This window comes from Enterobacter sp. Tr-810 (genome assembly GCF_011752765.1).
GTDB lineage: Bacteria > Pseudomonadota > Gammaproteobacteria > Enterobacterales > Enterobacteriaceae > Enterobacter > Enterobacter soli.
Map to the genome: position 1 here is coordinate 510,506 of NZ_VWWW01000002.1, position 57,671 is coordinate 568,176.

The 57,671-nt window shown below is 51.9% G+C and carries 52 protein-coding genes and 2 tRNA genes (2 of these 54 running past the window's edge); 26 read left to right on the forward strand and 28 right to left on the reverse strand.

The genetic code is table 11. The annotated features are described in order from the left end of the window. The 4 genes from F3J30_RS09065 to hpxU all read right to left on the reverse strand — a co-directional run. Window positions 1-287: the start of an amino acid ABC transporter permease gene (locus tag F3J30_RS09065; protein ID WP_166717155.1), read on the reverse strand. The gene continues 370 nt to the left of window position 1, outside the view; the window shows 287 of its 657 coding nt (coding positions 1-287); the start codon lies at window positions 285-287; its stop codon lies beyond the left edge, outside the window. Then, complete coding sequence (locus tag F3J30_RS09070; protein ID WP_166717016.1) at window positions 287-952, reverse strand: amino acid ABC transporter permease; 666 nt, start codon at window positions 950-952, stop codon at window positions 287-289. Before F3J30_RS09070 ends, F3J30_RS09065 begins: the two co-directional genes overlap by 1 nt. Window positions 953-955: 3 nt before the next feature. After that, window positions 956-1,738, reverse strand: coding sequence for a transporter substrate-binding domain-containing protein (locus tag F3J30_RS09075; RefSeq protein ID WP_166717017.1), 783 nt, complete (start codon window positions 1,736-1,738; stop codon window positions 956-958). 202 nt (window positions 1,739-1,940) lie between these two features. Then, window positions 1,941-2,780, reverse strand: coding sequence for a MurR/RpiR family transcriptional regulator HpxU (gene hpxU, locus F3J30_RS09080; protein WP_166717018.1), 840 nt, complete (start codon window positions 2,778-2,780; stop codon window positions 1,941-1,943). Window positions 2,781-2,922: 142 nt separating this feature from the next. Here hpxU and F3J30_RS09085 point away from each other — a divergent pair, with 142 nt between their 5' ends. The 4 genes from F3J30_RS09085 to hpxZ are packed head-to-tail and all read left to right on the forward strand — an operon-like array spanning window position 2,923 to window position 6,482. After that, window positions 2,923-4,506 carry a gamma-glutamyltransferase family protein gene (locus F3J30_RS09085; protein WP_166717019.1) on the forward strand — a complete coding sequence of 528 codons (1,584 nt, stop codon included), beginning with the start codon at window positions 2,923-2,925 and terminating at the stop codon, window positions 4,504-4,506. Between the two features lie 10 nt (window positions 4,507-4,516). Further along, complete coding sequence (gene hpxX, locus F3J30_RS09090; RefSeq protein WP_014069667.1) at window positions 4,517-4,705, forward strand: oxalurate catabolism protein HpxX; 189 nt, start codon at window positions 4,517-4,519, stop codon at window positions 4,703-4,705. Continuing rightward, window positions 4,702-6,099, forward strand: coding sequence for an AtzE family amidohydrolase (locus F3J30_RS09095; protein ID WP_166717020.1), 1,398 nt, complete (start codon window positions 4,702-4,704; stop codon window positions 6,097-6,099). The genes hpxX and F3J30_RS09095 overlap by 4 nt, the downstream gene beginning before the upstream one ends. Continuing rightward, entirely contained in the window at window positions 6,096-6,482 is a 387-nt protein-coding gene (gene hpxZ / locus F3J30_RS09100; protein ID WP_166717021.1) for an oxalurate catabolism protein HpxZ, read from the forward strand. The genes F3J30_RS09095 and hpxZ overlap by 4 nt, the downstream gene beginning before the upstream one ends. Before the next feature lie 57 nt (window positions 6,483-6,539). Here hpxZ and puuE read toward each other — a convergent pair whose 3' ends face one another. The 3 genes from puuE to F3J30_RS09115 are packed head-to-tail and all read right to left on the reverse strand — an operon-like array spanning window position 6,540 to window position 8,948. Beyond that, the gene (gene puuE, locus F3J30_RS09105; protein WP_166717022.1) at window positions 6,540-7,472 is read right to left on the reverse strand and encodes an allantoinase PuuE; all 933 of its coding nucleotides are present in this window, start codon (window positions 7,470-7,472) and stop codon (window positions 6,540-6,542) included. 16 nt (window positions 7,473-7,488) lie between these two features. Beyond that, entirely contained in the window at window positions 7,489-8,232 is a 744-nt protein-coding gene (gene hpxA, locus F3J30_RS09110) for an allantoin racemase (protein ID WP_166717023.1), read from the reverse strand. Then, the gene (locus tag F3J30_RS09115; protein WP_166717024.1) at window positions 8,232-8,948 is read right to left on the reverse strand and encodes a GntR family transcriptional regulator; all 717 of its coding nucleotides are present in this window, start codon (window positions 8,946-8,948) and stop codon (window positions 8,232-8,234) included. Before F3J30_RS09115 ends, hpxA begins: the two co-directional genes overlap by 1 nt. A gap of 144 nt (window positions 8,949-9,092) precedes the next feature. Between F3J30_RS09115 and F3J30_RS09120 the strand changes: the two genes are divergently transcribed. Both F3J30_RS09120 and guaD read left to right on the forward strand, forming a co-directional pair. Next, window positions 9,093-10,589, forward strand: coding sequence for an NCS1 family nucleobase:cation symporter-1 (locus F3J30_RS09120; protein WP_014069661.1), 1,497 nt, complete (start codon window positions 9,093-9,095; stop codon window positions 10,587-10,589). A 102-nt stretch (window positions 10,590-10,691) separates the two neighbouring features. Beyond that, on the forward strand, window positions 10,692-12,008 hold the full coding sequence (gene guaD, locus F3J30_RS09125; RefSeq protein ID WP_166717025.1) for a guanine deaminase: 1,317 nt from the start codon (window positions 10,692-10,694) through the stop codon (window positions 12,006-12,008). On the opposite strand, the gene uraH is transcribed toward guaD, so the two are convergent. Both uraH and uraD read right to left on the reverse strand, forming a co-directional pair. Next, window positions 11,988-12,311, reverse strand: coding sequence for a hydroxyisourate hydrolase (uraH, locus tag F3J30_RS09130; protein WP_166717026.1), 324 nt, complete (start codon window positions 12,309-12,311; stop codon window positions 11,988-11,990). The genes guaD and uraH overlap by 21 nt on opposite strands. Beyond that, window positions 12,308-12,808 carry a 2-oxo-4-hydroxy-4-carboxy-5-ureidoimidazoline decarboxylase gene (gene uraD, locus F3J30_RS09135; protein WP_166717027.1) on the reverse strand — a complete coding sequence of 167 codons (501 nt, stop codon included), beginning with the start codon at window positions 12,806-12,808 and terminating at the stop codon, window positions 12,308-12,310. Before uraD ends, uraH begins: the two co-directional genes overlap by 4 nt. A gap of 240 nt (window positions 12,809-13,048) precedes the next feature. Between uraD and hpxO the strand changes: the two genes are divergently transcribed. Genes hpxO through F3J30_RS09150 form a run of 3 tightly spaced genes read left to right on the forward strand, consistent with a single transcriptional unit; the run spans window position 13,049 to window position 16,232 of the window. After that, window positions 13,049-14,203 (forward strand): FAD-dependent urate hydroxylase HpxO, encoded by a 1,155-nt coding sequence (gene hpxO, locus F3J30_RS09140; RefSeq protein ID WP_166717028.1) that lies wholly within the window; start codon window positions 13,049-13,051, stop codon window positions 14,201-14,203. A 17-nt stretch (window positions 14,204-14,220) separates the two neighbouring features. After that, window positions 14,221-15,255: a molybdenum cofactor-independent xanthine hydroxylase subunit HpxD gene (gene hpxD, locus F3J30_RS09145; protein ID WP_166717029.1), complete on the forward strand. Its 1,035-nt coding sequence runs from the start codon at window positions 14,221-14,223 to the stop codon at window positions 15,253-15,255. Window positions 15,256-15,266: 11 nt separating this feature from the next. Then, window positions 15,267-16,232, forward strand: coding sequence for a PDR/VanB family oxidoreductase (locus F3J30_RS09150; protein ID WP_282097522.1), 966 nt, complete (start codon window positions 15,267-15,269; stop codon window positions 16,230-16,232). Window positions 16,233-16,399: 167 nt separating this feature from the next. On the opposite strand, the gene F3J30_RS09155 is transcribed toward F3J30_RS09150, so the two are convergent. Beyond that, window positions 16,400-17,053, reverse strand: coding sequence for a LysE family translocator (locus F3J30_RS09155; protein WP_166717031.1), 654 nt, complete (start codon window positions 17,051-17,053; stop codon window positions 16,400-16,402). A gap of 152 nt (window positions 17,054-17,205) precedes the next feature. Further along, window positions 17,206-18,081 (reverse strand): HNH endonuclease, encoded by an 876-nt coding sequence (locus F3J30_RS09160; protein ID WP_247650528.1) that lies wholly within the window; start codon window positions 18,079-18,081, stop codon window positions 17,206-17,208. A gap of 469 nt (window positions 18,082-18,550) precedes the next feature. Here F3J30_RS09160 and F3J30_RS22520 point away from each other — a divergent pair, with 469 nt between their 5' ends. Continuing rightward, the gene (locus F3J30_RS22520; RefSeq protein WP_211053185.1) at window positions 18,551-19,411 is read left to right on the forward strand and encodes a DUF6615 family protein; all 861 of its coding nucleotides are present in this window, start codon (window positions 18,551-18,553) and stop codon (window positions 19,409-19,411) included. Between the two features lie 298 nt (window positions 19,412-19,709). Here the strand turns inward: F3J30_RS22520 and manA are convergent, their stop codons facing one another. The 5 genes from manA to F3J30_RS09190 form a co-directional block, all read right to left on the reverse strand. Continuing rightward, on the reverse strand, window positions 19,710-20,879 hold the full coding sequence (gene manA, locus F3J30_RS09170; RefSeq protein WP_166717033.1) for a mannose-6-phosphate isomerase, class I: 1,170 nt from the start codon (window positions 20,877-20,879) through the stop codon (window positions 19,710-19,712). Further along, the gene (locus F3J30_RS09175; protein WP_166717034.1) at window positions 20,876-22,294 is read right to left on the reverse strand and encodes a glycoside hydrolase family 1 protein; all 1,419 of its coding nucleotides are present in this window, start codon (window positions 22,292-22,294) and stop codon (window positions 20,876-20,878) included. The genes manA and F3J30_RS09175 overlap by 4 nt, the downstream gene beginning before the upstream one ends. A gap of 53 nt (window positions 22,295-22,347) precedes the next feature. Beyond that, entirely contained in the window at window positions 22,348-24,543 is a 2,196-nt protein-coding gene (locus F3J30_RS09180; RefSeq protein WP_166717035.1) for a CBM35 domain-containing protein, read from the reverse strand. 11 nt (window positions 24,544-24,554) lie between these two features. Next, entirely contained in the window at window positions 24,555-25,892 is a 1,338-nt protein-coding gene (locus F3J30_RS09185) for a carbohydrate porin (RefSeq protein WP_032987788.1), read from the reverse strand. Window positions 25,893-26,100: 208 nt separating this feature from the next. After that, entirely contained in the window at window positions 26,101-27,372 is a 1,272-nt protein-coding gene (locus F3J30_RS09190; RefSeq protein WP_166717036.1) for a PTS transporter subunit EIIC, read from the reverse strand. Window positions 27,373-27,541: 169 nt separating this feature from the next. Here F3J30_RS09190 and F3J30_RS09195 point away from each other — a divergent pair, with 169 nt between their 5' ends. From F3J30_RS09195 to F3J30_RS09215, 5 genes are all read left to right on the forward strand, one after another. Continuing rightward, window positions 27,542-27,853, forward strand: a complete 312-nt coding sequence (locus F3J30_RS09195; protein ID WP_008502517.1) for a PTS sugar transporter subunit IIB — start codon at window positions 27,542-27,544, stop codon at window positions 27,851-27,853. Window positions 27,854-27,867: 14 nt separating this feature from the next. Then, window positions 27,868-29,190, forward strand: coding sequence for a PTS sugar transporter subunit IIC (locus tag F3J30_RS09200; protein ID WP_166717037.1), 1,323 nt, complete (start codon window positions 27,868-27,870; stop codon window positions 29,188-29,190). A 22-nt stretch (window positions 29,191-29,212) separates the two neighbouring features. Further along, complete coding sequence (locus F3J30_RS09205; protein WP_166717038.1) at window positions 29,213-29,527, forward strand: PTS lactose/cellobiose transporter subunit IIA; 315 nt, start codon at window positions 29,213-29,215, stop codon at window positions 29,525-29,527. Between the two features lie 47 nt (window positions 29,528-29,574). Beyond that, window positions 29,575-30,480: an ROK family protein gene (locus tag F3J30_RS09210; RefSeq protein ID WP_166717039.1), complete on the forward strand. Its 906-nt coding sequence runs from the start codon at window positions 29,575-29,577 to the stop codon at window positions 30,478-30,480. 77 nt (window positions 30,481-30,557) lie between these two features. Further along, the gene (locus F3J30_RS09215) at window positions 30,558-31,517 is read left to right on the forward strand and encodes a LacI family DNA-binding transcriptional regulator (protein ID WP_032623027.1); all 960 of its coding nucleotides are present in this window, start codon (window positions 30,558-30,560) and stop codon (window positions 31,515-31,517) included. A 559-nt stretch (window positions 31,518-32,076) separates the two neighbouring features. Here F3J30_RS09215 and F3J30_RS09220 read toward each other — a convergent pair. The 7 genes from F3J30_RS09220 to F3J30_RS09250 form a co-directional block, all read right to left on the reverse strand. Further along, window positions 32,077-32,742 carry an AbiV family abortive infection protein gene (locus tag F3J30_RS09220; protein WP_211053186.1) on the reverse strand — a complete coding sequence of 222 codons (666 nt, stop codon included), beginning with the start codon at window positions 32,740-32,742 and terminating at the stop codon, window positions 32,077-32,079. A gap of 268 nt (window positions 32,743-33,010) precedes the next feature. Continuing rightward, window positions 33,011-33,904, reverse strand: coding sequence for a restriction endonuclease (locus tag F3J30_RS09225; protein WP_166717040.1), 894 nt, complete (start codon window positions 33,902-33,904; stop codon window positions 33,011-33,013). A 326-nt stretch (window positions 33,905-34,230) separates the two neighbouring features. Beyond that, entirely contained in the window at window positions 34,231-35,529 is a 1,299-nt protein-coding gene (locus tag F3J30_RS09230; RefSeq protein WP_166717041.1) for a hypothetical protein, read from the reverse strand. Window positions 35,530-35,781: 252 nt separating this feature from the next. Next, on the reverse strand, window positions 35,782-37,989 hold the full coding sequence (locus F3J30_RS09235; RefSeq protein ID WP_166717042.1) for a peptidase domain-containing ABC transporter: 2,208 nt from the start codon (window positions 37,987-37,989) through the stop codon (window positions 35,782-35,784). Next, window positions 37,989-39,242: an HlyD family secretion protein gene (locus F3J30_RS09240; RefSeq protein WP_166717043.1), complete on the reverse strand. Its 1,254-nt coding sequence runs from the start codon at window positions 39,240-39,242 to the stop codon at window positions 37,989-37,991. Before F3J30_RS09240 ends, F3J30_RS09235 begins: the two co-directional genes overlap by 1 nt. Window positions 39,243-40,593: 1,351 nt before the next feature. After that, window positions 40,594-40,944: a hypothetical protein gene (locus tag F3J30_RS09245; protein WP_166717044.1), complete on the reverse strand. Its 351-nt coding sequence runs from the start codon at window positions 40,942-40,944 to the stop codon at window positions 40,594-40,596. Window positions 40,945-43,054: 2,110 nt separating this feature from the next. After that, window positions 43,055-43,142, reverse strand: a tRNA-Ser gene (locus F3J30_RS09250). A 177-nt stretch (window positions 43,143-43,319) separates the two neighbouring features. On the opposite strand from F3J30_RS09250, the gene F3J30_RS09255 reads away from it, so the two are divergent. Genes F3J30_RS09255 through F3J30_RS09275 form a run of 5 tightly spaced genes read left to right on the forward strand, consistent with a single transcriptional unit; the run spans window position 43,320 to window position 49,834 of the window. Then, window positions 43,320-45,143 (forward strand): iron ABC transporter permease, encoded by a 1,824-nt coding sequence (locus tag F3J30_RS09255; protein ID WP_166717045.1) that lies wholly within the window; start codon window positions 43,320-43,322, stop codon window positions 45,141-45,143. Window position 45,144: 1 nt separating this feature from the next. Further along, entirely contained in the window at window positions 45,145-46,224 is a 1,080-nt protein-coding gene (locus F3J30_RS09260) for an ABC transporter ATP-binding protein (RefSeq protein WP_166717046.1), read from the forward strand. Between the two features lie 26 nt (window positions 46,225-46,250). Continuing rightward, the gene (locus tag F3J30_RS09265; RefSeq protein WP_166717047.1) at window positions 46,251-47,354 is read left to right on the forward strand and encodes an ABC transporter substrate-binding protein; all 1,104 of its coding nucleotides are present in this window, start codon (window positions 46,251-46,253) and stop codon (window positions 47,352-47,354) included. Between the two features lie 43 nt (window positions 47,355-47,397). Then, complete coding sequence (locus F3J30_RS09270) at window positions 47,398-48,822, forward strand: inositol monophosphatase family protein (protein ID WP_166717048.1); 1,425 nt, start codon at window positions 47,398-47,400, stop codon at window positions 48,820-48,822. Next, window positions 48,812-49,834, forward strand: a complete 1,023-nt coding sequence (locus tag F3J30_RS09275; RefSeq protein ID WP_166717049.1) for a substrate-binding domain-containing protein — start codon at window positions 48,812-48,814, stop codon at window positions 49,832-49,834. The genes F3J30_RS09270 and F3J30_RS09275 overlap by 11 nt, the downstream gene beginning before the upstream one ends. Window positions 49,835-49,915: 81 nt before the next feature. Here F3J30_RS09275 and F3J30_RS09280 read toward each other — a convergent pair. Together F3J30_RS09280 and F3J30_RS09285 are read right to left on the reverse strand one after the other, a co-directional pair. Continuing rightward, a tRNA-Ser gene (locus tag F3J30_RS09280) sits at window positions 49,916-50,003 on the reverse strand. A 143-nt stretch (window positions 50,004-50,146) separates the two neighbouring features. Then, window positions 50,147-51,775 carry an ABC transporter substrate-binding protein gene (locus F3J30_RS09285; RefSeq protein WP_166717050.1) on the reverse strand — a complete coding sequence of 543 codons (1,629 nt, stop codon included), beginning with the start codon at window positions 51,773-51,775 and terminating at the stop codon, window positions 50,147-50,149. A 269-nt stretch (window positions 51,776-52,044) separates the two neighbouring features. Between F3J30_RS09285 and yccA the strand changes: the two genes are divergently transcribed. Both yccA and tusE read left to right on the forward strand, forming a co-directional pair. Beyond that, on the forward strand, window positions 52,045-52,704 hold the full coding sequence (yccA, locus tag F3J30_RS09290; protein ID WP_014069639.1) for an FtsH protease modulator YccA: 660 nt from the start codon (window positions 52,045-52,047) through the stop codon (window positions 52,702-52,704). An 88-nt stretch (window positions 52,705-52,792) separates the two neighbouring features. Beyond that, complete coding sequence (tusE, locus tag F3J30_RS09295; RefSeq protein WP_041162029.1) at window positions 52,793-53,122, forward strand: sulfurtransferase TusE; 330 nt, start codon at window positions 52,793-52,795, stop codon at window positions 53,120-53,122. Here the strand turns inward: tusE and yccX are convergent. Then, window positions 53,119-53,400: an acylphosphatase gene (gene yccX / locus F3J30_RS09300; RefSeq protein ID WP_014069637.1), complete on the reverse strand. Its 282-nt coding sequence runs from the start codon at window positions 53,398-53,400 to the stop codon at window positions 53,119-53,121. The genes tusE and yccX overlap by 4 nt on opposite strands. Window positions 53,401-53,493: 93 nt before the next feature. Between yccX and rlmI the strand changes: the two genes are divergently transcribed. Then, complete coding sequence (rlmI, locus tag F3J30_RS09305; RefSeq protein WP_014069636.1) at window positions 53,494-54,684, forward strand: 23S rRNA (cytosine(1962)-C(5))-methyltransferase RlmI; 1,191 nt, start codon at window positions 53,494-53,496, stop codon at window positions 54,682-54,684. A gap of 60 nt (window positions 54,685-54,744) precedes the next feature. After that, on the forward strand, window positions 54,745-55,062 hold the full coding sequence (gene hspQ / locus F3J30_RS09310; RefSeq protein ID WP_014069635.1) for a heat shock protein HspQ: 318 nt from the start codon (window positions 54,745-54,747) through the stop codon (window positions 55,060-55,062). A gap of 33 nt (window positions 55,063-55,095) precedes the next feature. On the opposite strand, the gene F3J30_RS09315 is transcribed toward hspQ, so the two are convergent. Further along, window positions 55,096-55,509, reverse strand: coding sequence for a CoA-binding protein (locus F3J30_RS09315; RefSeq protein ID WP_014069634.1), 414 nt, complete (start codon window positions 55,507-55,509; stop codon window positions 55,096-55,098). 172 nt (window positions 55,510-55,681) lie between these two features. Between F3J30_RS09315 and F3J30_RS09320 the strand changes: the two genes are divergently transcribed. Both F3J30_RS09320 and mgsA read left to right on the forward strand, forming a co-directional pair. Next, window positions 55,682-56,344: a DUF2057 family protein gene (locus F3J30_RS09320; protein WP_166717051.1), complete on the forward strand. Its 663-nt coding sequence runs from the start codon at window positions 55,682-55,684 to the stop codon at window positions 56,342-56,344. An 81-nt stretch (window positions 56,345-56,425) separates the two neighbouring features. Beyond that, window positions 56,426-56,884: a methylglyoxal synthase gene (mgsA, locus tag F3J30_RS09325; protein ID WP_014069632.1), complete on the forward strand. Its 459-nt coding sequence runs from the start codon at window positions 56,426-56,428 to the stop codon at window positions 56,882-56,884. Between the two features lie 54 nt (window positions 56,885-56,938). Here mgsA and helD read toward each other — a convergent pair whose 3' ends face one another. Next, window positions 56,939-57,671: the final stretch of a DNA helicase IV gene (helD, locus tag F3J30_RS09330; protein WP_166717052.1), read on the reverse strand. The gene runs 1,322 nt beyond the window's last position; only the last 733 of its 2,055 coding nucleotides appear in the window; its start codon lies beyond the right edge, outside the window; it ends in the stop codon at window positions 56,939-56,941.

Sequence of the window (57,671 nt, forward strand, 5' to 3'; positions counted from 1 at the left end):
TAAAACGTCAGCGCCAGCGAGGCCGCAGTCCAGGGTGAAACGTCGATACCAAACAACGCCACGCCAAAAAAGGCCAGGAACAGCTGCATCAGCAGCGGCGTGCCCTGGAACAGCTCAATATAGCCGCGGATCAGGTGTTTTACCGTGCGACCGCCCGTCATGCGCAGCAGCAACAGCGGCAGTGTTACCACCGCCCCGCCGACAAACGCCACCAGCGACAGCAATACCGTCCAGCGCCCGGCGAGCAGCAAATTGCGAATAATGTCCCAGTCGGTAAAGGTGGTCATCATACCTGCACCCCCAGCCATTTCCGCCCTGCCGCCATCATCAACTGGCGAAGCGTAATCGACAGCACTAAGTAAATTCCGGTTGTCACCAGATAGACCTCAAAGCTCAGAAAGGTTCTGGACTGGATCAGGTTGGCGGCAAAGGTCAGCTCCTCGTAAGAAACCTGTGACACCACCGACGAGCCCAGCATCACGATGATGCACTGGCTCACCAGCGCCGGATAAATACGTTGCAGCGAGGGCGGTAACACCACCCGGATAAAGGTCTGCAAACGCGTTAGCCCCAGCACCCGCCCGGCCTCCCACTGCCCTTTTGGCGTCACCTGAATACCTGCGCGGATGATCTCGGTGCTGTACGCCCCCAGATTCACCACCATCGCCAGCAGCGCCGCTTCCCCGGCGGTCATCTTCAGCCCCATATTGGGCAGGCCGAAAACGATAAAAAATAGCTGAACCACAAACGGCGTATTACGGATAATTTCCACGTACCCGCCCCAGATCCGGCTATACCATGTCGCCCGCCCGCTGCGAATGGCCGCCCCGAAAATACCGATTGCCAGGCCGCCGACGGTCGCCATCACGGTGAGTTGAATGGTGACCCACAGCCCTGCCAGCAGCTCCGGCCAGTGTGGCCAGAGCTCAGAAAAATGCAGTTGCTCAGACATGCCTTATACGCCAAGGCTTGCCGGCAGCGGAGCTTTCAGCCATTGCTCAGACAGCCCATTCAGCGTGCCGTCTTTGATCCCTTGCTCAATCAGGGCGTCCACTTTTGCTTTCAGGGCCGGTTCGTTTTTCTTCAGGCCGATAAAGCACGGTGAGTCTTTCAGCATAAAGCTCGGCACCGGCGCTTTATCCGCGTTCTGGCGTGAAATCGCCGCTACCACGAGGTTGCCGGTCGCCACATACTGCACCTGGCCGGAAAGGTAGGCCGACAGCGTAGTGTTGTTGTCTTCATAGCGTTTCACGTCGGCATCTTTCGGTGCCAGGCTGGTGAGCACCATGTCTTCCACCGCACCACGCGTCACGCCGATGGTTTTTCCGCTCAGCGCGGCGGCATCTTTCAGCTCAGCCCCTTTCGGGCCAAATACGCCGAGGAAGAAAGGCGCATAGGCACGGCTAAAGTCGATCACCTTTTCACGTTCGGCGTTTTTGCCCAGGCTTGAGATAACCAGATCGACCTTATCGGTTTGCAGGTATGGCACGCGGTTGGCGCTGGTTACTGGCACCAGTTGCAGCTTGAGCTTCATCTGTTTTGCCAGATAGCGCGCCATATCGATGTCGTAACCCTGCGGCTGGAGATCGGTTCCCACCGAGCCGAACGGTGGGAAGTCCTGCGGGACGGCGATGCGCAGCGTACCGCGCTTTTCAATATCCTGAAGCTGGTCAGCTTTTGCTGGCAGTTGTGTGAACAGACAAGCGGCCCCGGCCAGTGCAATCAACAGTTTTTTCATGGTGTTTACCCGTTACGTTAGCATGAAACAAAAGATTCTTTGAATTAACTTTTGCAACTAATGTGCCAGACAAGGCGAAACGGGAAATTTTGTTAGAAATTCATAAACCACGCGGAATAAATGAAAACAGGGCGGAAAAACATGCCTTTTCCGCCCTGCAAAATTGCACCAATTTAATGCAAAGCACCAGCCTGATGCCCCATTATCGTTGCTCCAGCTCGTCCAGTTCATGATAAAGGGAGGCTATTTCGTGAATACGCGGGCGACCTTTGTCGAGGATCTCATGCAGGAAGGCGTTAGCCAGCAGGTTAATCAGGCTGTTCACCGAAGCGTAACTGTCATAGGCCGATACGCTGTCCAGCGGGGCGCAGAGCTGCCAGTTCGCCAGCGGGAACAGGCTGTGGGCCTGCGGTTCGCACATCAGCAACACCGGAACCTCACGGGTCTGTAGCTGCTGCATCAGCGGGCGGATAATGCGCGGGCGGCGGCGAAACGCCATCATCACCACCAGATCGTCGGCGGTGAGATCCACCAGTTCTTCACTCAGGCTCTGCCCAGGCTGGGGCAAAACCAGCACCTGCCCGCGCGCCTGTAACAGCTGCTGGCGCAGGTGCAACGCCGCCGGATAGGCATTGCGCATCCCGATAATCACCACCCGCCGCGCCTTCACCATGCAGGCCATGGCCTCGGCAAACTGTTGGGCATCGAGCGCATTTACCCACTGGGTCAGGTTCGCCATCTCCTGCTTATAATGACGTGCCAGCAGCGTGTTGCCCTGCACCGCATCACGGTTGTCGGTTAACGGCATCCCGCTCTGGCGCAGCGTGCGCAGTTCGTCGCGCATGTCTTTATATTTCTCATAGCCCAGGCGCTTAAACAGACGGCTCACCGTGGCTTTCGACACCCCGCTAAGCTGCGCCAGCTCGGCGCTGTTATAGCTAATCAGGTCGTCAAAGTGATCGAAGATAAAATCCGCAACCCGCTGCTCCTGCGGCGACAATGACGGGTATTGTGCTTTCAGACGTTCATCCAACTGTTCCATAGCGCCCCTGTAACTTTTGTTTCATCACATTTTGCCTTTTATTATACGTTTCATTATCCGTGCCAGTTTACTGAAACTTTTCTTTCAGAACTGGAACAGCTTTTGCAGCACCTTGTGACTTTCAGGGTCATGAGGACTCCCCATGCACAGTAATGTCTCCACACACGGAATGGCCGTCGCCCCCCATCATCTTGCCAGCCAGAGCGCGCTGGCAATTCTGCGCGACGGCGGCAGCGCCATTGAAGCGATGGTGGCCGCCGCAGCCACCATCGCGGTGGTTTACCCCCATATGAATGGCCTCGGCGGCGATGGTTTCTGGCTTATCGTCCCGCCCGGCGGTGAACCGATTGCCATTGATGCCAGCGGCGCGGCAGGTTCGCTGGCGACACTTGCGGCCTATGATGGCCTGATGCAAATCCCCCATCGCGGCCCGCGTGCGGCGCTGACCGTAGCCGGAACAGTCAGCGGATGGGACGAAGCGCTTAAGGTGTCGCATGAAATGCGTGGCACTACGCTGCCGCTGGCTCGCCTGCTGGCAGATGCCATTGACTACGCACAAAACGGTACGCCGGTCACCGCGTCGCAGGCCAGCGCCACGGCCAGTAAATTTGACGAGCTTAAAGACCTGCCCGGTTTTGCGGAAACCTGGCTAATCGACGGTAAACCGCCCCGGGTCGGGAGCCGTTTTTACCAACCGGCGATGGCCGCCACCCTGAAACGCCTGACGGACGAAGGTCTGGACAGCTTTTATCGTGGCCCGCTGGCGGAATGTCTGGCGCGTGGAATGGAGAAACTTGGCCTGCCCGTGACCCTTGCAGACCTGAATGCACACGTCGCCCGACGCACCACGCCGCTCAAATTGCAGCACCAGCAGGGTGAGGTCTGGAATCTGGCCCCGCCGACGCAGGGACTGGTGTCGCTGGCGATACTCGGGATCACCGACCGCCTCGGAATGGCCGATGCCGACGAAGCCACCACCATTCACCGTATCGTCGAAGCCACCAAGCTGGCCTTTGGGCTGCGGGATACGCACATCACCGATCCACGGGAACTGAAAACCGATATCCAGCGCCTGCTGGCTCCCGCCGAACTAGATGCGCTCGCTGCACGGGTTAACGACAACCAGGCCGCCCAGTGGGGCACGGGCAAAGGCCCCGGCGACACAGTCTGGATGGGGGTGATGGATAACAGCGGGCTTGCCGTCTCGTTTATCCAGAGTATTTATCACGAGTTCGGCAGCGGTGTGGTCCTGCCGGATACCGGGATCGTCTGGCAAAACCGCGGGGCGTCCTTTAGCCTCAACCCGGATCATCTTCTGGCGCTGGCTCCCGGTAAGCAGCCTTTCCATACCCTGAACCCGGCAGCCGCACGCCTGCACGATGGGCGCGTGATGGTTTATGGCTCGATGGGGGGAGACGGGCAACCGCAAACTCAGGCGGCGCTGTTCACCCGCTATGTGGTACAGGGCGTGCCGCTTCAGGAAAGTATTAGCCTCCCGCGCTGGCTGTTGGGGCGTACCTGGGGACAAACCTCGGACACCTTAAAACTGGAAGGGCGCGTCTCACCGCAGACACTCGCCCGCTTACAGGCGCTGGGTCACGAAACAGAAGTGTTCCCGGACTTTAGTGAAGCCATGGGGCACGCAGGGGCGATTGTTCGCCATCCCAACGGCCTGTTTGAAGGGGCATTCGACCCACGCAGCAACGGCTCCGCCGCCGGATACTAAGGAGATAGCCATGAACACCACATCACCCGACTGGAGCGCATACCTTGCGCAGATGGAATCCGTGCTGGGCGTTGAACTGGATGATGCCCGCCGGGCCGAGCTTCAGTTGCAGTTCAGCCGCATAGCCAGCATGGCCGCACCGCTGATGGCGTTACCGCTCGATGACCGCCAGGAGATCGCAGGAGTGTACAAAGCATGACGCTACACGAGATGAGTATCAGCGCTATCCAGAAGGCCCTGGGCACCGGCGAACTGAGCGCTGGTGAAATCGCCCGTCAGACGCTGGATGCCATTACCCGCATCAACCCGCAGCTCAACGCGTGGACGGCGATCACCGCCGAGCGAATGCTGGCAGAGGCCGAGAATATCGACACCCTGCGCCGGGAAAAACGCCCTCTGCCGCCGCTGGCGGGCATTCCTTACGCAGTCAAAAACCTGTTTGATGTCGCCGGGCACACTACCCTTGCCGGGGCTGAGCTGTTCCGCCAGCGCCCCGCAGCCGCCGCCGACAGTTTTGCGGTGCGCCAGCTGCGTAGTGCGGGCGGGCTGCTTTCCGGGATGGTCAATATGGATGCTTACGCCTACGGGTTTACCACCGAAAACAGTCACTACGGCGCAACGCACAACCCGCACGATCTGAAGCGTATTTCGGGGGGCTCCTCCGGGGGATCGGCTGCGGCCGTCGCCGCCGGGCTGGTCCATTTTTCGCTCGGCACTGACACCAACGGCTCGATTCGCGTACCGGCCTCCTTGTGCGGGATATATGGCCTGAAACCGACCTTTGGCCGCCTGTCACGCTCCGGCAGCCATCCGTTTGTTGCAAGCCTGGATCATATCGGGCCGTTTGCCCGCCGCGTCAGCGATCTGGCATCGGTATATGATGCGCTGCAAGGCCGCGACAGCAGCGACAGTTTCCAGGCCGACAGTTCGAGAGAGCAAACCCGCCCGCTGCTGGATCGCGGGCTGGATGGCCTGCGCTGCGCAGTGCTGGGCGGTTATTTCAGTACCTGGTGCGACGCCGATGCCCGGGCCGCCGTTGCGCGGGTGGCGAAAGCACTGGATGCTCACGATGAACTGCTGTTCCCCGATGCAGAGCTTGCCCGCTCAGCAGCGTTTATCATCAGCGCATCTGAAGGGGGAAATCAGTACCTGCCTGCACTGCGAAGCCAGCCCGCGCGATTTGAGCCTCATTCCCGCGAGCGGCTGTTGGCAGGGGCGATGATCCCCTCCGCCTGGTATATTCAGGCCCAGCGTTTCCGCGCCCACGCCCGGCAGGCGTTCAAAACGTTATTCTCCCAGGCCGATGTGTTAATTGCCCCGGCAACACCCCGCAGCGCCACGCTGATTGGCGAGCAGACCATGGAAATTAACGGCCAGTCGCTGCCGGTTCGCGCCAGTATGGGCATGTTGACTCAGCCGATTTCGTTTTTGGGTTTACCCGTCACCACGGTGCCACTGCGCACGGCGCACGGTGCCCCCATTGGCCTGCAACTGATTGCGGCGCCTTTTAATGAACAGGCCTGCCTGCGTGTGGCGCGGGTACTGGAAGCGTGCGGGATAACCGATGCCCGCCCTGCGGAGATAGCACAATGATGAATCACGATGACGTAAACCTCCCGTGGGTGGTTGCTGAGGTCACGGCCGCGTTTTACCGCTACGAAGATGCGCTGGTGAGCAACAACATTGCGGTGCTGGATGAACTGTTCTGGCACGATAAAAACACGGTGCGGCTGGGCGCGGGTGAAAACCTGTACGGGATCGATGAAATCCGCGCCTTTCGTGCGGCGCGCCCTTCCGCCGGGTTGCAGCGAACCCTGCGCCATACGGTTATCACCACCTTCGGGGACGATTATGCGGTGTGCAGCACCGAATTTACCCGCGAAGGGACTGAGCGGATTGGTCGTCAGCAACAAACGTGGGTGCGTTTCCCGTACGGCTGGCGCATCGTGGCGGCGCAGGTGAGTTTGATGGCGTGATGTGTTGAGTTGTAGGCCGGGTAAGGCACAGCCGCCACCCGGCAAAACATGGCACAATTACTTCTGAAACGGATGCACTTCCCGCCAGTGGTCGGCAATCTGCTGGCGGGTACAGACCCATACTTTTTCGTGCTGCTGAATATAATCGAGAAACCGTTGCAGCGCGCGAAAACGCCCCGGACGCCCCAGCAGGCGGCAGTGCATTCCGATGGACATCATCTTCGGCGCACTTTCCCCCTCTTCATACAGCACATCAAAACTGTCTTTCAGGTAGGTATAAAACTGCTCGGCGGTATTAAACCCCTGCGCGGTCGCAAAGCGCATGTCGTTGGTATCCAGCGTATAAGGCACAATCAGGTGCGGTTTGCGGGTGCCGTCGCTACACGCCACTTCGGTCCAGAAGGGTAAATCGTCGCCATAGTAGTCGCTGTCGTAGTCAAAGCCACCGTGTTCGGCCACCAGCTGACGGGTGTTGGGGCTGTCCCGCCCGGTATACCAGCCCGTCGGCGGTTTGCCGAACAGATCGGTCATCACATGCACCGCCTTTTGCAAATGCTCCCGCTCCTGGTTGATGTCCATATTCTGATAGTGGATCCAGCGCCAGCCGTGGCTGACCACGTCGTAATTTGCCGCTTTAATGGCGTCGACGATATCGGGATGACGCGCCAGCGCCATCGCCACGCCAAAGACCGTCAGCGGCAGGCCGCGCTGGCTGAAAGCATTGTGGATCCGCCAGAACCCGGCACGGCTGCCGTATTCGTAGAGGGAGTCCATCGACATATGTTTGTCAGGGTAGCTGGCTGCGCCGATGATATCTGACAGGAACTGTTCCGATCCGGCGTCACCGTGTAATACGTGGTTTTCGGCCCCTTCTTCGTAATTAAGCACAAACTGCACGGCGATACGCGCCTGCTGCGGCCACTGCGCGTGCGGCGGCTTGCCTGCGTAGCCACGCAGATCCCGCGGGTAATCCTGTTCAAAAAGCGCCATTGCGACCCCCTCAAAATTAAAATGGATTCAGTGCCTGAAATTTACCGCTTAACGCTTTGTTTTCCGGAAACGCCAGATCGCCGTGTTTGCTGGTGGATAGCCCAAGCGCTACCAGCGATTCGACCATCTTCACCGCCGCGCTCACGCCGTCGATCACCGGAACATGCAGCTCACGCGTCAGCTCCTGGGCAAGCGTTGCCATGCCGCCACACCCCAGCACAATCGCGCCACAACCGTCTTCTTTCAGCGCCTGAATACAGCGTGCGCGGACCTTTTCCTGTGCCAGACCGCTGCCGTCTTCCAGTGCCAGCACCGGGAGATCGATCGCGTGCAGGGCCGCGCAGTGATCATGAAAGCCATACTGGTGCAGCAGGTGCCGGGCGATGATCAACGTGCGTGGCAGCGTGGTCACAATCGAAAAGCGTGTCGCCACCAGCGTCGCCATATGCATGGCGGCTTCAGCGATGCCAATCACCGGCCCCTGCGCCAGCTCGCGCGCGGCCAGCAATCCCGGATCGCCAAAGCAGGCGATAACGTGGCCATCAACGCCCTGCTGCCTGCCTTTCTTGATTTGTTCGAGCACCCCTACGGCCGCAATGGCTTCATCAAAATGGCCTTCAATCGACGGCACGCCTTCCTCCGGGCACACCGCGAGGATCTCCGTGCCCGGCGCTGCCACCGCGCGTGCTGCCGCGCCGATGGTTTCCGTCATTCCACGGCTGGTATTGGGGTTGATCACTTGTATACAAACAGACGACATTACGACTCCTTGTGGCCGGCAAACAGCCGGGCAAAATCAGGAAGGCACTCGCCCGCCCGTTCAAAACAGAGGCTGGCGACGATATGTTCAAAATGGTGCATTAAGGCATCGCTGAGCGGCTGGAGCGCTTTCTGGCGCAGTAGCTCAACAAGCTGTTCGTGATCGTTGCATCGGCAACCCTGGCGCCACGGCGCGCCCCACGTGGCTATCACCAGTGAGGAACGCTGGCTAAGGCTTGTCACCATCTCCGTCAGTACCTGGTTGCCGGAAATGGCCTGAAGCTGGATATGGAAATTGGCAGAGTGGCGGATCGCCGCCGGGCCGTCGTAAGCCTCGTGTGCCTGCTGCTCCTGGTCAATAATGGCTTCCAGTGCGGCAAGGTGCGGCGGCTGGCAGTGGGCCAGCACGTCCGGCAGATTGGCGACCTCCAGCAGAGCGCGCGTACGAAAGATGTGCTGTGCCTCTTCCACCGTCGGGCTGGCGACATGTGCACCACGTTTGGGCGTTAACGTGACCATTTGCACAGTCGCGAGTCGTTGCAGCACCTTGCGGATACCCGTACGGCTCACGCCGAAGACCTCGGCCAGCGCTTCTTCCGGCAATTTACTTCCCGGCAGCAACTGATGTTCGACAATCGCAGTCATCAGCGCCTGAAACATGGATTCGTCTTTGTCTTGCAGGTCTGGCGCGGCGTGCAGACTGTTTACGTTGTTCATTACCCACTCCACTTTTTACTTTTCGCTATCGAATCGTATACATAAAAATAAAATATTGCATACAAGATTTATTATTTTGGCCTGGATCCTGCAACACCGTTTGCACTCCCACTTAACGGGTTTTCATTCACAGGAGCAGGTTTCATGCCAAATACACAAAACGCGCAGCAAGGTTCGGCCGCTGATTCCGGTGCGGTATACAGCCCACGGCTTTGCAATGAGGATCTGGCACCTACGCGTGACCAGAACTGGAGCTGGTACAACATCTTTTCTTTCTGGATGTCCGACGTGCACAGCATGGGGGGGTATGTGGTTGCCGCGAGCTTCTTTACGCTCGGGCTGGCAAGCTGGCAGGTACTGCTTTGCCTGCTGGTGGGGATTTGTATTGTGCAGCTGTGCGCCAACCTGGTGGCTAAACCGAGCCAGATGGCCGGTGTGCCTTACGCAGTGATCAGCCGACAGGCATTTGGTGTTTTTGGGGCGAACATTCCGGCGGTGATCCGCGGGCTTATCGCCTTTGCGTGGTACGGCATTCAGACCTACCTGGCCGCCAACGCCCTGATGCTGGTGGCGCTGAAGTTCTGGCCTTCTCTGGCGGCACTGACCACCGGTTCATTCCTTGGCCTGTCGCATCTGGGCTGGATCTGCTTTTCCATTATGTGGGTGTTGCAGGCGATGGTCTTCTGGCACGGTATGAGCGCCATTAAGCGTTTTATCGATATTGCCGGCCCGGCGGTCTATGTGGTGATGCTGGCGCTTGCGGGCTGGATTGTATACAAGACAGGTTTTGACGGGATCTCCTTTACCCTCGCCAGCAAATCCCTGAGCGCGGGCGAGCAAACCTGGCAGATGATCACCGCCACGGCGCTGGTGGTGTCCTATTTCTCCGGGCCGTTGCTCAACTTTGGTGACTTCTCGCGCTACGGCAAAAGCATGGGCGAAATTCGCCGTGGAAACCGCTGGGGCCTGCCGTTTAACTTCCTGCTGTTCTCCATCGTTACCGTGGTGATTGTCTCCGGCACGCAGTCGCTGTTTGGCCGCATGATCACCGATCCGATTGAAACCGTCAGCCGCGTGGGCAACGATCTGGCCGTGGCCATTGGCCTGCTGACCATGATCACCGCCACCATCGGGATCAACATCGTGGCGAACTTTGTCTCCCCGGCGTTCGACTTCTCTAACTGCTCGCCACAGAAAATCAGCTTCCGCACCGGGGGGATGATTGCGGCTGTCGGCTCGATCCTGTTAACCCCGTGGAACCTGTTCAACTCCCCGGAGCTTATCCACTACACCCTGGACGTGCTCGGCGCCTTTATCGGCCCACTGTTCGGCATCCTGATTGCCGACTTCTACCTGATTAAGCGCGGGAAAGTCTCTGTAGATGACCTGTTCGATGACACGCCAAAAGGGAAATACTGGTATCGCAATGGCTTTAACCCGAAAGCCATCGGCGCGCTGGTTCCGTCCGTTGCCGTGGGCCTGGTGATTAGCTTTATCCCGGCCCTGCATGAAGTGGCGAACTTTAGCTGGTTTATCGGCGTCTTCCTGGGCGGTGTGACCTACCGCTGGCTGGCGCGTGAAGACCGCGAAGCGGCTACCGCCCCTCAATTTAACTCCCGCGTGGCGACGCAAAAAGAGTAATCCTTTCACCTGGCCGCAGACCTTCTGCGGCCTTTCTCAAGCTGGCACCCTTTTTGCTCGTACTCATGACCCCGCTACGCAAACAATAAGGCAGGAACCATGATGGATTACCAGACAGCGATCCGCGGTGCATTTTTCGATATTGCCCAGGTCTGTGACAGCGCAGAGGCTATCCCCCGCCACGCCCGCTATCTTGACGATGGGCTGCTGTTTATTCACAACGGCAAAATTCTGGCGCAGATGAGCTGGCAGGAGGGTGAGCAATTCCTTGACCCGTACAAAGGCTACACTGACCTGCGGGGCAAGCTGCTGCTGCCCGGCTTTATCGATACCCACGTCCATTATCCCCAGACGGAGATGATTGGCGCATTTGGCGAGCAGCTGCTGGAGTGGCTGACCACCTACACCTTCCCGGTGGAGAGCCAGTTTGCCGATGAGGCCTACGCGAAGGAGATCGCGGAATTTTTCATTAACCAGCTGGTCAGCCACGGTACAACTACAGCGCTGGTGTTTTGCACCCTGCATCCCGAATCTGTCGATGCGCTGTTCACCGAGGCATTGCGCCTCAACATGCGGCTGATTGCCGGGAAAGTGATGATGGACAGGCACACGCCGGATTACCTGACGGAAACAGCCAAACAGAGCTACCGGCAAACGCGGGAGCTTATCCAGCGCTGGCACCACCGCGGGCGCTTAGGCTATGCCATTACGCCGCGTTTTGCCCCAACCTCTTCCCCGGAGCTTCTTGCGGCGGTGAGCCTGCTCAGAGAGGAGTTTCACGATACGTGGATGCAGACCCATTTGAGCGAAAACCCTAACGAAGTGGCGTGGGTGAGCGATCTGTGGCCGGAGCACGAACGTTATCTGGACGTGTATCACCACTACGGCCTGACCGGCGAGCGCAGCGTGTTTGCTCACGGCATTCACCTGCATCACAGCGAGTGGCAGTGCCTGCACGACACCGGTTCCGCCGTGGCATTTTGCCCAACCTCCAACCTGTTTCTTGGCAGTGGGCTGTTTCGTTTACCCGCCTGCTGGCAGCACAAGGTGCGGATGGGCATTGGCACCGACGTCGGGGCCGGCACCACTTTCAGCATGTTGCGTACGCTGGGTGAGGCCTACAAAGTGGGTCAGTTGCAGAGCTACCGTCTGCAAGCCTGTGAAGCGTTTTATCACGCCACCCTGGGGGGCGCGCACGCCCTGCGACTGGACGATAAAATTGGCAATTTTGCGCCGGGCAAAGAGGCCGACTTTATCGTTATCGACCCGGCCGTGACGCCGCTTCAGCGCCTGCGCAACGGCCGCTGCAAAGATATTTACGAGCAGCTGTTTGTACTGATGACGCTCGGCGATGAGCGCAATATCAGCGAAACCTGGGTCAACGGCGAGCAGGTGTGGTCAACTGCCGCGGTAGGTTGACCACCCGCCTGGCGCAATCACAAACGGCAGATGATAGTGCTCATCTGCCGCCTCTTTAGTCACAAAATCAATCTGCGCAGAGGGGTAAATCGTCTCGCGCCCGGTCTGGAAAAACCATGCACCAATGTCGGCCACCAGCCGGTAACGACCTGCCGGCAGGTGCCCCGCGAATTCCGTAATGCGCCCAGCGCTGTTGGTCGTCCCGGTGGCAATCACCAGCCCGTCCCGTTCCAGATGCACCGTTACGCCCTGGGCGGGTTTTCCTGTCGAAATATCCAGAATATGGGTGCTTAAGGTGCTCATTCGCCAATCACTCCTTCCAGCCGTAATAAGGTAATTTCCCGCAGTTGTTCCAGTGCGGCCTGCACTTCCTGCGCATCGGTGTTTTTCAGCCGTCTCTCCAGCGCCTGTAAAATGTCTTCACCGCTGCGCCCCTTCGCGCGGATCAGAAACACGCGCCCGAAACGCGCCTCGTAGCGGGCATTGCCTTCCCGCAGTGCCCGGGCGAGCGCCGCGTCACTCTCGTTAACGGCTCCCTGCTCCTGACGCGAAAGCGCTGCCTCAGCTTGCGAGCCCACGGGTTTCTCGCCGATACGCGGATGCGCGCTCATGGCAAGCGTCAGGGCATTTTCATCCCACTGCTGTGCTAATGCGCTGGCGGCATCGAACAGCGCATCCCGGCTGGGGTAAGGGCGCCCGCGCACCAGTGCCTCGGCCCAGGCGGGGATCGCCACGCAGGGAAGTATGTCTGCCAGCGCGTCTTCGTACCGCTGTTGATTAAAGTCATGCAGTGCCGTCATGGTCGCTCCGTTGAAATTATCCTTTCGCCATGTTGCACAAAACACGCCACTCTTATGCCGGGCGTGAAACAGTCGATTCCGCAGCGCAAAACTGGAAATTATTGATTCATAAACAGGCACTCTCACCGTCATAACGCACCTTAACAGTGCATAACGGCCCGTCACAACGCCCTTTTCTCCACTCTGAATCCTGGTACGCAAATTGCTCACTCTCATGACACCCTGCAAAAGGAGATAAGCATGAAAGCGATTGTCATTGGGGCGGGAATTGGTGGTCTGAGCGCGGCCGTGGCGTTAAAGAAAGCCGGGATTGACTGTACCGTCTTTGAGGCCGTGAAAGAGATCAAACCCGTTGGCGCGGCCATCTCCATCTGGCCCAATGGGGTGAAATGTATGCAGCATCTCGGCATGGGCGAGATGATCGAAACCTACGGCGGGCCAATGCGTTTTATGGCGTATAAGGATCACCTGCGCGGCGATACCCTGACCCGCTTCAGTCTTGCTCCGCTGGTGGCGCGTACCGGCGGTCGCCCTTGCCCTGTCTCGCGTGCTGAATTGCAGCGCGAAATGCTCAATTTCTGGGGACGAGACGCGGTGCAGTTTGGCAAGCGCGTTGAACGCGTCCGTGAAGATGACGCGGGCGTGACCGTCACCTTTACCGATGGCACCACGGCAACCGGTGATTTTCTGATTGCCGCTGACGGTAGCCACTCGGCGGTGCGCCCGTATGTGCTGGGGTATACCCCGGAACGCCGCTATGCCGGATACGTTAACTGGAATGGTCTGGTGAAGATCGACGAGGACATTGCTCCTGCTCATCAGTGGACCACGTTTGTCGGGGAGGGAAAACGCGTCTCGCTGATGCCGGTCTCTGGCGGGCGTTTCTATTTCTTTTTCGATGTCCCGCTCCCCGCGGGTCTGGCGGAAGATCGTCTTACCCTTAAAGCCGATCTCAGCGGCTATTTCCGCGGCTGGGCACCGCCGGTGCAGAAGCTTATCGCCGCGCTGGATCCTGAGACGACCAACCGCATCGAAATTCACGATATTGAACCGTTCGACAGCCTGGTGCGCGGCAACGTGGCGCTGCTGGGCGATGCGGGACACAGCACCACGCCGGATATAGGCCAGGGCGGTTGTGCCGCCATGGAAGATGCCGTGGTACTGGGCGACTGCGTGCGCGACAACCACAACATTGCCCTGGCGCTACGCCAGTACGAAGCGTTGCGCTGCGACCGGGTTCGCGACCTGGTGCTGAAAGCCCGCAAACGTTGCGATATCACCCACGGTAAAGATATGGCGCTGACACGAGCCTGGTATCAGGAACTTCGCGAGGAGACCGGCGAGCGCATTATTAACGGTCTGTGCGACACCATTCAGGGCGGCCCATTAGGCTGAACACAGGAGTGACAACCATGATAAAACACCCAACGCCACCAGCCCATTGCACGTTTGAGCCAGAGGACTGGCTGCGTCTGGCAAAATGCTGGCACCCGGTTGCCCGGGCGTGCGACATCGGCCCGGCACCGGTTAAAGCCACCCTGCTGGATGAACAGCTGGTTATCTACCGGATTAACGATCAGGTGGTGGTCGCCCGGGACGTTTGTCCCCACCGCGGCGTGCCGCTGACGCTGGGCTTTCACGATGAACACGGGATTATCTGCCCCTATCATGGCTTACGCTTTGGGGAAGATGGCCGCTGCAACCGTATTCCCTCCAGCCCCGACCAGCCCGTACCGGCGAAACTAAATCTGATTAACTACGCCGTTGAAGAGCGTTTTGGCCTGATCTGGACCTGTCTGGCGTTTGACCCGGAAAACCCGGTGCCGCTGCCCACCATGCCGCACTGGGATGACGACGGTTTTCAGCAGATCAACTGCCCGGCGTTTGAGGTGAACGGCTTTGCCGGTCGCCAGGTCGAGGGGTTTCTCGATGTCGCCCATTTCGCGTGGATCCACACCTCCACCTTTGCCGACCCGGATAACCAGCAGGTGCCCGCCTATCAGCCGCAGGAGACCGGGTTTGGCTTTGTCGCCGATTACTGGAGTTCAGTGAGTAACTACCCCGCCAGCTCGGATGTGCAGGCACCAGAAGGTTTCGAATGGCTGCGTCATTTTGAAATGCATCTGCCGTTTACCGCCACGCTGACCATTCATTTTCCGGGCGATTCCCGGTTGGTGATCATGAATGCTGCATCGCCCGTGTCAGCACGCGTAACGCGGATGTTCGCCCCTATTGCGCGTAACTTTGACCTGCATATTCCGGTGGAAGATGTTCATGCCTTCAACCTGCGCATCTTTGAGGAAGATCGCCTGATGGTGGAAACCCAGCGCCCGGAAAGCCTGCCGCTGGATTTAACCCTCGAAGCCCATATTCCGGCGGACAGAAGCTCTATTGCCTACCGCCGCGGGTTGAAAAAGATGGGCTTTGGCGAATTTTTCCTGGTATGACGGAGGGCAAGATGAGCGAGATGCTGAGCGTTATTGTTGACGGGATGTGGCGCCAGGGCGACAAGAGCCTGGCCGTCAGGCTGGTGGCAGACAACGGCGAAACGCTGCCTGGCTGGCAGCCCGGGGCGCACATTGACGTGCATCTACCCTGCGGGATTATTCGCCAGTACTCCCTGACCGGGGCATGTGGGGACGATAGCTATCTTATCTGCGTCGGGCGAGAAACGACGTCACGCGGCGGTTCGCGTTATATCCACGAGACGCTGCGCCCGGGGCAGAAGCTCGCTATCTCGTCCCCGCGCAATCTGTTTCCGCTTAATCAGGCAGACCGGGTTGTGCTGCTGGCTGCGGGGATTGGCATTACGCCGCTGTATGCCATGGCCCTTCAGCTTGAGGCCTCTGATACGCCATTTACCCTGCACTATTACGTTAAAAACCGTGAAAACGCGGCGTTTGTCCGTGAAGTGTCGGATGGATGGCGTAACGGCGAGTGCATTATTCATGCCTCCTGCGAGGGAGGAAGCCCACGCGCGCGGCTTAGCCAGGATCTGCCAGCTGCGCATGACGGGTTACACGTATACACCTGCGGCCCACTCGAATTTATGGCCAAAGTCCGCGACGTAGCGGCCGGAAAAAGCTGGGCAGCAACGCATATCCACAGCGAGGCATTCCAGCCCGTAGCCCCCGCCGCTAACGCAGACACTGCCGATGTGTTTACCGTCACCCTGGCATCAACCGGAGAACGCTGGCCCGTGCCTGCGGATAAAACGATTGCTCAGGTACTGCTGGAAAATGGCGTGGCGGTTCCGCTGTCCTGCGAGATGGGGATTTGCGGTGCATGTCTGACGCCGGTTATCGACGGCGTGGTGGACCATCGGGATACCGTGCAATCGGCAGAGGAGAAAAGCGCGCGGGATCAGCAGGTGGCGCTATGCTGCTCGCGGAGCCATTCGGGGGAACTGGTGATTGGGTTGTGAAGTGCTGGCGGGGGTATAGGTTGATATAAATGACTTGCTCCCCCGTTGATTAATACACCCTGATGTTAGGAGCGTCTGGTACGAAGCGAACAATCTTCTGGAACTGAAGGTCTGCTTTGAGCGAAAAGCGGACATTGCACTTAATTTGCCGGGCAGGCAAGGTGCTTTTATTTTTCTTGCACTGATACCACACCTGAACCGCCAAAGAGCATTCTGATTCCCAGCGCGACCATGACAACACCAGTAAATCGCTCCTGCCATTTGATAAAGGCAGGATGTTTACCCAGCCAGTTTCCAAATGTTCCTGACGCCATCGCGACAGATCCCAGAGACAAGATTCCCGCAAGCTTTTGGATACTGCCCAAGACTAGCAATTGCAGCCAGACAGGGCCCGCAGCGGGATCGACAAACTGAGGAAGAAAAGCAAACATAAACAGCAGGGATTTTGGGTTAGTCAGGCTGTTCAGAGCACCTTCCTTAACGGCATTCCAGTCAGAGATTTTTGCCGTTTTTCGCAGCCGCGTATCAGTGCCTGAAGTCGCAATCATTTTTATACCCAGCCACATCAGATAAGCCGCACCAGCCCATCGTAACAGATCTAGCGCGACTGGGCAGGCATGAACAACGGTTACCAGTCCCAGGACCAGAAATGAAACTTGCACAAAACCCGCCACAAATACATTGCCCAGTACCGTAAGAAGAGCAATACGTCTTCCCTGACCGACTCCTCTGGCGATAGTTAGCATCATATCTGGCCCCGGAGAAATCTCCAGAAGCGTTAGTGCGAGAAGGAAAGTCATAAACGTTTCAATGGAAGGCATCTTGGTTGAGTCCTGATAAATAATTCCGCTACGTTACCGCAGTCTGATTCGAGCCGAAAGCAGAACATACTGCAACGTCCGCCCTTGGCACGAAGCGGACCGCCTGAAGCGCCGTTAGGTCAGCTAAGAGCGAGATGCAGACAGTAGTAGCGTTAAGCACCTTCAACATCATTACGATTTTCAATCCAATATTGCCGATGATTTATCAGATGAGTTGTTAGCGGCCAGTTTTGCTTATCTTTAGGTAACCTGAGATATCGGCCATCTAACTCCGCATATTCTGTCCCGGCCAACTGTTCTGATATCCTTATTTTCAACTCGGTATCAATCCAGAGCAAACCACGGTCAAATAGAGTATGGATATCTGTTTTCAGTAACAGGCCATGCTGAGCACGGGTATGCCAAGCTCCTGCGTAGGGGGTGATATGTGCAGCTTCAAGCAACACTTGGATTGAACAGCCCGTTACTGCGCATTTACCCTCATAAGCTTCAATGAGCTTTCGTCTAAATACTGGTTGCCCTTCTCGAATAATGACCTCACGTAGTGCTTTGAGGCGAAAGTCACCTTCATCGTCAGGCAATTCATTGAATAATTCATCTCTCGCTTCAACTACCATCCGATCGCCTGGCCTTGGGGCGGCAATCTGAATTGGCGTCCTACCATCATCGCCAATGTCCCATATGCCGTGCAGCTCCTGCACATACTGTTCATACCGTGTATTTCGTAGGTTTCCGCTACGAAATAACAAGTCGTATGGGCTACCCAAGTCAGTCCGGGCGCATTTTCGGCTACCAAGATATCGATATCGGGAATTGCTATTAACGGTTAATGCATCCAGTTGGATACGAATCTCGCTCTCTTTCAAGGGGGCGTTGCTGTTACGGATCCACTGAACAATATTTTTAGCAGAGGCGGAATTTAGTTGTGTCACGGCATACCATACGCGGAGATATTGCGGATAATGCATTTCTTCAGGAATTATACCCGGCACATCAACAACATACGTTGAGAAATTATGATGACGCATCCATTCTCCCCACTGGCGGGAATGGGTACTAATACCTATGCGATGAGGTTCGCGTTTGCCAATTTCATCATTGAATTCCTGTCGCGAGGGTGCTCGACCTAGTTTCTGATAAAGCTCATCACAGCAGTCCCACACAACTCGTACTAACGGGCCCTGTGGGTATCCATCTTTGCTCTGGTTCAAAGTATTCTCCGTCAACGAACATATCATGAGAATAGCATTATCCAATTCTGACACTAAATCCCCCGCATAGCATCAGGCGGTTATGAGCGAGGAGCGGACGTTGGTTTGCGTTTTGCGGAATCTCTTCCCAAGATGGGTTATCCAGAAAGTCTGAAAGAGTATAATTATGGATATCGTACGCTTAGTTCCTTTTGAACTTCATTATATTTTTTCATCACCCTAAAGTTTTGAGTGGCAAGGCCGATATTTAGCCATGAATTATATATCATTTATATAGGTTGAGTTGATGAGTGTTTTTTCTGATATTTCTGAGTATGTCTGGGATTTGCTTCATGATGGAAAAAATTTAGGATTATCTATAGGTGAAGAAACAATTAGTGATTTGATTTTATTAGAGATTGCTAGGCGAGATTATAGTTATGTGACTATAAAGAAAACCACCAAAGATAAAGAGTCAACAAAAGGAACAGATTGGGAATGGTGGATTGGGAGCAGGAAAACTGGTTGGGTACGATATGCAATACAAGCAAAAAAAATGGATCATAACCAGTATTCATATAAAAAGCTAAAGCATGAGGTAGGGAAAAATAAAATTTTACAACATAATATATTACAGCAGTACGCTAAAGATACAAACGCAGTACCACTCTATGCTTTTTACAATTACCCAAAACAAGCTGAACTTGATGAGTATTGGAATTGTAAGAGACCAATATCAAGAAAAAAAATGGGAATTACTGTTGCTAATCTTGAAGTGGTAGTTAGTGCAATACATAAAAAAAGAGGGAAGAATTTCAATTCAATACATAAGGTTAGAACGACATACCCGCTTTGTTGCCTTCTGGAGTGTATAGGAACCAGAAGTAAATATATTTATAGAAATACAACACCACAACAACCGCCAGATGTGATTTCTCTATCATACTCAAGCGTCATAATGCCCGAGAATGAAAAAGTAGAGTTGCATCAAATTCACGAAAACAATGCAAACTTAGATTATGTATTTAAAGGTCATGACATTTCTAGGTTGTTTAAAAGCGGCGAGGCTTTTAATTTGAAAAGAGAACGTTTGTACCCAAATAAAGCCCCGATTCCAACACGTATACTTGTTATCGACTTAGAGTTATTAAAGAATACAAAACAATGATCCAATGCTATCATCATGACTCTTGATTGAATGTGAAATTATATGTTAGTCCGCTTTGGGCACAGAACAGACAGATTAACAGGCTAGAGCTTAGAGAGCTAAACTTGTTGAGGTGGACTGATTCAGTTTGTCACTACAACACAGAATCTTTTCAATACAGCTATAGCTTGCTCCATCAACTTATCTTCTAGGGCATCTTTGGTCATTAAGTCATGCGAAAATACTTGGCAAACCTGCATGGCATTCTTACACCATGCGGGTTCCTCAAGTTATCACATACCAATTAAGCTTCGGATATTCAGCACCGAACTAAGCAGGACATTTCGTTTTGTGTAATATAATAGGAAGCAGTAAATGCCGGTATAAATACCGACTGACCTGCGAAAAGCGTCATTTCATTACCATTCGTATCACGTAGCGTTGTGATCCCCTTGAGCACTAGCAGGATTTGTGCGCTGTTGACGTCGACACGTTTTTGCTGGCAATTTCCAATAACTGAAAAACAAAAATCCTCTACCGGTACAGAGTAGTGCTGTTCAGTTTCGGTATCATCTGGCAATAGTCTCAGTTCCTGTTCCTGTGCTTCCCTAAAGACCGTACATTTCACCAGTTCCGGAAGATTAATTTTCTTAGGCGTTAATCCAGCTCGTAGTACATTATCGGAGCAGGCCATCACTTCGACAGCAGTTCCATGCACATATGCATGTAACGTTCCTGCACGTAAAAACATGGCTTCGCCTGGCGCAAGCGTAATACAGTGCAAGAACAGAGGAGCCAGAATGCCGATATCACCAGGATAGTCGCGCATGAGACGAGTGATAAAACTCTGCAAATGGGTAAACCCGCCACTGTCAAGGCACGCCTGTAACTGTGTCAGGACGTTCTCTTTTTCACGCTGAGCTAGTTGCATCAGGCTTACAAAGAAGTGTTTAAATCCCTCACCTGTCAGGTTTCCACGAAATTCAGCCAGTGCAGGCATCAGTTCAGGCGCATTAAGACGAAGAAAATGATTCACGGTTTCCTGAAAAGGACGAAAACCATTCATTGCCATAAAAGGTGTGATGGCATAAACCAGCTCAGGTTTATGATTCGCATCGTTATAATCTTCTCCGGCTCGATTCCCTTGCTGTGCGTACCCTTCTTCTGCCTGACGTTTATCCGGATGAACCTGGATGGAAAGCGCGGTTTCAGCAGCCAGTATTTTTAGTAAAAACGGTAGTTGACCAAATCTATCCATCGCTCTCACTCCCAAGACAGACTCAGGAGATTGCGCGATCGCGTCCAACAACGAAACAGAATCAGACCCGGTTTCTATTTCCGAACACCCTGCCGGATGTGCACCCATCCACATCTCAGCCTGCGGTTGCTCGTCAGGATTAGGTACCCCAAATAACGTATTGAGGGCCGTACGGCTACCCCAGGCATAATTTTTAACGCCGTTTCTCAGACGATAGAAAGAAGGTTTCATTTATCACCCTTTCCAAATGCACCGGGGGTAAATCCGTTGCTTGCAGCCAGTTCAGAAAACCAGATGGCATTGCGTTTTATTTGCCGTTCACCGGTTTCCAAATCCAGCCGCCAGAACCCGTAGCGACGTTTAAAACTATTTATCCACGACCAGTTATCGATAAACGTCCACTGATGTACACCAAAACAGTTTGCACCGTCGCTAATGGCGTGATGGAGTTGTTCAAGGTGTTCTTCCATCAACTCGATGCGGAACATATCATCAATAACGCCATCGGCCTGAACCGGGCCTTCCGACTGCACATCCATGGCGATGCCTATTTCAGCCAGATACCACTTAATATTGCCGTAATTATCGCGAATGTTGCTGGCAATATCATAAATCGCCTGTGGATAGATTTCGTTATTATCGCGATAAGGATTGAAGCGACCCTCAGGGTCAATATAGTTCTCGAAATAATATTCTGGCGTAAAGTAATCGAGCTCATACGGACATTCCCGTGCTTTAACCCGTCGCGGAACGTAATAATTAACGCCGAGGAAATCAACCTGCGAATCGGTAATCAAGTCTACATCTGCTTTTTTTATTTCAGGCAGACAATCGTGCATAGCCAGAATTTCACACAACTCCTTTGGGAACTCATGCTTAACCAGCGGATCAAGGAAACTGCGATTAAAAAGCAGATCAGCGTACCACGCAGCTTTTTTATCCTCCTCGCTGTCATTTCGGGTATACGAGGGGGTCAGGTTCAGGACGACGCCAATTTCCCCCGGCAGTTCCAGTTCACGATACACCTGCACCGCTTTCGCGTGGGCCAGCATAATATTGAACGCAACCTGTGCCGCAAGCTTACCGTCTTTTTTGCACGGGTAATGGAAGTCATAGAGATAACCGCCTTCAACCGGCACAATCGGTTCATTAAAGGTTACCCAGTATTTCACCTTATGGCCAAACAGTTCAAACGCTGTTCGAGCAAAGCGGGAGAAGAGTTCTGTTACGTATGACGACTCAAAACCCCCGTACTGTTTTTGTAACGCCTCCGGCATATCGAAATGATAAAGATTAATCATCGGCTCGATACCGTTGGCGATCATCTCATCGAAGTAGCTATGATAAAACTGGACTGCCTCTGCGTTCGGTGCACCCGTTTCAAAATCATCAATCAACCGCGACCACTGAATGGAGGTACGAAACGAGTTGAACCCTGTTTGCTTCATCCGTTTCACGTCATCTTTGAATTTACTGTAGGTCTCGCAAACGCTCTGCGGACCAATTTGCTGATAGAACCGCTCCGGCTGCTCAGCAAACCAGCTGTCCCAGATGGAACGGTGTGCCTTACACGCAGATCCTTCGGTTTGCGGTCCAGATGCTGCAGCCCCCCAGAAAAACCCTTCGGGAAATTGATACCGGGTCATAACGCCTCCTTTGATAAAAAAAGGGCTGCACCCAAGGGGTGCAGCCAAAACAACTACTCTGCAGTCACTTCAATGGATTTAATAAACATATAGCCCCAGTCACCGGACAACTTCCCGAACGTGATGGTGTTTTCCCCAGAGTTGAGAACAACCGGCACAATCATATCCTGTCCTTTCTCATCGGTTTGCGGGAATTCAATGCCAATCGGCGTGCCTTTGTTCACCATGAATGAGTTTTTCTTACCGCCCCATTTGGCGTTGAACTTCACATGCAGGGCAAATTTCCCGGCCCACGGTGCATTCACTTGCCAGCTCACACTGTCGCCTTCATTCGCGAATGGGCCAAGGAAACCGTCATCACCAATAGCAAGCTGATTTTCATTGCTTTTCACGATGTTCAGTTTTCCCTGTTTTACATCCATCGCCCCGCCGCCAAAGTTGCAGTAATCCGCAGGGATTTTGCCCGCCGCTTCTTTAACAGAAACGTTCAGCTTTTTACTGCTTTTCAGCAATCCATCATCGGCGGTAAAGGTCAGTACATAATCTCCAGGTGCCGAGAACCAGGCACGGGTATCGTCTTTGTCCGCGTCGCAGAAATGAACGTTCTTGTTTCCCCCGTTACTCCAGCCAGTTTTCACCTGCCGGTCCGGCAGATTGTCATCCGTCCAGGCTCCGTGAAGCTGTACACCTTTATCCACTGTGGTGGTCAGCGCCTCACTCAGCGTGATTTGCGGTGCGAGATTTTTCTGCGAATGCTTAATGCTAATGACGTTTGACGGAGAAGAGGCTCCACTTTCGTTCTTCGCGATCACGCGGTAGTAATAGGTTTTGCCGAGTTGCAGACTGCGGTAGTCGTCGCGGAAGAGATCCATTTTGGCCGGATCCCATTCATTCACCCCGTCAGAAATGTCGTGGCCGACAACGGCCCACGGTCCTTTCGCACTGGATGCTCGCTCAATATCGTAAGTACGGCCTACCGGCGCCCCCATCCAGTTGATGGCAAACGGAGAATCAGATGCCCGCAGCTTCGGGGCTTCCGGCACAGGCAGTGCAGGCGCTTTTTCAAGGCCCGCCATTTGCGCAGACGCATTACGTACCAGACCCACAACTTCCATTTCCTGATTTGCTTTCCCTTCGACAGGGAAGCCCGGCAGGTGATAGCTGTAATGACCGGTATACTCTTTGTGCCAGTAGAATCCGCCGTCATGACGATGGCCGCGGAAGCCCCAGATAAAACCGCCTGCCGCCTTCGCACCGTTCACCTCGGTATGCACGATGGACTGCATAATGCTGTTAAGATCTTTATGGTCCAGCAGGCCAAACTCACCGACCAGATACACTTTTTTACCGCCAATCGCTTCCAGATCTTTACGCACCTGTTCGGGATGGTTGTTGTCAGCATTGGTGTAATAGTGGTTGCTGATGATATCGACGTTCGGATCGCTCAACGAGAAGTCGTTAATCTTCTTGTACGTCCCGTCAACAATAAGCTGATGCGGTGCCCATTTGCGGATCCATGCCGCCGTTTCTGTCAGAAATGCCGCGTTGGTATCTTCCAGTTCGTTACCGGTTTCCCAAGCCATAATGGCTTTTTCATCGTAGTAATGACGCCCGGTTACGGAGTTGGTGCGTGTAATAACCTGACGAATCACATCCAGGTAAGCTTTGTAGGTTTTACTGTCGGTACGATAAAAATCTTCCGGCTTTTCACCATAAAATGCGGCGAGCTGTTCACGGCCCCCCCACCACCACCAATGGTCAATAAATGGCAGGATCAAGCGCAGTCCCTGCTTGTCTGCTTCGGCAATCATGTTGTCGTAGACTTTCATCGCCGTTTCATTCAGCCGTGGCATACCGTCTGGCGTGGCGGGTGCAAGAATATGCGTTTCACGGGCGCAGTCAGCATCATTCTCCTGCTGAACGGAAAGTACATATACGCGCTGGGCTTTCGCACCAGTTTTCACCATCGCCTTGATCCAGTTCTCCTGCTCTTCAGCGGTTGGCCATTTAAAATATTGCCCCCAACCGCGAGGATCGGCTTTACAGGTTCCGCGCGCGTCATCTTCAATTCGGTGCAATTCTGGCGCGTGGATCCCGGCAAAGCGGAAAACCTGATCGCCATCTTTTAGTTGAGCGCCGTCGCGGGTAATAAAATGTTCAAAATGGGATTGCTCCGCCGCCATTGCTCCAGCGCTGCCCAGCGCCGACAGCAGAGAAATCAGAAGCATTTTTTTCATCGGGATATGCATTGTTCTTCTCCTTAGAACCAGACTTCAGCCTGTACACCAAAATTGAGCGTGTCGGTTTCACCACTGCGGGAATAGCCACCCGCACTGATTGTGCCGGTGCCCCAGTCGTAGCTACCATCGAGTGCATCAGAAACGCCTTTATCCCATTTCGCATATGTCGCGAAGAAACGCAGTTGAGGGCGGCTCCAGAAACCCGAATCAAACGTCAGCGTTGGCGCTACGGTAATTTTCGTCAAACCGCCTTTTCCTTTACCGTTCGCTCCCATGTAGTTTTTATCATCGAGATATTCGTAACCCAGCTCATACTGCATGGCGAAGTTTTTGGTGATCTGATGGTAAGGGCGGATCCCGGCAACCCACATTGAGCGTCCCCAGCCGTCGTCATCGCTGGTCCACCAGCGGTAGTTTTTGTCTTTCTGGTAGAATGCGAAAGTCGACACTTCCAGATCGCCCATGCTGGCTAAGTTGTCCAGCACGATACGCCAGGACTGCGTATCCTCCAGATTCGCCCATCCCCAGCCGTTTTTACCCAGTGAATCAGCGGCTGCCAGCCCTTTGCCATATTGCAGGGCAATACGCGAGTAACCGCCGGTCAGGCCGTAAAAACCGTCGAAGTTATAAACCGCCGTGGCGCCGTAACCTTTCTGCGCCGCCGTAGGATGGTTTTCATTGCGGTTCATGCGATGGCCAATCAACTCCAGATCCAGCCCGGTTCCACCGATTTTCTTGAACCACAGGTTAAGAGAATAGTCATCTGGATAACCCTGATCGCCTCGATCAACCGGATAGGCTTTGGTTTCATCAGTTGGAGAGAAGGCATAAATCCCAGCATCGAATTGTGCAAAGCCAAGATCCATCTTGTCGAAACCACCGCCAGTCCCGTTGTACTGAATGTACTCCCAGTCAAACTGGTGGCTTGAGGTGTTAGAACTGCTGTAGCGTTTGCCAGCCCAGAAAGTCATGCCAGGGGCAAAATCAAGGTTGCTTAGTTCAGCGAAACCCTCGCGGAACTGCGTTTCTTTACCGTCATCGTCAGTACAGTTCCAGTCGGCCGTACACTTAGTTTGATGCGTCAGGTTGGCCTGAATCCGCGCCACAGCACCCGAATCCGACTTCAGCGTTACCGTCGGGATCAGTTCAATTTTCGTATCTTCCTCGTTACCCAATCGCCATTTGCCATCTGGCATCAGGCCTACGGAGTTCACGCGGTTGCCATCACTGTTCGCAAGGATCCCGGAACGCATATAACCGTGCAGGGCAAAGTCATATTTCTCGTCTGCGCTGGCATAGTCACTGAGTACCGCAAGGGCGATTAAGGACAGAGGTATTGATTTAATTAACTTTCTCATAGGTTCCCTTAGATTTTTTATTTTCACTGCTTTACGTCGCAGAGGAAATGTAAGGATCTCTGACGGAAAAGTACATCCACAAACGGAAAGCGCTTTCCGTTTTTACCGGATCAAATCACACTTCTGAGTTTAGATGGAATAAATTTGTGAAATTAATCACAAAAAAACGGCTTATCCATATTTCAAAGATAAGCCGCTCGAAGGAGGGTTATTTTTCCAGGGTCATAAGCTGGCGTTCGTGAACTTTAAAGAAGGGGCGGTAGAGCATCCAGGCGTTGAAAATGGCAAACAGACACATGCACATATTTTTCCAGCTACCGTTTGCCGACCACGCGGCCCCCAGCGGAGAAGGCATTGACCACGGGAGCATAGCCACCGCTCGATCAAGTACACCAAGTTGCGTGAGATACCAGGCAATACAGGCATTTATCAAGGGAACAAAAATAAATGGCAGCAAAAATACTGGGTTCATAATGATGGGAAAGCCGAACAATATCGGCTCGTTGATATTAAAAAGCGACGGCAACAGCCCTATTTTCCCGACACTTTTAAGCTGCCGCGACCGGCTGCGCATCGCCATAAATACCAGAGGCAGCGTGGAACCAATTCCGCCAATCAGGAGATAAAAATCCCAGAAGCCTTGCAGATAAATATGTGGCAGTACAGCTTCGCCCATGGCAAGCGCCCGCTGGTTTTCAAACAGATAGGTTAACCAGAACGGGTTCATAATACCGGTGACAATCAATGCGCCGTGGATGCCAACGAACCACAAAAGGTTACAGATAAACAATGAGATAAGTACCGCGGTCAGAGTATCCGAGGCAACAATCAATGGCTGGAGGGCTTCGCTTATCAGCTGCGGGAGGATCCGCCCTGTAGCCTGTAGCATTAGCGCGTTCATCACGCTGATGGATAACATGATCACCAGTAGCGGAATTAATATCTGGAAGCCGTTTCGCGTCATCACAGGCACTTCTTCCGGCAGGCGGATACACCAGCCTCTATTATAGAAAAAACGAATAATTTCAATGGAATAAATACTTGATATCAGTGCGGTAAACAGCCCCATTCCTCCCAGAAAAATGTTGGTAGCCCCATTATCGCGAAAACCAATAAACAACAAAAACGAGAGGCATCCGGTCAATCCGCAGAGCCTTTCCGGGAGTTGGTACTGTTTGGCGAGACTGGCGCTGGCACCAAAGGCCACAATCAGAGCCACCAGTCCGAGCGTCAGTTCGAAAGTTGGCAACAACATTGGACGCAGTTGCTGGTAGAGTTGTCCAAAGAACGATGAACTAGAAATGGTTATCGGAGGAAACAGGAGCGGCACCATCAGACTGCCCACTATCACAAAAGGCATTGCCAGGGCAAAGCCATCTCGCATCGCCGTAATATGCTGATTTCGCGTAATTATATTCGCGATAGGTGTTAAACGTTGCTCTATTAAATCCACAACAACATTCATTAAATGAATGTTCATAATTCAACCTTAGTCATTCCTGAATAGCCGCGATGATCGCGCACATCACGATAAAGTGAAAGCCTCCCTCTGGTGATCATGGTCACAATTAGATAATCCATTAATGGAAAGCGCTTTCCGTTTTGTTCCGTGATGGCTATATTCCAGCCATCAGTTAACAGGAGTCGTTATGAAAAAAATCATGTTGTGTTGCTCTGCCGGGATGTCCACCAGTCTGCTGGTAAAAAAAATGGTTGAGGAAGCCCAAAAGCGTGGAATGGAAGCGGAAATCAAGGCCTTTGGCGTGGCCGAATTTGCCGAACAGGTTGGCCACTACCAGGTGGTATTACTGGGCCCACAGGTCAAGTACATGCAGAGCGATCTGCAAAAACAAGCCGACAAATATGGGATCCGAGTCGAGCCGATCAACATGATGGACTACGGCATGCAAAAAGGGGGCGCCGTGCTCGATTTCGCACTCACCCTGATAGATAACAAATAATTAAGGGAAATCCCATGAGCTCTCTGTACTCAAAACTCATCAGCATCATTGAACAGAAAATCACACCGATGGCAGGTGCCGTCGGTCAACAAAAATATGTGACCTCAATCCGTGATGGTTTCATTACTGCTCTGCCCTTTATGATAGTTGGTTCGTTCATGCTGGTGTTTATTTTCCCACCGTTTTCGCCTGATACCACCTGGGGGTTTGCACAAGCGTGGCTGAAATTCTCGCTGGATCACCGCGATGCGCTGATGCTGCCGTTTAACTTCAGCATGGGCATTATGACGCTCTTTATATCGGTTGGGATCGCCGCAAGTCTTGCGAAACACCATGAACTAGATCCGCTGACCGCCGGAATGCTGTCACTGATGGCTTTTTTACTGGTCGCCGCACCGCTTAAAGACGGGCATATCTCAACGGCCTATTTTTCCGGCCAAGGGATCTTCACCGCCATTCTGGTCGCCATCTATTCCACCGAACTGTATGCCTTCCTGAAACGGAACAATATTACGATCCGCCTCCCGCCGGAAGTACCGACAGGCGTGGCACGCTCGTTTGAAATTTTAGTACCGGTTCTGGCCGTCGTCGTTACCCTGCACCCACTCAATCTTTTTATCGAATCACAACTGGGGATGATTATCCCAGAAGCGATCATGTCGCTGGTGAAACCTCTGGTTGCCGCCTCTGATACCCTGCCTGCAGTGCTGCTCTCTGTGTTGGTGTGCCAGGTTCTCTGGTTCGCCGGGATACACGGTGCACTCATCGTCACGGGCATCATGAACCCCTTCTGGATGGCAAACCTGTCAGTTAACCAGGCAGCAATGGCGGCGGGCTCAGCGATCCCTCACATCTACGTTCAGGGGTTCTGGGATCATTATCTGTTGATCGGCGGCGTCGGCTCCACACTGCCGCTCGCCTTCCTTTTGCTGCGCAGCAAAGCCATCCATTTACGCACCATTGGCCGCATGGGCGTGGTACCGGGACTCTTTAACATTAATGAACCCATTTTGTTCGGCGCACCGATCATCATGAACCCGCTGTTTTTCCTGCCATTCGTATTAGTGCCGATGGTTAATGCCACGCTTGCCTGGTTTGCGCTGGATCTCGATTTAGTCAGCCGCGTGGTCTCAATGACACCGTGGACTACACCGGCTCCTATCGGCGCGTCATGGGCCGCCAACTGGAGTTTCAGTCCGGTCATTTTGTGTCTTATGTGCATGGTGACATCCGCTGCGATGTACCTTCCGTTCCTGAAAGCCTACGAAAAACAGCTTATGGAGCAAGAGAATGAAAACGCGGTTGAACACTCGCAAGATGCGGCGCAGTCCGCCTGACAGATGTAATCAGAGGTAATACATGGAATTAGAAGAACAAGTTATGGGCATCATCATCAATGCGGGCCAGTCGCGCAGCCTGTGTTATGAGGCGCTAGGTTGCGCCAAACGTGGTGACTTTGAAGCCGCAGTTGAACGAATGAAAGAGGCAACGCACTATGCTCGCGAGGCGCATCTGGTGCAAACGCAGCTCATTGAAGCCGATGAAGGCGAAGGAAAAACCAAAATGACGCTGGTAATGGTTCACGCCCAGGATCACCTGATGACGTCCATTCTGGCCAAAGAGTTGGTGACTGAACTCATCGACATCTACCGCACCCGCCCGCAACAGGCATAACGATAACCAGGAGAGGCTTTGGCCTCTCTTTTTTTACAGAGGGTTGTATGCACCATCTCGGACTGGATATTGGCGGCACAAAAATGGAAGCTGTGCTGCTCTCGCCGCAAGGGGATTGTCTCTGGCGTCAACGGCGCCCTACACAGAAGGAGAGCTATGATACATTTATGCTGCATCTTGTTAGCCTGATTGAGGAAGCACGCTCAATCAGCCCAGTGCCATTCAGCGTAGGGATCGGGTTGCCGGGTGCCATTGACCCGCAAAGCGGGCTAATCAAAAACTGTAATTGTCTGGTGCTCAACGGCCACGATCTTAAAACCGATGTAGCTGCTCGTATCCAGCAACCAGTGTGGATTGCCAATGATGCCGATTGTTTCACCCTCTCAGAAGCAGTGGACGGTGCGGGTGCAAAGGCGGATACAGTGTTTGGCGTGATTATAGGAACCGGCTGCGGCGGTGGGGTTGCCGTACACAAGCGCTTATTACAAGGCCCGAATGCCATTGCCGGTGAATGGGGGCACAACCCACTTCCAGGATATACACCAGCGAATGACGGTCCTGAGCAGCCTTGTTATTGCGGTAATATTAACTGTATTGAAACCTTTATTTCCGGCACTGGGTTTGCACGTCGTTTCCCGGCTAAATTGACATCACAGGAGATTATCGAAGCCGCCGAACAAGGAAACCCGCAGGCTCGTGCACACTGGCAGCATTTCATTGACGCGTTCGCCCGGAGCCTCGCGTCAGTCATCAATATTCTGGATCCTCAAGTAATTGTGCTGGGAGGCGGACTATCAAACATCAGCAGAATTTATCATGAGCTTCCGGACGCAATAGTACCGTATATCTTTTCCAATTCCTGCCACACGCGCGTTGTTCCGGCCCGATTTGGCGATGCCAGTGGCGTACGCGGCGCGGCCTGGCTTCCTGGTCTTAATGCGCGGGAAACATGACGTTGACGACAGGTGATGTGGCGATTCTTCGGGAGGGTTATGTTAAGATGATGAAAACTCACCACGCAGAAAACACTATGCCAACGATGGATGATGTATCACGATTAGCCAATGTTTCCAGAGCAACGGTTTCCCGCGTGCTAACAGGCACGCGAGGCGTACGCGAAGAAAGCCGTGAAGCGGTTTTACGGGCGGTAGAAGAGCTGAATTACCGTCCAAGCTTCGCCGCGCAAAACCTGGCGAGTCAGTCATCAAGCTATATCGGCGTGGTGCTTTCCTCACGTGATGAGAACAGTGGTGCACGTTTACTTCCCGCACTGGCACGCGCCATGAAATTGCTCAACAAAACACTGATCGTCCAGTATGTCGATAACGCCATCGAACATGCTTCTTCGGTGGATGAACTACAGCGACAATGCGCTGCCGTTGTGGTGTTTGGCCCTATTCCGCCGGGAAGTGCCGATAACGTTATCTCATTTGATCGGCCAGTCGTAGACGCGAAAAGTCAGGGCTACGATTTCGCTTTTGCTGCTGAGAGCGCCTGCCGCTATATGATCGGTAAAGGCCACCGCAATATCGCACTGGTTATCGATAATGATACGGACGACACCAGCAAGCGGATGGTGGAAGGTTATCGAAACGTACTGCAAAATTACTCATTTCCGTTTAATCGCCAACTGGTGTTAACAGCCAATGAGGACGTTGAACGCGCACTGCTGACGCTGATAAACAGTCTGAGTAAGTTCACCGCAATCGTAGTAAAACGCGATGCTTACGCAGCAGAAGCAATGCGACTGTTCCGTGAATTCAATATATCCGTGCCGCAGGAAGTGTCACTGCTCAGCCTAGAAGACTCTCCGCTGGCCACACAGTTATACCCACAACTGACATGTATTTCCTGGCCGATGGAGCCCCTGCTGAACCAATGTGTACAGCGCATTAAGAGTCTGGTTGAAGGCCGTCCACTTCGCGAAACGGAACTACCACCGATCATTGGTAAGCTCACTCCCCGCCAGTCGGTGATGGAAGTGAGTTAACTCTATGCTTTATGGGAGTAATATCATGAATGCACTCCGACCGTTAGGTATCCTTACACTGCTCTTCGTTGTTTCCAACACCGTTTTAGCCCAAGAGGCGAGCCTGCCTCTAAAAGAAGAAGTCCATACGGATGAGGGTACGCTTTGCGTTTATGAACGTGCGGAACATCGCGAAAAAATTGTGATTCCTAATGGAAGAGAATGCCCGCAAACTATACAAAATACCCACTGATTGCAGACAGCAGCTTGTTCTTTTTCTGGATTATTAATGGATATTAACTTCCAACGTTTGATCTCAATATTTTTGTGTAAGCATCGCTGCAAAATGAACCATCTATTATTTAGAGAGTCTCTTACGCTCCAACTTCCGCTACTAAAACGGAGGGGATGAGCAGACTGAGCTGGAGGTCCGCTGTGAGCGATATGCGGAAGTTCGCAGTTGATCTCGTTGCCAAACAGTCACATTACTAGCATTGCGGCGTGTTAATCAACGGGCAGCAGATCAACCATCTCAGGTCTCTCGCAGCGCCAACAGCAATATCCCTTAAGAAATATTGACTCAGATGCTTAAGAATGCTGAGACGGCTGTTTTATTTGAAAGTAGTCCTTTTGCGGACATGGCATCGAAGTAACTTTTTAATGCCTCACGCTTAAGAGCATCATTAGTGTTCCACACAGGTCCCAAGTACTTCACCCAGAGTTCAACCTCCTCGACTGTGTGTAATTTTGACGACACTAAAGGTTTAGCGGTTTCTATGATGCTTATAGCTGTATCTCTATTGATTACATTGTCTGGTATCGACCAATGTGCCTTACCAAGACAATCCGTATAAAATGATATTTGCTTTAATTGATCCAATATAAAGGGATGTTCTGATTCATCGCTGAAAATTGGTGCAAAATCGTTAAGATTCCTAGCGCCTTTTTTAACTGCATCAAGAAACACCCACATCATATTTTTTTCAGTATGTGAGCGATACCTGTGCCAAATCTGTTTGATATCTTTGCCATCTTTCAACAGCGACATCTCTCGAAGTATTGACACCTTTCCTGCTTCTTCTATAGCTAAGATTGCCAGAGAGGTAGCTGAGGGATAGCGTTCTAAATCAAACAAAGCAGAGGCATCGTTCAGAAGCCTTCGTGCGTTAGATGATGCAGCATTCATGCCTTCTACAATTTTCTCAACGGCAAGTGTATTTTTCCATTGCTCTAGTTTTTTTGCCATAATGTTTGCTCGAGTTAAAAATTTCATCAATCTTAGGACACATCATTCCTGTTGAAAAGCTAGATGCCCTACTGTAAGTGTAAGTATCCCTGCAAAACGAACCATCAATTTTTAGAGGACCTCTGGCGCTCCAGATTCTGCTCTTGGTACACAGCAGACCGTTTGCTTTGCATCGAAATCTTAATCTTTTTTTCAGCAAATGGCCCTTCACTTCACCTTTAACGCCAGCACATCAGGTTGAACGGTTCCCGTGATCACGGCTCCGCAATTACGTTTTTTTATTTTTTAAAATTTTTTCAGCCAATTCTGCACCAATTTTACCTTTCATTGCTTTTAATATTTTTAAAAGAGTAAGCTCATTCTTGTAACGCGACTTCCTTTTAACGTAAAACTCTTGATATTCTTCAGGTGATATTTCTGATAGTAGATATCTTTTCATTAATTCAGTTGGTTCAATTAATAAACCTTTGGCTTGTTCTTCATTCAAAGCAGGAAGCATTAAGAAGAATAAAGGTTTTAACCGCTCTGTTATTGCTATCAAACGTTTCAAATAATGTTGTGGAACACCTCTTATTGCAAAATGCAGTGACTGCTCAGATTCATTTAGAAAGTCAATTGCTTCACGCTTTGAAAAGAATAAGGGTATTACATCTCTTCCGTTATGTTTTTGTGCAAACTTGTAGTATGAACCTGAAACATTATCTTCCTCTCTTTCCATCAAAATCCAAAAAGGCTCGCCGATCCAGTCTTTTGTAGGTAAAGTTGAATTTATCAAGTAATCGGCAACCAATATGTTAAATTTTGGCAAATCATCAGTTGTCAGTAAAGTAATACCATGTTTTTCTGCGTATTCTTGTGCGCCACTTTGGTAACCAGACTTACTGACTATTACCCCGATAATATTCCCAATATCTGTGATTTTGTTGCAAAATGGCATAATAGTATCGCGGTCAAGCGGGCGACTGTGATATTTACACTCTATCGCTACACGATGTATAAAACCTGCATTTTCAAATTGGTAATATACATCAATTTGATATTCACCTTTTAATCCCTTAAGGATAACGTTACGACTAACTTCCACTCCATTATCTCGTGGGTTAAGCAAGGTCGAGTAGACATATTGGGTATAACTTTCTAAATCATTCCAGGTTTTAAGCATTGTCATTTTTCCCTTATAAATCATTTGAATAGAGTACCTGATGTACTCGCTATTCTAATTATCAAAACCATACTACCATGCTTCCATCTGGGAATTTTAAGCTAATTTGGAGATATATCCTACATAGACGAAAATAGCTTTTGCTTCCCATTGGTTCAACCCTCATTTACCACATTTGTTGCACCTATACTGACTTCAGCCACCTCAAGCTCTTTTCTTTAACATAGTCCGCGTCTGGCACTGAGCGGACGATATAACTGAGCTGAAGGTCCGCTGAGAGCGAGGAGCAGAAGTTATATTAAAAATTAATTAGCACGTTGATTTAATCACCATGAAGGATAATTAGGGTTTTTTCCTCTTAAAAGAGATACTTTGTCAATTATCTCAACAGAAGCAGTTCTATAACCCTCCTGCTGAAGTAGGTGAACTGCATAATCTCTTAATTCTTGAAAAGTGGAAAAGCCGTTACTTTCGATGAGCATTATAATTATCTTAATATACTTAAAGATTTGTTCAGAGGATTCGTTCGCGTTGACGTTAAGTTCGTAAAAATCTTTACCATCATGAACAAGCTTGTTTCTTACGTCAGTATATAACTCGTCATAAACTTCTAGGTTTTTCTTAAATTTGATTAGTGAGTTATTACATGTAAGTGCTGCAATGTAGGTCCTTTGCTTCCATCCTTTCCAATTTGGGTCAATATTAGCAAGACCATCAAGTGCAAAGACTAGGTTTAGAAATTGTGATTCCGCGCCAATTGAATAAAAAGATTGCCTACATGCCCTAACTACGGAGCTAACTAATTTTGAAAGTTCATTTTCAACTATTCCATCGTAGATAGAAGATAAATATTGCAACCCAGGGTAATACAAGCTGTCAACCTGTGGGCCTAGCCAATTATTACTCACGGCAAGGGGTCTTGATATTCCACTTATCTTAATTGGTTTAAGATGAGTCATCTCACGAGGAATGATTTCTACATCATAAAATCCGTCAGAGCGTTGACCTGCAGGATTAGGGGTATATTCCATACGTGTAAATGAGCTGTGAGAAAATCTGACTAAATCAAGCGCATATTCAGCTATAGACAAACACATGTTTATAACATGGCTGTTATGATCAATGCTTGAATTAAGTTTTAATAAATCAATATATGGTAGGTCACAGTTAAACTGTATATACGAACCATCTTGCTCTGATAATCGCTTATGTGACTCTTCATCAAATTGTCTTCCGCAATAAAAAATATACTTTCCGATCTCGATGGTTTCCTGAATGAAAATCTTCTCAATCGGCACAATAACTATGCACTCCATATTTTTGTTTTTACCCTCTAATTCAGCTAATTCTAGGTTAGAGCTTCTTGATTTAGCTAACTCTATTTCTACCCACTCAAAGCATATTGAGAAGTCTTCTAGAATTTCGATACTGCTTTTTTGATAACTATCCTTAGTGTATTTAAATGTAATGCCATCTCCTTCAGGATAGGCACTGGCCCAATATCCCATACCTCTTAACTTTTTTAGAGATGTTGAGATATCGTCGACTTTATTAATAAAATCCTCTTTTCGCCATAAAACATTGCCAGTGTAGTTTTCGTAAGGTGGTATTAAACGAGCTTTCATATAACTTCCTTATTATCCAAGAGGATGTGACTGAAATTTTTATCAGACTTATCTACAATAATATAAATTGACATGAAAAATCTACTCAACAATTAACCGTTATGATTTGCTTGCGACGACTAAAACATACCGATGGGTCGCATCCGCTCCTCGCTCAAAGCTGACATTTGAGTTTTGCCCACCCCGGATGTCTAAACTTAGCTTTGGCACTCATAGTAGCAGTTTGATCCAGAGGTCGAATTTTAGATTGGGTCATATTTGGGTTATTGCCTTATCATTATGACCACTGACAGATTCGCCGCCGCAAGTTCTCTTCGGTCTTTTTAGCTCCGTGCAATAACCTTCTTCCAGATACAAAACCCGGTCCGCAGATGCAATAGTTTCCGGGCGATGGGCAATGAGCAGGACAGGTAGTCCCAGCTTTCGTAGCGTCTGACTTATTTGAATTTCACTCTCAACATCAAGGTGGCTGGTTGCTTCATCGAGCAACAAGAACCCCGGTGTCTTATACAGTGCTCTCGCCAGCAGAATACGTTGCTTTTGTCCTCCGGAAAGTCCTCCACCGGTTTCCCCGATTAATGTCTGATATCCCATCGGCATTGCCAGTATATCTCTGTCAATTAGTGCAAGACGGGCACACTGATTCATACGTTCAGGATCGCGGTCATCACTGAAAAAGATGATGTTATCTGCTATCGAACCCCGGAACAGATGGTCATCCTGCAAAACAGTACCAATGCGTCGGCGTACCCGGAAATAATCAGGGTGGGTATGCGGGATACCAAATGTTGTGATTGTTCCTTCATCAGGGATATGAATCCCCAGAATGAGTTTAACCAGCGTCGATTTACCACATCCGGATTTACCCGTAATAGCGACCACTTCGCCTGGCTTCAACGTCAGCGATACGCCGTGGAGAATTGGCTTATTGCTACCCTTATGGCTGAAAATTATCTCTGCCAGCGATAACGAAACATCGGTATTTACGGACTCTATTCCCCGGAATACAAAGGGTAAGGTAGATACCCTGCCATCCTCCTGAACAGGTTGCTGCTGATGGCCTTCTGTCGGGGTGAGCACAATGTCAGCCAGACGCTCGTTATAAACATCAAGCATACGCCAGGCAAAAAACTTATCCGTCAGGCTGCTGATACTCGAAGAAAAACGCATCTGGTAAGACAAATAAGCCACCAGCATCCCAACGGTAAAGGTACCGTTCAGTACTTCGTCAGCACCTTTCCATAAAATAGCAGCCGATACCATACTGCCGGTCAAGGTATGCGCAATGTCATAACACATCAGTAATCGACTCTGGCGTAACTGTGTATTCCTGCGGGTTACGTTTAAATTCAGCCAGGCGGCTTCGCGGTGGGCGGTCACACCGTTTATCCTCAGACTCAGTATCCCGTTGAGTGTTTCAAGAAAATGCCCGGACTCTCTTGCACCGGCATCCCAGGCATCTTCCGCCGACTGCCGCAGGGAAGGATACCAAAGCGCTCTGAGTACACCGTAAATGATGGCTGCCAGTACCGCGATCAGCGTCATTTCAGGGCTGTATAGCAACATCATGCAGAGGGCTGTCGCGACAAGCAGTACATCAAGAATACCTTCCAGTACCTGCGAGGTCAGCGCCTGCTGGATAGTATTTACCGCATCAAACCGGGCATTAATACTTCCTTTGCTACGCGCATCGAACCAGGACAGAGGGAGGCGCACCAGATGATGAAACACCCTGGCCGTCCACTGCATATTAAAATTCACGGAGAGGGTGATACTTGCCCACTGACGGGCCAGTGACAGCAGCATCTGAGTCAGCGACAACAGTACCAGGGCAATGATAATGACGGTTAACAGGCTTCGATCGGCGGCCACAAGGACCTCATCGATTACCAGTTGGTTGAGAAGAGGACTTCCCAGTGTCAGGAGCTCCAGTGCCAGGGCAAAAATGATAATTCGCGACATTGCAGGGAGCAGACCGGTCGTCTTACCTATCAACTGGCGGAGACGTATTTTTTTTCTTTCATCCCTGGCGGTGAAATCGCTGGCTGGCATCAACTCCAGCGCAACGCCGGTGAAGTGCTTACCAGCCTCCTGAATAGAGAGGGTAACTTTCCCTTTGTCGGGATCATATATAATCAACTGGCTCCCGCGAACCTTATGAAGCACGACAAAATGATTCATATTCCAGTGGAGAATACACGGCAGTGATAAGGACTTCAGATCTTCCGGTTCTAACCTGACCGCACGGGAGGACATTCGGATACCGGCTGCACACTCAATCAACCTTTGAAGGGTCATCCCATGAGTACTGATGCTGAAGCGTTCACGGAGTGTAGGTAAATCCGTCTGCAGGCCATGCCAGCAGGCCATCATCGCCAGACACGCCAGACCACACTCCGCTGACTCTGTCTGACGAATCAGGTGAAACCGTTTTTTCCCTGTCCAGTTTAATGATTCCATTACAGTTTTCCTTTCAGGCTCCAGAGCGGTTCTGTCAGCCACTCCCATAAATGACGTGTATCCAGACTGACATCACCCTCAAGCGTCATACCGGGGCGCAGGGTTTCTTTTTTTCCATAAGCCAGGATAAAGGACTTATCCGGCACGACTATGACGCGGTAATGCCCTTCATTCTCCTTCCATGTAACAGGGGATAGAGAGAGTAAGTCCGATGGGGTCAGCGTTGTACGGCTGATTTCACGTATAGTGCCGTATTGAACGCCAAACTTCTGATAAGGAAAGGCAGCGAACCGCAGAGCCACACGCTGCCCCGGCTGAATGAACCCGGCATGTTGACTGGTGGCATAGAGTTCAATCTGTAGACGTGCGTTGTCAGGCACTACCGTCATTACAGGCTCCGAGGCTCTGACAGACTGCCCCTGTCTGACCAACACTGCTGCAACGGTACCGGATACGGGCGACGTCAGGGTGAAATTCTCCTGTCCTGCCAGTTCGTCCTGCTGTTGTCTGATCCCCTGAAGCTGTCTGTCCAGTTCGGCTCTACGGCTTTCCCCCTGGACGATGAGGTGATTAAGATCGTCTTCAGCGGCTGTTCTTGTGGTGCTCAACTGAAGAAGTCCCTGACGCTGGTCCTCAACGTTTTGCTGTGTCGCAGAGACATCAATTTGTTTCTGCTGGAACTCTATATCCGAAACGTAATGTGTGCCGGCCAGTATTTTATAGCGCTCCATGACGGAGGTGGCTAGCTGGACCTGACGTTCAGCCAGCATCAGCCGTTGCTCAGCACTTTTAATCTGTGGTTGCAGGGAGGCAATTCGCTGTCGCACTGCTTCCTGCTGCTGACGGTTATCCCGTGATTCCAGGGTCTGCTGAGAGGCCAGCATAGTATATTGTGTCTTCAGGGATTGGCTCATAGCCGCCAGTGTACCGTCCCCCTGTCCGTTGTAATGCTCGCCGCTAATGTGGTAGAGAGATTCCCCGGCGGCGACATGCTGGCCTTCACATGCCGCCAGCCTTGTGACGTACCCGGCATACTGCGGGATTATTTTTATTAATCCGGATGAGGGCATTACAATGCCAGAGAGATGTGCCTTGCGGCTATAGCTCCCATAATAAACAAACGATGCAACACTCAAGGATAAAAAAAATGTTGCAACTGCTATGAAGGACGTACCTGAAGATGATGGAATGATTATATCGCCGTGTGAGGTTTCATTCTGACATTCTAAAGATTCCTTTCTGAACACAACCATATTTGTAATAACCTGCGCATTAAAAAATAAACATCCTCATTTCTGAATACTGGAGGATAGTGAAAGACAAAACCTTTTTAGTTCTGCTGTAAATAATAAAATAGCGAATAGAACTACCTTATATAAAAAATATTGCGCATGCATTATAAAAAATATCAGCAAAGTAATAACCTAGGGAAGTAGTAAGTATTTCTTATACACTATACAGATAAAACCATACATGCACCCTTAATGCCAGATATGTTTTTATCGCTGTAACTCCCACCAGTCCATCATTTGAAGAACTCTCCTCTCTTAGCCTCGCTCCCCAAAGAGGAGCGAGTTATCTTAATATGGACGAAACCAGGCAGAGAGTCTGTAGCGTCCCAAATGAGTAACTATCTTTTCCTAAGCCAGAAATAAACGCCAGAAACCAAAGCAACTATAATTGCCTGGAGTGAGTACAGATAAATATCACTAATATTTAAAGAATTTAATATCAATCTAGATGAGAATAAAATTATAAACAATAAAAAACAAAATACGATTGGTGCCATAATAATTCTGACTACATCAGTAAAATTGGCTTTACTCATCATTTTCTCATTAACTTTATATCATCAATTATTATTGATGATGTTATATAAGGAAAAAATCAATAACTACAACTATTATTACCAGCGATTGCAAGTTCCGATACCGACAGGGGTGTGAGATACACTTGGTGCATCATGAACACGATCTGCGATATTTCCGCCAATATTTGCGCCAATGCCTGAACCAATAGCCGCACACATAGGTCCTCCAACTTCGGTCCCAATAGCAGCACCTAGAGCCCCTCCGATAGCAGAACCAATGTCGTGCCCTATTCCACTAGACCCCTTAGAGGAACCACTGGAGGATCTTCCTGAGTTAGAGCAGTCGTGATCACCTGCATTACCACCACCACTGACCTGAGATATTTCATCAAAACTTAATTCTCTTATGCCTGACATAAAATCCCTCTTTTATCTTGTTTTACATTTCGTGCGAGATGACTATTGCACGCACAAAAAGTGTGTGAAAAGTGAATACTTGTAAAAATATGTAAACTTATAATTTTTTCACAACATATTTGGCTTAAGGTGTAGAGAGGTCAATTCAAGTGTTTTTACAACTACTTATCTTTGTAGGCGGACAACTCAATGTATACCTACATTACTTTTCCTGGTCATATTTCGGAGAGTCAACAGAGCCTAAACTCAATAGTCCCAAGGCTAATCAACGGGGAGCAGGTCATCGCGAGTTGTATCGCCGAAATTTGATAAACAATCATCTGCTAGATGATTGTTTATTTAAAATGTGGAGGAAATGCTTTGTTTACATTGGATAATCACCAACGACACTCCCCTGCCATACCACCAGGATCAGTATCATGCCAGCCACCACCTCGTTCACTACCTCCAGGTTTCATACAGTTTTGCATGTAAGACTTGATACCATCGACAGCCGCACCTCTTATTGCCCCACGTACAAAAACAGTTGTGGCTCCTCCGACAATACCTGGAACTCCCCCAGCTATCCCTGAGATACCCCCAGCTATCAAACCGGCGTAACCAGAAGCTATGGCACCATGCATTGCATCGTTCTTAACAGAATTCCAGCAGTGGTCATGGTCACCCGAATTACCACCACCACTTACCATTAAAATATCATCAGCGCTTAACTCTATAATATTATTCATTTTTTCTTTTCCTTCGAGATAAAATCCACAGCTACTATAGACATCCCTACATATAATAAAATGATTTCTGTAGAGTACTCTTCCAGGCTACTGAACCTTTCTATGAGAAAAGCTAGCGGTATACAAAGTAAAACTGCTATCGCCTCAAGAATTATAAATAGCTTTATGTTTCGCTTACGTTCTTTCGCTGGCATCAAGGATGACATTTTTCACCTTTAATCTTCGAGAAGCATTAATTTCAGACTTCCATTCTCTTTGATAAAAATACAATCAATGATTGAGTCACTTGTATTTCACAACCCATATTGAAATAATACACCAACATAACAACAATGCGTATATAAATAAAAGAAAAAATGCCCCCCTAAGTAAATATTGCATCCCGGTTAAAATGCACAATATTTTTAATTAAATGGCTTTGTATTTGATTGGCCTTTCAATATCAGACCAATAAATACTTTCACCACAGAAAACACTCTCAGCAATGAGTAAGGAATTACCTTCCCGCATGTATATATAATACTGAAAATAATAAATACCTTCAGTATCTTTTGAATTGAAGTAGTTACATCAATCTGATTTAACATTATAACAGCATAGTAAGTGATAAAAATAACGATAATAACACTTAGAGTTGTGCTAATACATTTCTCTATAGACATATATATACCATTAGCGAAATGGAGGGCCACTTTTTGAGTCAGAATCTGAAGATGGACGACAGCCAGCAATCATACCTGTGATAGATGAGATTGTGCCAGTTATGCTTCTGCTGGCTACAGCGCCAGCAAGTCCAGCTGTACCACCAAGTAGTGCAAGCCCACAATTACTAGTTACGTCATTGACCAAGTTGGCACCAGCCATACCGGCTGCTATGTTCGGTTGGAAGCCATTAGCTTATCCGCCATAGTTGGTGCTGGCAGCACGGCCAGAATTACGCTCGTGATCTCCAGCATTGCCACCACCACTGACCTGAGCTATTTCATCAAAACTTAATTCTCTTATGCTTGACATAAAATCCCTTTATTATCTTGTTTTACATTTCGTGCGAGATGACTATTGCACGCACAAAAAGTGTGTGAAAAGTGAATACTTGTAAAAATATGTAAACTTATGATTTTTTCACAACATATTTGGCTTAGAGCAAAGAGAGATCAATTCAAGTGTTTTTACAACTACTTATCTTTGTAGGCGGACGACTCAATGTCTACCTACATTACTTTCCCTGGTCATATTTCGGGGAGTCAACAGAGCCTGAAACTCATTAGTCTCAAGGCTAATCAGAACAATGACAGTATAGTCATGATGATTTTCTAAATGGATATGAGATGTAATGCAGGTGTAATCAGTTAGCTACACCTCACTGGCACTAAGTTAAACTGAGTCAGTGTATGAGACGCTAACTCAAGAGTAATTAAGGTATTTTATCTAGACTTACCTGAAATTATATACAAATTCCATAGAGCGATAACTGAAACTGCAATATATAGCAGAGTATTAAGCTGATTACTTTGTTTGAACGGTTCTGGCACGATGCTCATCATCCTGAATGCACCAATGTTAGCAATATAAGTGAGGATTGTCAGACATATCGGGTATTTTATCCCCAGATCTCTCATTCTTTTCGTCATAATCAACATGCAACAGTATACCGATATCAGAAGCAATACAGCCAGTAACAGAAGCATACTTAATACCAACCAGGCTGGTATTACCTCTGTAACAGAGGTACTAGTTATTTTCATCGTTAAAACCGTAAAGGCCAACTGAAATAAAACAATCAGAAACTGATAACAAAGAGCACTAAAACGGGAAAGCTTTTCTGTTTTCCAACCAGAGAAAAAAGCCTTCCGTATAGACCTTAACATTATTCTTCCTCTTCTCTTTTAAATGAACACTTATCCCTTATAAGAGCATATACATTTCAGAGGTCTTACGCATCTATTTAGCGGATGCGAGTGCTATTATTATAAAGATGACTCTGTGCATAGAAGCATCAATTCACCACCTTGTTATCGCTTTGCTACAAGGCGCAGACCAGGTCAGCATATCGTTTAAGCAACAGAAACGAAAAAACCCTGCGATATTGCTATCGCAGGGTTTTCGAATTTGGCGGAAGCGTAGAGATTCGAACTCTAGAACCCTTTCGGGTCGCCGGTTTTCAAGACCGGTGCCTTCAACCGCTCGGCCACGCTTCCAAAGTGAGGCGCACTATAAACATCTCTGCGCACTATGTAAAGCGGGAATTGAAGATTTTGAAAGTGTTCCTGTTTTTCCTGTCCCGGACATTTTTGCACATATGTGCAAAAAATTAGCAAAACTGTAACATTGCCTCGATATATTCCCGACTGTCTTTCACAGTCAGGGGTAAACGCGTGTCTTACCAATCCGATATCAACCCACGCCATAGCACGTGGCGCAAGGTCCGCCATACGCTGTCAATTGTCAGCCATGAGCCCGCCAATCTTCTGGGTGCGCTGCTGCTGATGCTGTTCAGCTGGATAATCCTCGCACCGGTGATGTCGGTGTTGCTGAATGCCGTTCTGGTGCAGAGCGGTGATGAAGGCCGCACCGGGGCAACAGAAGGATCATTTACCGCCTGGTATCTGCTGCGTACGTTAACATCACGCATGTCAGAGCTGCTGCTCTGGACGCCGCTTCTCAATACCCTGGCGGTGGCGCTGAGCACTGTCGCCATGGCGTTAATCGTCGGGGTCGCGCTGGCGTGGCTGATTAATCGTACCGATATCGCGGGCCGAAAATGGTTTGCCACCCTGCTTATCGTGCCGTTTATGCTGCCTTCGTGGACCTTTGCGCTGGCGTGGAGCACCATTTTCAAAAACCACGCCATCGGCGGCCAGCCGGGCTGGCTGGAGGCCATGGGCATCCAGACTCCGAACTGGATGGCCTACGGTTACTTCCCGATTGTCACCATTATGGTGCTGCACTACGCGCCACTGGTGATCCTGATTGTCGGAAACGCCCTGAAGCGCATGGACAGCCAGATGGAAGAGAGCGCCCGGGTACTTGGCGCCTCTCGCGGGGTTATCGCCTTTAAAATTATTATCCCGCTGGTACGCCCGGCGCTGCTTTCAAGCGCGCTGCTGATTTTCGCGGACTGTATCGGCGAATTCGCCCTGCCCTACATTCTTGGCCTGCCGGTGCATTTCGATACCCTCTCCACCGGGCTGTACCGGGCGATAAGTACGCGTCAGTCTGGCGTGGCAGCGGTAATTGCAACGGTCATTATGCTGATGGGGATGTTGACCCTGATGCTGGACATGAAAATGCTGCGCGAAGCGAAACGCTTTGTGACCCTGGGCGGTAAAGGCGTGATGGAACGCCGCCGCACTCTGGGTCGCTGGCGTACCGCCGCTGCCGCACTGCCACTGCTGTTCGTGCTGCTGGGTGTGGCAATCCCCCTGCTGACCCTGTTCCTGTCGACAGTGATGATCCTGCCCGGCCGCTTTACTGCCGAAAACTTTACCTTCGATTACTGGATTGGCCACAACCTCGATACCGTGGCTCTGCACAACGGCATTCTGCTGACGCCGGAGTTCTGGCACACGGTGTGGAACACGCTGGTGATTGTCGGCTCGGCCTCCATCGCCTGCGGTGTGCTGGGCCTGCTGGTGGGTTACGCGGTGATGCGCTGTCACTTCCGCTGGGTTGCCGCCTTCCTGCGTCAGCTGACCTTCCTGCCGTATCTGGTACCCGGCATTGCCTTTGCCACCGCCTTTCTTTCGCTGTTTGCCGTGGCCCGAGGGCCGGTTCCGGCGCTGTACGGAACACCGCTTATCCTGATTCTGGCGCTGATTGCCGAAAAAATGCCTTACGCCAGCCGCTCGGGGATCGCGGCGATGACCCAACTCGGGAAAGAGGCCGAAGAGGCGGCGCGGATCGCCGGAGCTGGCTGGTTAGCCCGTATCCGCCGCATCGTTATCCCGATTCAGGCGGCGCCGCTGGCCACCGGGATCCTGCTGCCGTTTATCTCAGGAATTAAAGGGGTCAGCCTGTTTGTGATCCTTGCCACCCCGGCAACGGATGTGATGACCACCTGGTCCCTGCGACTGATTGACTACAACTACCAGCAAGCGGCCAACGCCGTGGTGCTGATGATTGCCCTGATTTCATGGGCTGGCACGGTGATTATTCAGAAAATCACCGGCACCGGTCTGGCTGATGGCCTGGAGAAATAAGATGCCTGATATCCAATTAACGAACCTCACCAAAACCTACCCCGGCAGCAATACCCCGGCGGTAAACAGTATCAACCTGACGGTGAAAGACGGTGAGTTTATGTGCCTGCTGGGGCCGTCCGGCTGCGGGAAAACCACGATCCTGCGGATGATTGCCGGCATCGAACACGCCAGCGGTGGCGAGATCCGTATCGGCGACAAGATGGTCGATTCCGTGGCCCGGGGTACGTACGTTCCACCGGAAAAACGCGGGATTGGCCTGGTGTTCCAGAGCTACGCGCTGTGGCCGCACATGACCGTGGAACAGAACGTGGATTTTGGTCTGCGTTTACAGAAAGTGCCTGCAAAAGAGCGTATCGCCCGCTGTCAGGACGTGATGGAAAAATTGCGTATTGCTGATTACGCCAAACGTTTTCCGGCGCAGCTTTCCGGTGGTCAGCAGCAGCGCGTGGCCCTGGCGCGAATGCTGGCGGTGAATCCCGGCGTACTGCTGCTGGACGAGCCGCTCTCTAACCTCGACGCCACGCTGCGTCTGGAAATGCGTGCCGAACTGCGCCGCCTGCATGAAACCTTTGGCACCACGATTGTTTTCGTCAGCCACGATCAGTGGGAAGCCATGACCTTAGCCACCACCATTGCCGTAATGAGCGCCGGGCATATGCAGCAGGTGGGCACGCCGGATGAAATTTACGCGACCCCGGCCAATCGCTTTGTGGCGGAATTTATTGGCACACCGCGCCTGAACATGATCACGCTGCATCAACCTTTGAGCAGCCTTGCACAACATCTGCAACAACGCTTCACCCTGCACGACCAGACCCAGCTCTGCGGCATCCGCCCGGAGGAGATCGTGCTGAGTGACGAATCGAGTCTCAACGCCATCCCGATGACCATCGATAACATTATGCCCACCGGCGGAAGCTGGGTGATTGAACTGGTTGCCGGTGAAGACAGGCTGTTCCATTCCACACAGTTAAGGCCGCGCTGGCAGGCGCGCCAGCAGGTGCATTGTCAGCTTCCGACATCCTCCCTGCACTTTTTCAACAGCAACGGACTGCGTCACGACGTTACCGCGAATTAACTCCCATTGACTCTTAAGGAACCACAATGAAGCGCAATTTGTCCGCCGTACTTATCGCCAGTGCTCTGCTGAGCAGCACCGTCGCGCAGGCTGAGACGTTCGACCTGCAAAAATTGATTGCAGCTGCAAAGCAGGAGCAGCCGATCACCGTTTACGCCTCTACCGGGAAAATCGTGCAGCAGGCGAAAGCCTTCAGCGAGCAGTACGGCTTGCAGGCGGTGGGCGTGAAGGCCGATGCACCGCAGATTATTGAAATCATGAGCCGTGAAGCTCAGGCCAAAAATGTGCGTGCCGATGTGGCGATTGTTGAGGATGCCCCTGCCGGGATGACGCAGCTGCTGGATAAAGGTTATGTGCAGAGCTGGGTTCCGGACGACCTGAAAGGTAATATTGCCGCCCGCTATCAGACCCCGTTAACCGTCGTGCTGGCGCCAAACGTGTTTGCCTACAATACCGATCACCACACCACCTGCCCGGTGACGAATCTCTGGCAACTGACCGAGCCAAAATGGCGTGGCCGCGTTGCGATGCAGGATCCCACCAGCAAACCGGCCTATACCGACTGGTTCAGCCAGATGGAAACACATTACGACCAGCAGGTGCGGGATGCCTATCAGCAGGAATTTGGTAAACCGCTGCAAACCGACGAGAAATCCGCCACCGCAGCCTTTGTGAAGGCGCTGGCGGGCAATGGCGTGCTGCTGACCCATTCCGATAATGATGCCGCGTCTGCCATCGGCGCGCCCGACAGCAAAACTGACTTTGTGGGTCTGGTGTCTACCGCAAAATTCCGCGACAACAAACAGGGTATGAAGCTGGGCCTGTGCAGCGGCCTGAAGCCGTTTATTGGCTGGAATTACCCGAGCCTGGGCGTCGTGGCTACGGGGAGCAAAAGCCCTAACACCGCGAAGCTGTTTATTCACTATCTGCTGAGCGCCGAAGGCATCGCACCGCAGGGTGTTGACGGCAAAATGTCCACCAACCAGACGGTGAAACTGCCCGCTGATGAAGCCTCCGGTATTGAGCAGCATCGCAGCGAACTGATGGAATACCTGACCGCCACCGTACAAGGCGACTGGGCAAGCCGCCAGGACTGGCAGGATATCTGGAGCCTGAACTACAAAAAGTAGTCTTCAGCGAAAATGGTTTAATCTGAACAGGCAGCACACTTTGATGACTCACGATATTGAACAACGTGAAACGGCGCTCAGGCGCATTATCGTCGATGCGGGCGATACCGCCCTGCGCTTCTTCCGCTCGCGTAAAGCAGGCGAATATGAACTCAAGGGGCATCAGGATATCCTGACCGAGGCCGATACCTTCGTTGAGAAGCTGGTGTCAGAGGCTATTTCAGCCGCCTTCCCAGACGATCTGATCCTCGGTGAGGAAACCGCCAGTCAGCCCGCCAGCGCGCAGAGCCTGTGGGTGGTGGATCCGATTGATGGCACCGCCAACTTCGCCCGCGGTATTCCTCATTTTTGTGTGTGCATGGCCTGGGTTTGCCACGGCGTCACCGAACTGGGGGCGATTTATAACCCGGTCAGCCAGGAACTTTATCTGGCACGCCGCGGCCATTATGCGCTGAAAAACGGTCAACCCCTGCGCTGTACCGCCATTACCGACACCCGGCGGGCGGCCGTGGAGCTGGGCTGGTCTTCACGTCACAGCCAGCACCACTATCTTCAGGTCATGGCGTCCTTGCTCGGTCTGGGCGCCAGCGTGCGTCGGGGTGGCTCCGGCGCCCTCGCGCTGGCCTGGGTGGCGGAAGGCCGTACCGACGGGTACATCGAAATCCATATGAATGCCTGGGACTGCCTGGCAGGACTGTTGCTGGTGCGTGAGGCGGGCGGCCAGACGGGAAGTATTCCTGACAGTGCCGAAGGGATCTTCAATGGCCTGCCGGTGCTGGCCGTTGCGCCCGGTATTGCGGATGAGCTTGCCCACGCCGCAGGTATTCCGCTGGCAGGGTCACTGCCAGTGATACCAGGAACCGTGCGCTACCCGCGCCCGCCGATGAGCCTGATTGTGGAAGATTTCCCCGGCTGGGGGATGGATATTTACATTGGCGGTTCAGGCGGGGTGAGCGACGTTACCCTGCTGGCGGAACATGATATCGGCGTGGTCATCAATTGTGCGGTCAACCTGGATATCGACTGGGTATCCACGCCTGAAACGGGCGCCGCGCCACATCTGTTATCTCATGGCGCAGGCCCGGTGCGCTATTACAAGCTGGGGCTGATCGACGGCGAAGGGAACGCCCCGGAGATGCTGCACGCCGGGTATCAGCTGATGCGCTCGGCACTGTTACAGCAGATCCCGGATAAAGTCTCTTACCGCAACCGCAAGCGCGGCAACATCCTCGTCAACTGCCGCGGCGGGCGCAGCCGCTCTGTGGCGCTGGTGGCGTTGTTTATGCATCTGGAATGCCCTGAACGCTTCCCTACTCTGGATGACGCGATCGCCCTGATCCGCGACCGGCGTGAGCTTCACCCGGATGAGTGGTTTGAAACGCCGAAGCCGTCGCTGATCCGCCTGGCTGAACATGCCATTATCCGTGAACGGGCAATTGCCGCAGTGGAAACTTGTCATGAGCAGTAACAGCCAGAAAAAAAATCCCGGTTTTGCCAGCGCCACTGAGGTGGCGCGCCTTGCCGGCGTGTCCCGCTCTGCGGTGTCACGTACTTTTACACCCGGCCGCAGCGTGTCTGACGATACCCGGCGTAAGGTGCTGGCCGCCGCCGGGGCGCTGAATTATCACGTCAACCATCTGGCGCGGGGGCTTTCCCGGGAGGAGAGCCGCCCGGTCTGTATTCTTGGCGGTAATCTTGCGTTTCCCTGGCAGTCCAGCCTGCTGGAACATCTGACCCGCCGCCTGCATCAAGCCGGACGTGCGGTGATGGTGATTAACACCGACGACGACGAGGCGAGCGCCAGAGAAGCCGTGCAGCAAACGCTGAATTACCGTTCAACGGCCACCATTGTGTTGTCTGGCAAGCCGCCAGGTTCGCTGATTGAACTGTGCCTGCAAAGCGGGCAACAGGTGATTTTGATTAACCGCATGGGCCAGTTCCCCAGCGCAGACAATATAGACATTGATTACAGTTCGACGATGAAAGAGGCATTTGACCACCTGATTGCCGCAAAATGTCAGCGTATGGCGATTGTTTCGTCCTCATCCCGCTCCCCGAGCATGGTGACCCGTGAAACGCGTTTTCTGGAGGCGGCGGCTGAAACCGGAACCGACGTGGCGATCACCCGCCCAGGCAGCACCTGCTACCATACGGGAGTCCTTGCTGCACGTGAATTGCTTAGCCAGGCGACGCGCCCGGATGGGGTGTTCTGCGTGACGGATCTTATCGCCTGCGGTTTTATTGATGCCGCGCGCCACGAGTTTGGCCTGCGCGTACCAGAAGATATCAGTGTCATAGGTTTTGATGATATCGAGCAGGCCAGGTGGCTTGGCTACCAGTTGACGACATTCTCGCAGCCGCTGGCAGAAATGGCGCAGGCGGTCTGTGAAATGTTGCAGGCCCCGGAGGACAGTCAACCCACCAGCCGATTGTTTACTGCGCGTCTGGTGAAGCGGAAAACGCTCGGTTCGGCGGATTAGTCAACCTTGCCCACTGCGGGCAGGGTTTTGCTTCAGAAACGAAAAAACCCTGCGATATTGCTATCGCAGGGTTTTCGAATTTGGCGGAAGCGTAGAGATTCGAACTCTAGAACCCTTTCGGGTCGCCGGTTTTCAAGACCGGTGCCTTCAACCGCTCGGCCACGCTTCCTAAGTGAGGCGAACTATAAACACCTCACTGCACTCTGTAAAGTGTGATTGCTTCCGTTCGCTTCAAAAATAGCCAAAACGTGTTTAATCGGTTGAATTGACAACGCATTGACCATTTTATCAGCACAACGTACCCGCTCACGCTTAGTGCTTTTTAATGTACATATCTTTGGTGTAGTAATAGCCCAGCTTGTCTGGCGTAAATCCACCCACCCACGGCTTGACCAGGTGCGTGCGCACATAGTGATAAACCGGGATCGCCGGTACATCACGGCCTAACAGATCTTCCGCCTGCTGATAGAACTGTCCGCGCTCTTGCGTAGTTTTCGCTTTCGCCGCGTTCACCAGCGCCTGATCGTAATCCGGGTTGCTGTACTGGCTGGTGTTTTCGCTGTCGCCGGTGCGGAAGTTGTTCAGGAAGGTTGCGGCATCGTCGTAATCGGCAATCCACGCGTAGCGCACCGCATCAAAGTTGTGGGTGTGCATGGTATCCAGCATGGTTTTCCACTCCTGGTTTTGCAGCTTCGCTTCCACGCCGAGGTTTTTCTTCCACATGGAGCTGGCAGCAATCGCAATACGCTGGTGCGATTCAGAGGTGTTATAGAGCAGGTTAAAACTCAGCGGGTGGCTGGCATTGAACCCGGCCTCTTCCAGCAGTTTTTTCGCTTCGGCAATACGTTTGTCCATTGGCCAGCTGGCGTAATCCGGGGTTTTCAGCGTGACGCCGCCGATATCTGGCTGGCTGATCAACCACGCCGGGCGTTGCCCCTGCCCTAACACTTTGTCAGCAATGATGTCTTTATCCAGCGCCATGTTCAGCGCTTTACGCACGCGCACATCGTTAAACGGCGGCCGGGTGGTGTTGAATTCGTAGTAATAGGTTGCCAGCTGCGGAGAGACATCCAGCTGCGTACCCATGGTCTTTTTCAACTGGGCAAACTGGTTGATTGGCACCGTATACACGATGTCGATCTCACCGGCTTTATAGCGGTTCACATCGGCGGCTTCAGAGGTGATTGGCAGGTAGGTGACCTTATTGATAACGGTATGCGCGTTATCCCAGTAGCGCGGGTTACGCTCGGCCACAATCCGCTCATTGACCACCCACTGAGACAGCTTGTAGGCCCCACTGGTCACGAGGTGCTCTGGCTTGGTCCACTTCTCGCCAAAGCGATTAATCAGAACCTTATCGACCGGTACCATCGACGGGTGCGCCAGCATCGCCAGGAAGGCGGCGTTCGGCTGGGTGAGCGTCACTTCCAGAGTGGTATCGTTAAGGGCTTTCACCCCAAGCGTGTTGGGTGCTTGTTTGCCCTGGGCGATGGCGGCACCATTTACGATATGCATGTTGCCCGGGTAGCTGGCATAGGGTGAGGCGGTCTTGGGATCAACCAGACGCTGCCAGCTCCATACCACATCCTGCGCGGTAATGGCGGTGCCATCGCTCCACGTAATGCCCGGGCGCAAGTGGAATGTCCAGACGGTGTTGTCTTTGTTTTCCCACTTTTCTGCCAGCCGTGGCTGGATTTCACCCGTCGGGGAGACATTCACCAGCCCTTCGAATAAATCGCTGAGAATATTGAATTCGACATCGCTTTCGACTTTGTGCGGATCGAGTGATGCCGGTTCGTTACCATTATTCCTGACCAGTTCCTGTTTCTCTGCCAGTTGAGTTCCTGCCGGCACGTTAGCCGCCTGGCTCGCTGCACTTGCGCACAGGATGCCTGCGGTTAACAAAGAAAGTGTAAAGTTAGTGCGTGGTTGTGATTTCATGTCCTTCGCCTTATTGTCTGTTTTATGACGATCCGGGAATAACTCTTAGCGCTCAGGCTGTAATAACGCAATATTTTTCAGTAACCTATAAGAGGTTGATCTGAATAAATTCGCCATACCGTTCTTCATGCTGAAGAAACGAATTTTTGCGGTATAAACAACCGGCACTGACGCTAACGCGTTGAGTAAAGATGGGTAAAACCACTTTGTAACTGGCGTCCTGTTTCCTATTCTTGCCGTTAATTACATCTGTCATAAGAGAGTGACTCATGGATCGTATTATTAGTTCTTCACGCGACCGCACATCGCTACTCAGCACCCACAAGGTGCTGCGCAATACCTATTTCATGCTCAGCCTGACGCTGGCGTTTTCTGCTATCACCGCTACGGCCAGCACGGTTCTGATGCTGCCGTCTCCGGGCCTGATCCTGACGCTGGTCGGGATGTATGGTCTGATGTTCCTGACCTACAAAACCGCGGATAAACCAGTAGGTATTCTGTCTGCGTTCGCCTTCACCGGTTTCCTGGGCTACATCCTGGGGCCAATGCTGAATGCTTATCTGTCTGCGGGCATGGGTGACCTTATCGGTCTGGCGCTGGGCGGTACTGCGCTGGTGTTCTTCTGCTGCTCGGCTTACGTTCTGACCACGCGCAAAGACATGTCCTTCCTCGGCGGGATGCTGATGGCGGGTATCGTGGTAGTACTGGTGGGTATGGTAGCTAACATCTTCCTGCAACTGCCTGCCCTGCACCTGGCTATCAGCGCGGTGTTTATCCTGATTTCCTCTGGCGCGATCCTGATGGAAACCAGCAACATCATTCGCGGCGGTGAGACGAACTACATCCGCGCCACCGTGAGCCTGTATGTGTCGCTGTACAACATCTTCGTCAGCCTGTTGAGCATCCTGGGCTTCGCCAGCCGCGATTAACCCACAGTGCGTTGAACCGAGCCCCGCTTATGCGGGGCTTTGTTTTTTTGGTACACTGCACAGGTTTTTGACTGACGTGTGAATGACTATGTTGAGCTTTGAAGGTAAAGAGATAGAAACCGACGCCGACGGTTATCTGAAAGAGAGCAGCCAGTGGAGTGAAGCGCTGGCAGAAGTGATTGCGGAGAAAGAAGCCATCACTCTGTCGCCAGAACACTGGGAAGTGGTGCGTTTTGTGCGCGAATTCTACCTTGAATTCAACACCTCTCCGGCTATCCGGATGCTGGTTAAGGCGATGGCCAACAAATTCGGCGAAGAGAAAGGCAACAGCCGTTACCTGTATCGTCTCTTCCCGAAAGGCCCGGCAAAACAGGCGACAAAAATCGCCGGTCTGCCCAAACCCGTGAAATGTATTTAATAGCGAATACCAAAATTAACGTATTCCCGGCCGGGTTGATGCGGCTCCGACAACACCTTATCAACCCGTGCACTGCGCGGTCCGCCTGCTTTTAACCACGCCACCAGTCGCTCTACCTGTTCCGCCTCGCCGCAGGCCACCACCTCGACGCTGCCGTCATCCATATTGCGTGCATATCCGGTAAGCCCTAACTGGACTGCCTCCCGCTGGGTGCTGTAGCGGAAGCCAACGCCCTGAACGATGCCGTGAACCCAGGCAATAGTGCAGACTTTTGACATCTTCCTTCCCCTTATCCGTCTGGCGCGTTGCATTTCCTCACTGAACTCGGGAAAATGGCGGCCATTTCATTGGAATCGACAGAATAGCAAATTATGAGTGTACGTTTAGTGTTAGCCAAAGGGCGCGAGAAGTCATTACTGCGCCGCCATCCCTGGGTCTTTTCTGGCGCAGTTACCCGCCTGGAAGGCAAAGCCAGCCTCGGTGAAACCATCGATATCGTTGATCATCAGGGGAAATGGTTAGCGCGTGGCGCATACTCGCCTGCATCACAGATCCGCGCGCGCGTCTGGACCTTTGATAAAGACGAAACCATCGACATTGCGTTCTTCACCCGCCGCCTGCAACAGGCGCAGCAATGGCGCGAGTGGCTGGCAAAACGCGATGGGCTGGACAGCTATCGTCTGATTGCCGGCGAATCTGACGGGCTGCCGGGCATCACTATCGACCGTTTTGGTGATTTCCTGGTGCTGCAATTGCTGAGCGCAGGCGCTGAATATCAGCGTGCAGCCTTGATTAGCGCACTGCAAAACCTGTTCCCTGAATGCGCAATTTACGACCGCAGCGATGTTGCCGTGCGTAAGAAAGAGGGTCTGGAGCTGACGCAAGGCCCGGTGACGGGTGAATTGCCACCTGCCCTGCTGCCTATTGAAGAGCACGGTATGAAGCTGCTGGTTGATATCCAGGGCGGACACAAAACCGGGTATTACCTCGACCAGCGCGATAGCCGCCTGGCCACACGCCAGTACGTTGAGAATAAACGCGTGCTGAACTGTTTCTCCTACACCGGTGGTTTCGCGGTTTCTGCGCTGATGGGCGGCTGTGCTCAGGTAGTGAGCGTGGATACCTCGCAGGAAGCGCTGGATGTGGCAAAACAAAACGTCGAGCTGAATAAGCTGGATCTGAGCAAAGCGGAGTTCGTGCGCGATGACGTGTTCAAACTGCTGCGTAAATATCGCGATCAGGGTGAGAAGTTTGACGTTATCGTGATGGACCCACCGAAATTCGTTGAGAACAAAAGCCAACTGATGGGCGCCTGCCGCGGCTATAAAGACATCAACATGCTGGCTATCCAGCTGTTGAACCCGGGTGGCGTTCTGCTGACATTCTCCTGTTCAGGCCTGATGACGACAGATTTATTTCAGAAAATCATCGCCGATGCCGCTATAGATGCTGGCCGTGATGTACAATTTATAGAGCAGTTCCGTCAGGCGGCCGATCATCCGGTGATCGCTACCTACCCGGAAGGGCTGTATCTGAAAGGGTTTGCCTGTCGCGTCATGTAACTTGAAAAGAGAAATATTGCCCACACCTTAAGTGTATGTAATGTTTCCCGGGAGGTGACTATGATTGCCAGCAAATTCGGTATCGGCCAGCAGGTCCGCCACACCTTACTGGGCTATTTGGGTGTGGTCGTGGATATCGACCCGGAGTATTCCCTTGATGAGCCGTCAGCAGATGAGCTGGCGGTCGACGCAGAGCTTCGCGCCGCACCCTGGTATCATGTGGTGATGGAAGATGATGATGGGCAACCCGTCCATACCTATCTTGCCGAAGCGCAGCTTAGCGGCGAACTTCAGGATGAACATCCCGAGCAACCCACAATGGATGAGCTTGCCCGGACCATTCGTAAACAGTTACAGGCCCCTCGCCTGCGCAACTAAGCGTGAAAAAAAGCCCGATATCGGGCTTTTTTATTACTTCGCCAGCCCCAGTCGGGGAATTTCGATTGCCGGACATCTGTCCATGACCACCGCCAGACCAGCTTCACGCGCCAGCACCGCCGCCTGTTCATTAATGACGCCAAGCTGCATCCACAGCGTTTTCGCGCCGATAGCAATGGCTTCCTGAGCAACGCCCCATGCCGCTTCTGAGTTGCGGAACACATCCACCATATCCACTTTTTCCGGCACGTCGGCCAGGGTGGCGTACCCCTGCTGCCCCAGCAGTGATTTTCCCGCGACTTTTGGCGATACCGGAATAACGTGGTAGCCCTGGTCCAGGAGATACTTCATCACCCGATAGCTTGGGCGGTCGGGTTTATCACTCGCCCCCACCAGCGCAATGGTTCGAGTCGATGTCAGAATGTCAGCAATATCGTTCTCTTTCATGGTCTTCCTCCTGGCTTTTTTCAAAGTGTACGTCAAAGCGGACATCGCAACCATCTATCCCATACAGATGTATGAGGGCAAAACCGCGGAATATGTCTATATGTTAGTAAACATGATTCTCGAAAAATTTAGATACATTATTAAGAAATAGCATTTTCCACAGGAGCACCCTATGAAAACCGGCATTGCCTCCGCTGTGATTGCATTAGTTATGCCGGTTTGCGTCTTTGCAACAACGCTACGGCTCTCCACCGACATTGACCTGCTGGTGCTGGACGGCAAAAAAGTCTCCAGCTCGCTGCTTCGCGGTGCGGACAGTATTGAACTGGATAACGGGCAACACCAGGTGGTGTTTCGGGTAGAAAAAACGATCCGCGTGGCGAATCATGAACAGCGGATGTATATCTCTCCGCCGCTGATCGTCAGTTTTAACACCCAGCGGATTAGCCAGGTTAACTTTAACTTACCCCGCCTGGAGACAGAAAAAGAGGCCCAGGCTTTTGAGTCTGGGCCGCGTCTTGAGTTGCTGGATGGCGATGCCATGCCTATCCCCGTGAAACTGGACATTCTCGCGCTCACCAAAACGCCGAAAGGTATTGATTATGAGGCGGATACAGAGGTCTATAACAAAGCGGGTAAACGTGCTTCACTGCCTCAGTTTGCCACCATGATGGCGGACGACAGCACGCTTTTGTCGGGCGTATCCGAACTGGATGTGATCCCGCCTCAGTCTCAGACGCTCACTGAACAACGCCTGAAATTCTGGTTCCAGCAGGCCGATCCCGATACGCGAGCCCGTTTTCTGCAATGGGCGAAACAACAACCTTCGTCGTAACCCACATTTTTTTGCCCTTTCTCTTGCAGCATCAGGCGCTTCCCGTCATCTTGTAGCCAGTTAACCCTGACGGAAAAGATTATGGAACTGACAACACGCACGCTTCCTGCCCGCAAACACATTGCTCTGGTGGCGCACGATCACTGCAAACAAATGCTGCTGAACTGGGTACGCCGCCATCAGCCGATGCTAGAAAACCATACCCTCTCAGCAACGGGTACGACCGGCAACCTTATCCACCGTGAAACCGGGTTAGAGGTTCATGCCATGCTGAGCGGCCCAATGGGCGGCGACCAGCAGGTTGGAGCGCAAATTTCGGAAGGTAAAATTGATGTGCTGATTTTCTTCTGGGATCCGCTGAATGCCGTTCCGCACGACCCGGATGTTAAAGCGCTGCTGCGTCTTGCGACGGTCTGGAATATTCCCGTTGCGACTAACCTGTCTACCGCAGACTTTATTATTGAGTCACCGCAGTTTAGCGCCCCTGTTGATATTCTGATCCCGGATTATCAACGTTATCTTGCCGAAAGACTGAAGTAAGTATTATGCCGGGTGGCGACTGCGCCTTACCCGGCCTGCAAAACCCTGCCCTTGTTACGGCTTCCTCGCCACCGGTACATCAATACTCTTCAGAATATCGACAAACGTTGAAGGTTCATCTTTATTGAACAGCAGCCATACGCGGTGGCGGGCGCGGGTTAACGCAACATACAGCAGACGACGCTCTTCAGCATCCGGGAAATCTTCCGGTACTGGCAACAGGGCCTGCTCCATCACCGATTCGCGCGCCGGAGCCGGGAAACCATCGTTGCCCTCTTTTAACCCCACCACAATCACGTAATCGGCCTGCTGCCCTTTACTGGCATGGATGGTCATAAAATCGAGTTGGAGCTTAGGCCAGCGAGTAGCGGCTTTTTCCAGCGCGGCCGGTTTGAGGTGGTGATAGCGCGCCAGCACCAGAATGCGCTCTTCGGGTTTCGCATAGCCGCTCAGTTTATCCAGCAAAGGCTCCAGCTGATCGTCCGCCAGCAAGGTGACGGCTTTTTTATCCCCCGGCGTCAGGCTGTTAAGCGGTTTGGCCAGCTGATGCGGGTTTTGCTGGATGAATCGATTGGCGATTTCACCGATGCGTGAGTTGAAACGATAGGTGGTGTCCAGGTCGCTGCGATCGCCCTCACCGAAATAGTGATGGAACGCGGTCGTCAGTGACAACTGTGCCCCACTGAAACGATAGATCGCCTGCCAGTCATCGCCAACGGCAAACAGTGATGTATGTTTATTTTGCGCCCGAAGCGCTGAAAGAAGCGCGGCACGCTGGGGTGAGATG

Excerpts from the sequence above, each read along its gene's own strand:
- F3J30_RS09070 (WP_166717016.1), bottom strand. The coding sequence starts at position 952 with ATGTCTGAGCAACTGCATTTTTCTGAGCTCTGGCCACACTGGCCGGAG.
- F3J30_RS09075 (WP_166717017.1), bottom strand. The coding sequence starts at position 1,738 with ATGAAAAAACTGTTGATTGCACTGGCCGGGGCCGCTTGTCTGTTCACA.
- hpxU (WP_166717018.1), bottom strand. The coding sequence starts at position 2,780 with ATGGAACAGTTGGATGAACGTCTGAAAGCACAATACCCGTCATTGTCG.
- F3J30_RS09085 (WP_166717019.1), top strand. The coding sequence starts at position 2,923 with ATGCACAGTAATGTCTCCACACACGGAATGGCCGTCGCCCCCCATCAT.
- hpxX (WP_014069667.1), top strand. The coding sequence starts at position 4,517 with ATGAACACCACATCACCCGACTGGAGCGCATACCTTGCGCAGATGGAA.
- F3J30_RS09095 (WP_166717020.1), top strand. The coding sequence starts at position 4,702 with ATGACGCTACACGAGATGAGTATCAGCGCTATCCAGAAGGCCCTGGGC.
- hpxZ (WP_166717021.1), top strand. The coding sequence starts at position 6,096 with ATGATGAATCACGATGACGTAAACCTCCCGTGGGTGGTTGCTGAGGTC.
- puuE (WP_166717022.1), bottom strand. The coding sequence starts at position 7,472 with ATGGCGCTTTTTGAACAGGATTACCCGCGGGATCTGCGTGGCTACGCA.
- hpxA (WP_166717023.1), bottom strand. The coding sequence starts at position 8,232 with ATGTCGTCTGTTTGTATACAAGTGATCAACCCCAATACCAGCCGTGGA.
- F3J30_RS09115 (WP_166717024.1), bottom strand. The coding sequence starts at position 8,948 with ATGAACAACGTAAACAGTCTGCACGCCGCGCCAGACCTGCAAGACAAA.
- F3J30_RS09120 (WP_014069661.1), top strand. The coding sequence starts at position 9,093 with ATGCCAAATACACAAAACGCGCAGCAAGGTTCGGCCGCTGATTCCGGT.
- guaD (WP_166717025.1), top strand. The coding sequence starts at position 10,692 with ATGGATTACCAGACAGCGATCCGCGGTGCATTTTTCGATATTGCCCAG.
- uraH (WP_166717026.1), bottom strand. The coding sequence starts at position 12,311 with ATGAGCACCTTAAGCACCCATATTCTGGATATTTCGACAGGAAAACCC.
- uraD (WP_166717027.1), bottom strand. The coding sequence starts at position 12,808 with ATGACGGCACTGCATGACTTTAATCAACAGCGGTACGAAGACGCGCTG.
- hpxO (WP_166717028.1), top strand. The coding sequence starts at position 13,049 with ATGAAAGCGATTGTCATTGGGGCGGGAATTGGTGGTCTGAGCGCGGCC.
- hpxD (WP_166717029.1), top strand. The coding sequence starts at position 14,221 with ATGATAAAACACCCAACGCCACCAGCCCATTGCACGTTTGAGCCAGAG.
- F3J30_RS09150 (WP_282097522.1), top strand. The coding sequence starts at position 15,267 with ATGAGCGAGATGCTGAGCGTTATTGTTGACGGGATGTGGCGCCAGGGC.
- F3J30_RS09155 (WP_166717031.1), bottom strand. The coding sequence starts at position 17,053 with ATGCCTTCCATTGAAACGTTTATGACTTTCCTTCTCGCACTAACGCTT.
- F3J30_RS09160 (WP_247650528.1), bottom strand. The coding sequence starts at position 18,081 with ATGCGTCATCATAATTTCTCAACGTATGTTGTTGATGTGCCGGGTATA.
- F3J30_RS22520 (WP_211053185.1), top strand. The coding sequence starts at position 18,551 with ATGAGTGTTTTTTCTGATATTTCTGAGTATGTCTGGGATTTGCTTCAT.
- manA (WP_166717033.1), bottom strand. The coding sequence starts at position 20,879 with ATGAAACCTTCTTTCTATCGTCTGAGAAACGGCGTTAAAAATTATGCC.
- F3J30_RS09175 (WP_166717034.1), bottom strand. The coding sequence starts at position 22,294 with ATGACCCGGTATCAATTTCCCGAAGGGTTTTTCTGGGGGGCTGCAGCA.
- F3J30_RS09180 (WP_166717035.1), bottom strand. The coding sequence starts at position 24,543 with ATGCATATCCCGATGAAAAAAATGCTTCTGATTTCTCTGCTGTCGGCG.
- F3J30_RS09185 (WP_032987788.1), bottom strand. The coding sequence starts at position 25,892 with ATGAGAAAGTTAATTAAATCAATACCTCTGTCCTTAATCGCCCTTGCG.
- F3J30_RS09190 (WP_166717036.1), bottom strand. The coding sequence starts at position 27,372 with ATGAACATTCATTTAATGAATGTTGTTGTGGATTTAATAGAGCAACGT.
- F3J30_RS09195 (WP_008502517.1), top strand. The coding sequence starts at position 27,542 with ATGAAAAAAATCATGTTGTGTTGCTCTGCCGGGATGTCCACCAGTCTG.
- F3J30_RS09200 (WP_166717037.1), top strand. The coding sequence starts at position 27,868 with ATGAGCTCTCTGTACTCAAAACTCATCAGCATCATTGAACAGAAAATC.
- F3J30_RS09205 (WP_166717038.1), top strand. The coding sequence starts at position 29,213 with ATGGAATTAGAAGAACAAGTTATGGGCATCATCATCAATGCGGGCCAG.
- F3J30_RS09210 (WP_166717039.1), top strand. The coding sequence starts at position 29,575 with ATGCACCATCTCGGACTGGATATTGGCGGCACAAAAATGGAAGCTGTG.
- F3J30_RS09215 (WP_032623027.1), top strand. The coding sequence starts at position 30,558 with ATGCCAACGATGGATGATGTATCACGATTAGCCAATGTTTCCAGAGCA.
- F3J30_RS09220 (WP_211053186.1), bottom strand. The coding sequence starts at position 32,742 with ATGGCAAAAAAACTAGAGCAATGGAAAAATACACTTGCCGTTGAGAAA.
- F3J30_RS09225 (WP_166717040.1), bottom strand. The coding sequence starts at position 33,904 with ATGCTTAAAACCTGGAATGATTTAGAAAGTTATACCCAATATGTCTAC.
- F3J30_RS09230 (WP_166717041.1), bottom strand. The coding sequence starts at position 35,529 with ATGAAAGCTCGTTTAATACCACCTTACGAAAACTACACTGGCAATGTT.
- F3J30_RS09235 (WP_166717042.1), bottom strand. The coding sequence starts at position 37,989 with ATGGAATCATTAAACTGGACAGGGAAAAAACGGTTTCACCTGATTCGT.
- F3J30_RS09240 (WP_166717043.1), bottom strand. The coding sequence starts at position 39,242 with ATGGTTGTGTTCAGAAAGGAATCTTTAGAATGTCAGAATGAAACCTCA.
- F3J30_RS09245 (WP_166717044.1), bottom strand. The coding sequence starts at position 40,944 with ATGAATAATATTATAGAGTTAAGCGCTGATGATATTTTAATGGTAAGT.
- F3J30_RS09260 (WP_166717046.1), top strand. The coding sequence starts at position 45,145 with ATGCCTGATATCCAATTAACGAACCTCACCAAAACCTACCCCGGCAGC.
- F3J30_RS09265 (WP_166717047.1), top strand. The coding sequence starts at position 46,251 with ATGAAGCGCAATTTGTCCGCCGTACTTATCGCCAGTGCTCTGCTGAGC.
- F3J30_RS09270 (WP_166717048.1), top strand. The coding sequence starts at position 47,398 with ATGACTCACGATATTGAACAACGTGAAACGGCGCTCAGGCGCATTATC.
- F3J30_RS09275 (WP_166717049.1), top strand. The coding sequence starts at position 48,812 with ATGAGCAGTAACAGCCAGAAAAAAAATCCCGGTTTTGCCAGCGCCACT.
- F3J30_RS09285 (WP_166717050.1), bottom strand. The coding sequence starts at position 51,775 with ATGAAATCACAACCACGCACTAACTTTACACTTTCTTTGTTAACCGCA.
- yccA (WP_014069639.1), top strand. The coding sequence starts at position 52,045 with ATGGATCGTATTATTAGTTCTTCACGCGACCGCACATCGCTACTCAGC.
- tusE (WP_041162029.1), top strand. The coding sequence starts at position 52,793 with ATGTTGAGCTTTGAAGGTAAAGAGATAGAAACCGACGCCGACGGTTAT.
- yccX (WP_014069637.1), bottom strand. The coding sequence starts at position 53,400 with ATGTCAAAAGTCTGCACTATTGCCTGGGTTCACGGCATCGTTCAGGGC.
- rlmI (WP_014069636.1), top strand. The coding sequence starts at position 53,494 with ATGAGTGTACGTTTAGTGTTAGCCAAAGGGCGCGAGAAGTCATTACTG.
- hspQ (WP_014069635.1), top strand. The coding sequence starts at position 54,745 with ATGATTGCCAGCAAATTCGGTATCGGCCAGCAGGTCCGCCACACCTTA.
- F3J30_RS09315 (WP_014069634.1), bottom strand. The coding sequence starts at position 55,509 with ATGAAAGAGAACGATATTGCTGACATTCTGACATCGACTCGAACCATT.
- F3J30_RS09320 (WP_166717051.1), top strand. The coding sequence starts at position 55,682 with ATGAAAACCGGCATTGCCTCCGCTGTGATTGCATTAGTTATGCCGGTT.
- mgsA (WP_014069632.1), top strand. The coding sequence starts at position 56,426 with ATGGAACTGACAACACGCACGCTTCCTGCCCGCAAACACATTGCTCTG.